Source organism: Streptomyces sp. NBC_00878 (genome assembly GCF_026341515.1).
GTDB lineage: Bacteria > Actinomycetota > Actinomycetes > Streptomycetales > Streptomycetaceae > Streptomyces.
On the sequence record NZ_JAPEOK010000001.1, the window covers coordinates 8,765,174 to 8,822,844 of the forward strand.

The 57,671-nt window shown below is 70.5% G+C and carries 48 protein-coding genes and 1 pseudogene (2 of these 49 running past the window's edge); 30 read left to right on the forward strand and 19 right to left on the reverse strand.

The features are described 5' to 3' along the window. The 3 genes and pseudogenes from OHA11_RS38050 to OHA11_RS38060 form a co-directional block, all read right to left on the reverse strand. Positions 1–284, reverse strand: a pseudogene (locus OHA11_RS38050) (RNA ligase (ATP)); its annotated part reaches 444 nt to the left of the window's first position; the annotation flags it as partial. A gap of 200 nt (positions 285–484) precedes the next feature. Beyond that, positions 485–610, reverse strand: coding sequence for a hypothetical protein (locus tag OHA11_RS38055; protein WP_266507898.1), 126 nt, complete (start codon positions 608–610; stop codon positions 485–487). 269 nt (positions 611–879) lie between these two features. Further along, positions 880–1,608, reverse strand: a complete 729-nt coding sequence (locus OHA11_RS38060) for a 3-keto-5-aminohexanoate cleavage protein (protein WP_266504157.1) — start codon at positions 1,606–1,608, stop codon at positions 880–882. A gap of 74 nt (positions 1,609–1,682) precedes the next feature. On the opposite strand from OHA11_RS38060, the gene OHA11_RS38065 reads away from it, so the two are divergent. Continuing rightward, on the forward strand, positions 1,683–2,204 hold the full coding sequence (locus tag OHA11_RS38065; RefSeq protein ID WP_266504159.1) for a hypothetical protein: 522 nt from the start codon (positions 1,683–1,685) through the stop codon (positions 2,202–2,204). Positions 2,205–2,321: 117 nt separating this feature from the next. Here the strand turns inward: OHA11_RS38065 and OHA11_RS38070 are convergent, their stop codons facing one another. Then, positions 2,322–2,930 carry a hypothetical protein gene (locus tag OHA11_RS38070; protein ID WP_266504161.1) on the reverse strand — a complete coding sequence of 203 codons (609 nt, stop codon included), beginning with the start codon at positions 2,928–2,930 and terminating at the stop codon, positions 2,322–2,324. Positions 2,931–3,257: 327 nt separating this feature from the next. On the opposite strand from OHA11_RS38070, the gene OHA11_RS38075 reads away from it, so the two are divergent. Further along, positions 3,258–6,059, forward strand: coding sequence for a penicillin acylase family protein (locus OHA11_RS38075; protein WP_266504163.1), 2,802 nt, complete (start codon positions 3,258–3,260; stop codon positions 6,057–6,059). A 61-nt stretch (positions 6,060–6,120) separates the two neighbouring features. On the opposite strand, the gene OHA11_RS38080 is transcribed toward OHA11_RS38075, so the two are convergent. Continuing rightward, a complete protein-coding gene (locus OHA11_RS38080) occupies positions 6,121–7,476 on the reverse strand; it encodes a serine-threonine protein kinase (protein ID WP_266504165.1) in 1,356 nt (451 codons plus the stop codon). A gap of 135 nt (positions 7,477–7,611) precedes the next feature. Beyond that, on the reverse strand, positions 7,612–8,874 hold the full coding sequence (locus tag OHA11_RS38085; RefSeq protein WP_266504166.1) for a DUF1343 domain-containing protein: 1,263 nt from the start codon (positions 8,872–8,874) through the stop codon (positions 7,612–7,614). A gap of 233 nt (positions 8,875–9,107) precedes the next feature. Between OHA11_RS38085 and OHA11_RS38090 the strand changes: the two genes are divergently transcribed. The 3 genes from OHA11_RS38090 to OHA11_RS38100 all read left to right on the forward strand — a co-directional run bounded on the left by OHA11_RS38090 (position 9,108) and on the right by OHA11_RS38100 (position 12,201). Further along, positions 9,108–9,872 (forward strand): SDR family oxidoreductase, encoded by a 765-nt coding sequence (locus tag OHA11_RS38090; RefSeq protein ID WP_266504169.1) that lies wholly within the window; start codon positions 9,108–9,110, stop codon positions 9,870–9,872. Then, the gene (locus OHA11_RS38095) at positions 9,869–11,536 is read left to right on the forward strand and encodes a class I adenylate-forming enzyme family protein (RefSeq protein WP_266504171.1); all 1,668 of its coding nucleotides are present in this window, start codon (positions 9,869–9,871) and stop codon (positions 11,534–11,536) included. The genes OHA11_RS38090 and OHA11_RS38095 overlap by 4 nt, the downstream gene beginning before the upstream one ends. A 71-nt stretch (positions 11,537–11,607) precedes the next feature. Continuing rightward, a complete protein-coding gene (locus tag OHA11_RS38100) occupies positions 11,608–12,201 on the forward strand; it encodes a TetR/AcrR family transcriptional regulator (RefSeq protein WP_266504173.1) in 594 nt (197 codons plus the stop codon). A 95-nt stretch (positions 12,202–12,296) separates the two neighbouring features. Here OHA11_RS38100 and OHA11_RS38105 read toward each other — a convergent pair whose 3' ends face one another. From OHA11_RS38105 to OHA11_RS38135, 7 genes are all read right to left on the reverse strand, one after another. Then, positions 12,297–13,520 carry an acyl-CoA dehydrogenase family protein gene (locus tag OHA11_RS38105; RefSeq protein WP_266504174.1) on the reverse strand — a complete coding sequence of 408 codons (1,224 nt, stop codon included), beginning with the start codon at positions 13,518–13,520 and terminating at the stop codon, positions 12,297–12,299. A gap of 6 nt (positions 13,521–13,526) precedes the next feature. Next, positions 13,527–14,549, reverse strand: coding sequence for a phosphotransferase family protein (locus tag OHA11_RS38110; RefSeq protein WP_266504177.1), 1,023 nt, complete (start codon positions 14,547–14,549; stop codon positions 13,527–13,529). A 168-nt stretch (positions 14,550–14,717) separates the two neighbouring features. Further along, positions 14,718–15,014: a hypothetical protein gene (locus OHA11_RS38115; RefSeq protein WP_266504179.1), complete on the reverse strand. Its 297-nt coding sequence runs from the start codon at positions 15,012–15,014 to the stop codon at positions 14,718–14,720. 136 nt (positions 15,015–15,150) lie between these two features. Further along, positions 15,151–15,483: a DUF202 domain-containing protein gene (locus OHA11_RS38120; RefSeq protein ID WP_266504181.1), complete on the reverse strand. Its 333-nt coding sequence runs from the start codon at positions 15,481–15,483 to the stop codon at positions 15,151–15,153. Beyond that, positions 15,480–15,872 carry a YidH family protein gene (locus OHA11_RS38125; RefSeq protein ID WP_266504188.1) on the reverse strand — a complete coding sequence of 131 codons (393 nt, stop codon included), beginning with the start codon at positions 15,870–15,872 and terminating at the stop codon, positions 15,480–15,482. The genes OHA11_RS38120 and OHA11_RS38125 overlap by 4 nt, the downstream gene beginning before the upstream one ends. A 695-nt stretch (positions 15,873–16,567) precedes the next feature. Next, positions 16,568–17,083 carry an NUDIX hydrolase gene (locus OHA11_RS38130; RefSeq protein ID WP_266504190.1) on the reverse strand — a complete coding sequence of 172 codons (516 nt, stop codon included), beginning with the start codon at positions 17,081–17,083 and terminating at the stop codon, positions 16,568–16,570. After that, positions 17,080–17,967 (reverse strand): DMT family transporter, encoded by an 888-nt coding sequence (locus tag OHA11_RS38135; RefSeq protein WP_266504191.1) that lies wholly within the window; start codon positions 17,965–17,967, stop codon positions 17,080–17,082. Before OHA11_RS38135 ends, OHA11_RS38130 begins: the two co-directional genes overlap by 4 nt. A gap of 150 nt (positions 17,968–18,117) precedes the next feature. Here OHA11_RS38135 and OHA11_RS38140 point away from each other — a divergent pair, with 150 nt between their 5' ends. The 5 genes from OHA11_RS38140 (at position 18,118) to OHA11_RS38160 (ending at position 24,038) form a co-directional block, all read left to right on the forward strand. Then, the gene (locus OHA11_RS38140; protein WP_266504193.1) at positions 18,118–19,773 is read left to right on the forward strand and encodes an FAD-binding dehydrogenase; all 1,656 of its coding nucleotides are present in this window, start codon (positions 18,118–18,120) and stop codon (positions 19,771–19,773) included. Between the two features lie 201 nt (positions 19,774–19,974). Next, positions 19,975–20,925 carry a hypothetical protein gene (locus tag OHA11_RS38145; protein ID WP_266504195.1) on the forward strand — a complete coding sequence of 317 codons (951 nt, stop codon included), beginning with the start codon at positions 19,975–19,977 and terminating at the stop codon, positions 20,923–20,925. Between the two features lie 35 nt (positions 20,926–20,960). Further along, entirely contained in the window at positions 20,961–22,532 is a 1,572-nt protein-coding gene (locus tag OHA11_RS38150) for an APC family permease (protein ID WP_266504197.1), read from the forward strand. Between the two features lie 116 nt (positions 22,533–22,648). Next, positions 22,649–23,386 (forward strand): molybdopterin-dependent oxidoreductase, encoded by a 738-nt coding sequence (locus OHA11_RS38155; RefSeq protein WP_323186728.1) that lies wholly within the window; start codon positions 22,649–22,651, stop codon positions 23,384–23,386. Next, the gene (locus tag OHA11_RS38160) at positions 23,373–24,038 is read left to right on the forward strand and encodes a cytochrome b/b6 domain-containing protein (protein ID WP_266504199.1); all 666 of its coding nucleotides are present in this window, start codon (positions 23,373–23,375) and stop codon (positions 24,036–24,038) included. The genes OHA11_RS38155 and OHA11_RS38160 overlap by 14 nt, the downstream gene beginning before the upstream one ends. 173 nt (positions 24,039–24,211) lie before the next feature. Here OHA11_RS38160 and OHA11_RS38165 read toward each other — a convergent pair whose 3' ends face one another. The 4 genes from OHA11_RS38165 to OHA11_RS38180 form a co-directional block, all read right to left on the reverse strand. Then, on the reverse strand, positions 24,212–25,252 hold the full coding sequence (locus OHA11_RS38165; protein ID WP_266504202.1) for an L-idonate 5-dehydrogenase: 1,041 nt from the start codon (positions 25,250–25,252) through the stop codon (positions 24,212–24,214). A 68-nt stretch (positions 25,253–25,320) separates the two neighbouring features. Beyond that, entirely contained in the window at positions 25,321–26,079 is a 759-nt protein-coding gene (locus OHA11_RS38170; protein WP_266504204.1) for an SDR family oxidoreductase, read from the reverse strand. A 25-nt stretch (positions 26,080–26,104) separates the two neighbouring features. Continuing rightward, positions 26,105–27,502 carry a gluconate:H+ symporter gene (locus tag OHA11_RS38175; RefSeq protein ID WP_266504207.1) on the reverse strand — a complete coding sequence of 466 codons (1,398 nt, stop codon included), beginning with the start codon at positions 27,500–27,502 and terminating at the stop codon, positions 26,105–26,107. Positions 27,503–27,633: 131 nt separating this feature from the next. Beyond that, a complete protein-coding gene (locus OHA11_RS38180; RefSeq protein WP_266504210.1) occupies positions 27,634–28,161 on the reverse strand; it encodes a gluconokinase in 528 nt (175 codons plus the stop codon). A 129-nt stretch (positions 28,162–28,290) separates the two neighbouring features. On the opposite strand from OHA11_RS38180, the gene OHA11_RS38185 reads away from it, so the two are divergent. Further along, entirely contained in the window at positions 28,291–28,998 is a 708-nt protein-coding gene (locus OHA11_RS38185; RefSeq protein ID WP_266504213.1) for a FadR/GntR family transcriptional regulator, read from the forward strand. Between the two features lie 182 nt (positions 28,999–29,180). Here OHA11_RS38185 and OHA11_RS38190 read toward each other — a convergent pair whose 3' ends face one another. Beyond that, positions 29,181–29,384: an Arc family DNA-binding protein gene (locus OHA11_RS38190; protein WP_266504215.1), complete on the reverse strand. Its 204-nt coding sequence runs from the start codon at positions 29,382–29,384 to the stop codon at positions 29,181–29,183. Positions 29,385–29,412: 28 nt separating this feature from the next. Between OHA11_RS38190 and OHA11_RS38195 the strand changes: the two genes are divergently transcribed. Then, the gene (locus tag OHA11_RS38195; protein ID WP_266504217.1) at positions 29,413–30,702 is read left to right on the forward strand and encodes a transposase; all 1,290 of its coding nucleotides are present in this window, start codon (positions 29,413–29,415) and stop codon (positions 30,700–30,702) included. Here the strand turns inward: OHA11_RS38195 and OHA11_RS38200 are convergent. Further along, positions 30,699–31,118 carry a YchJ family protein gene (locus tag OHA11_RS38200; protein ID WP_266504218.1) on the reverse strand — a complete coding sequence of 140 codons (420 nt, stop codon included), beginning with the start codon at positions 31,116–31,118 and terminating at the stop codon, positions 30,699–30,701. The two genes, OHA11_RS38195 and OHA11_RS38200, sit on opposite strands and share 4 nt — an antisense overlap. Positions 31,119–31,492: 374 nt before the next feature. On the opposite strand from OHA11_RS38200, the gene OHA11_RS38205 reads away from it, so the two are divergent. The 18 genes from OHA11_RS38205 to OHA11_RS38290 form a co-directional block, all read left to right on the forward strand. Further along, positions 31,493–33,358, forward strand: a complete 1,866-nt coding sequence (locus OHA11_RS38205) for a phage tail sheath C-terminal domain-containing protein (RefSeq protein WP_266504221.1) — start codon at positions 31,493–31,495, stop codon at positions 33,356–33,358. 56 nt (positions 33,359–33,414) lie between these two features. Further along, positions 33,415–33,939: a phage tail protein gene (locus tag OHA11_RS38210; RefSeq protein ID WP_055614510.1), complete on the forward strand. Its 525-nt coding sequence runs from the start codon at positions 33,415–33,417 to the stop codon at positions 33,937–33,939. A gap of 66 nt (positions 33,940–34,005) precedes the next feature. Further along, positions 34,006–34,734, forward strand: coding sequence for a hypothetical protein (locus tag OHA11_RS38215; protein ID WP_266504225.1), 729 nt, complete (start codon positions 34,006–34,008; stop codon positions 34,732–34,734). 19 nt (positions 34,735–34,753) lie between these two features. After that, on the forward strand, positions 34,754–35,503 hold the full coding sequence (locus tag OHA11_RS38220; protein ID WP_266504227.1) for a hypothetical protein: 750 nt from the start codon (positions 34,754–34,756) through the stop codon (positions 35,501–35,503). Positions 35,504–35,599: 96 nt separating this feature from the next. Beyond that, positions 35,600–36,589 (forward strand): DUF4255 domain-containing protein, encoded by a 990-nt coding sequence (locus OHA11_RS38225; protein WP_266504228.1) that lies wholly within the window; start codon positions 35,600–35,602, stop codon positions 36,587–36,589. 120 nt (positions 36,590–36,709) lie between these two features. Beyond that, on the forward strand, positions 36,710–38,746 hold the full coding sequence (locus OHA11_RS38230; protein ID WP_266507743.1) for an ATP-binding protein: 2,037 nt from the start codon (positions 36,710–36,712) through the stop codon (positions 38,744–38,746). Further along, positions 38,737–39,093 (forward strand): hypothetical protein, encoded by a 357-nt coding sequence (locus tag OHA11_RS38235; protein ID WP_266504229.1) that lies wholly within the window; start codon positions 38,737–38,739, stop codon positions 39,091–39,093. Before OHA11_RS38230 ends, OHA11_RS38235 begins: the two co-directional genes overlap by 10 nt. Further along, entirely contained in the window at positions 39,090–45,872 is a 6,783-nt protein-coding gene (locus OHA11_RS38240) for a DUF4157 domain-containing protein (protein WP_266504230.1), read from the forward strand. Before OHA11_RS38235 ends, OHA11_RS38240 begins: the two co-directional genes overlap by 4 nt. A 53-nt stretch (positions 45,873–45,925) precedes the next feature. Next, a complete protein-coding gene (locus OHA11_RS38245) occupies positions 45,926–46,453 on the forward strand; it encodes an SUKH-4 family immunity protein (RefSeq protein ID WP_266504232.1) in 528 nt (175 codons plus the stop codon). A gap of 35 nt (positions 46,454–46,488) precedes the next feature. Beyond that, complete coding sequence (locus OHA11_RS38250) at positions 46,489–47,190, forward strand: hypothetical protein (RefSeq protein ID WP_266504234.1); 702 nt, start codon at positions 46,489–46,491, stop codon at positions 47,188–47,190. A 9-nt stretch (positions 47,191–47,199) separates the two neighbouring features. Further along, on the forward strand, positions 47,200–47,610 hold the full coding sequence (locus tag OHA11_RS38255; RefSeq protein WP_266504235.1) for a hypothetical protein: 411 nt from the start codon (positions 47,200–47,202) through the stop codon (positions 47,608–47,610). Next, positions 47,603–48,742 carry a hypothetical protein gene (locus OHA11_RS38260; RefSeq protein WP_266504237.1) on the forward strand — a complete coding sequence of 380 codons (1,140 nt, stop codon included), beginning with the start codon at positions 47,603–47,605 and terminating at the stop codon, positions 48,740–48,742. Before OHA11_RS38255 ends, OHA11_RS38260 begins: the two co-directional genes overlap by 8 nt. Positions 48,743–48,839: 97 nt before the next feature. Continuing rightward, on the forward strand, positions 48,840–49,376 hold the full coding sequence (locus tag OHA11_RS38265; protein ID WP_266504239.1) for a phage baseplate assembly protein V: 537 nt from the start codon (positions 48,840–48,842) through the stop codon (positions 49,374–49,376). 20 nt (positions 49,377–49,396) lie between these two features. Then, on the forward strand, positions 49,397–49,750 hold the full coding sequence (locus OHA11_RS38270; RefSeq protein ID WP_266504241.1) for a hypothetical protein: 354 nt from the start codon (positions 49,397–49,399) through the stop codon (positions 49,748–49,750). Continuing rightward, positions 49,747–50,133 carry a GPW/gp25 family protein gene (locus OHA11_RS38275; protein WP_266504243.1) on the forward strand — a complete coding sequence of 129 codons (387 nt, stop codon included), beginning with the start codon at positions 49,747–49,749 and terminating at the stop codon, positions 50,131–50,133. The genes OHA11_RS38270 and OHA11_RS38275 overlap by 4 nt, the downstream gene beginning before the upstream one ends. After that, the gene (locus OHA11_RS38280) at positions 50,130–53,321 is read left to right on the forward strand and encodes a putative baseplate assembly protein (protein WP_266504246.1); all 3,192 of its coding nucleotides are present in this window, start codon (positions 50,130–50,132) and stop codon (positions 53,319–53,321) included. Before OHA11_RS38275 ends, OHA11_RS38280 begins: the two co-directional genes overlap by 4 nt. Continuing rightward, complete coding sequence (locus OHA11_RS38285; protein ID WP_266504248.1) at positions 53,318–57,361, forward strand: putative baseplate assembly protein; 4,044 nt, start codon at positions 53,318–53,320, stop codon at positions 57,359–57,361. The genes OHA11_RS38280 and OHA11_RS38285 overlap by 4 nt, the downstream gene beginning before the upstream one ends. Positions 57,362–57,398: 37 nt before the next feature. Then, on the forward strand, positions 57,399–57,671 hold the 5' end (the start) of the coding sequence (locus OHA11_RS38290; RefSeq protein WP_266504250.1) for a hypothetical protein. The gene runs 1,869 nt beyond the window's last position; the window shows 273 of its 2,142 coding nt (coding positions 1–273); the start codon lies at positions 57,399–57,401; its stop codon lies off the right edge, out of view.

Genomic DNA, 57,671 nt, shown 5'->3' on the forward strand with positions numbered 1-57,671 from the left:
ATCGCCCGCCAGTACAGATTGCGCGGGTCCTCCGTCAGGGCCAGGTACTTGGCGCCGAAGCCCTTCGAGGAGACCTGTACGCGGCCGTCCTCGGCGAAGTACGTGAGCAGGCAGGCCGAGCCGTGCAGTTTCTCGGTCAGGACCACATCCTCGCCCGGGGCGAAGATGTCCGGGTAGCGCTGGATGTTCTCGATGTCGACCCAGGGCAGCAGATCGGGAGCAGACTCGACCTCGCCGTCCATCGTGGGTGGTATCGGCGGCACCCATTTGGTGACGCCGAGCCGCCTGCTCAGTCCTGGATTACGGACTGCTCCGGGATCTGGAGTTCTCTCTCCTCCTAGGCGAGGGAGACTCTCCCCTGGATCGCTCCGGGGAGTTTGACAGGTCATGCCTGTCTAGCGACGACCCTCCCGGCCGCCGAAGCAAGTACGGGACCCGCTCGGGTAGTTGGAGGCTTGGTTGTCGCCCCCGACACGCGGAGAGCTTACCAGCTTGTTGCTGGAGCGAAGCGCAAATGGCGACCGCGGCCCACCTGGGCCAGTTCGAGCGCGTCGGCGTTCGGATGCTCGTGGACGGTCAGCACTTCGGCGGTGACGCGCAGCGTCGACATGGCGGGACTCCCCGGGTTCCTCAGGTCGGTTTCATCACCTCCAACTGTCCGTACGGGAAAGGGGTGGAGCGAGGGATTTTGGGGCTGCTATGCGCTCCGCCGGAAGCCGGGTGGTCACCTGCGGGCCCGGTGGGGGCTGGTCGCGCCCACGATGGGGGTTCCCCCGCTCGAGCGAAGCCGAGAGTGGGGGAGGAGCCGCATATGTCACGGCCCCGCGCCCCTCAGGGGGCGTGCGGTGCCGCAGCGGACTTCGCCAAAGCCTCTCCCCGCTACGGCAAGCGCCGCGCCCGCCCGTGCTGGACCAACCCCTCCGCCACCAACTCCGCGTTCGACACCGCCCGTTGACCGTCCGGCAGGTACAGCGTGTCCTCCAGGCCGATCCGCGTCGCGAGCCCGAGGCGTCCGGCGAGCCGGAGGACGGGCCAGGTGCCGTCCTCCTCCCCGTGCAGTAGGACGGGGCGTCCGTGAGCCGTCCCCAGCGCGGCCAGTAGCTCCCGGGCCGTGTCCTCGGCCGAGGCGGGATCCGGGTCCGTCACCTCCGCCAGGACGCGCAGTACCCGCGGCCCGAGCGGGGACGCCGCGAACCGCGCGGCCCCGTCCGTGCCGGACCAGATGCCGGCCTCCACGGCCACACCCCGCTCCAGGAGCGCCGCGGCGACCCGCTCCGCCCCCGGCTCGTGCCAGTTGACCGAGGCGTGGTCGGGCAGGACCGTCCACGCTCGGACACGCGCGACGCGGGCCGCGGGGTCGGGCTCGGCCCAGGCGCCGGTGGTCACGCCGACGGGGACCCCGACCTGTGCGCGTATCGCAAGCAACGTCGATGCAACCGCCTTCGGGGACAGTGTGTCTTCCCCACAGGGGGACTTGGAATGTACGTGAATGTCCGACGCCCCGACCGCGACGGCCTCCGCCGCGGAGTCGGCCATCGCCCCCGGCGACAACGGCACGAGCGCACCGTCGCCGGACCCACGGCCCCCGTTCACACAGACCTGCACCATGCCCCCGATGGTGCCACGTACCACTGACAACACGACCCGGCCCGAGGCGGCCGGGAGCAGAGCGAGGAGTGTGGATGAGCGTCGTCATCAGTTCGCTGAAGTGGGAAGCCGCGCGCTCGGGGGCGCAGAAGATCACGTACGACAAGGACGGCTACCACTTGGTGCGCTTCCCGTACGAGAAGGGCGAGGAGTCCTACGACCCCTGGAAGATGCACGACCCCGCGCACGGCGGCACCGCGGCGTCGAAGTTCCCCGACACCCGCTCAGGGCTGATCTGGCCCAGCCACGACGGCTGGGGGGTGCTGTCCGCGATGGTCTTCTGGGAGGCGGACGCCCGTGCCCTCGAATACCGGGCCCGCTTCGTCCGGGACCCCCTGGACATGACCTCGAAGAAATACGACTCGACGGCCACGACCGACTCGACGATCACGCGGGGCGGGCAGTACCGCACCTTTGTCTGGCAGATGTTCGTCCACCCAGGGACCCCGCTCGGCCTGAAGATATCGGCGCGCGGCCTGAACGACGCGAAGATCACCACACCGATCACCCTCGCCGAGTTCAAGCTCGCCATCCACACCGACATCAAGACGCCGTAGTCCACCGGCATCAAGACGGCGTGGTCTACCGGCATCAAGGCGCCATGGTCGGCTGACATCAAGTCGCCGTGGTCACTCGCCCGGGGGTGCGGTTCCGTCGGCGCACCCCCGGCACGGTCAGCTGGCCACGGATGCCAATAGACGCCCTCTTCTGGCTTCTGCCAGGGCCTCGGGCGTGAGAACCGGCCGCGGCACCACGATTCCGCAGGCCGTGCAGACCGGGCCCGTGGAGGGTTCGTGGGCCAGGTCGTACTTCCAGGTGAGGTGCTCGCCCGAGCAGGCCGGGCAGACGGTGCCCGGCTCGCGCTCCAGGGCGGCGATCAGCCGGCGCAGCACCTCGGCCATCGGCTCATGGGGGTGGACCCGCGGGTCGTCGCACCAGGCGACCCCGAAACCGCCCCAGGTGAGCCGGTGCCAGTCGTCCACGCTGCCGGGGCTGCGCAGACCGTCGTGCTTCTCCTTCTTGCGGCGCTGGGCGAACTCGACCTCGTAGGCGAGCCATACGGAGCGCGCCTCCTCCAGCTCGTCCAGTGCGGCCACGAGCCGCGCTGGATCGGGGGACCGGTCCTCGGGGCCGAACCCGGCCCGCGAACACAGATGGTCCCAGGTCGCCCGGTGACCGTAAGGAGCGAACCTCTCAAGGCACTTGCGCAGTGAATAGCGCCGCAGTGCCAGATCGCTCCTCTGGTCGCGCACCTGTCTCGCCAGACTCCGAAAACCGGCCATCGCCCTGCACCTCCGTCACACCTGCACCTGTACTTCGGTCACTTCGGCGTCGTCGTAAGGACGTCGCCGAATAGACGTATCGACTCCCGATTCGGCTCCATCTGGTTTTCGGTGACCGCCACAAAAGCCGCCAACCGGACGGTCCGAGCTGTCCGCCAGACGGTTCTCGGCCGTCTACCGATCGCTTCTCGCCGTCGGCCTGTCGCGGCCGACGGCGCGTCGGGGATCCTCCGGCCCCTCCGACACCAAAAGGTGACGCATGTTCATCTTCAAAGCCGGGGATACCGGCGGTAACGTCCGGCCCACCCCCGTCGTGAGGAGTCAGCCATGCCCCGGCGTACCCCACGCACCACCCTCGACAGACAGAGAACTCCCCGCAGATTCCCCAAGTTCCTCAGAGGCGCATCCATATGCGCGCTCATTGCCGGTCTTTTGTCTCCTCTTTCCCAGGCAGTCGCCGCCGAGCCGCCGGCCGTTACGGCGGCAGCGGCCGCGAACGACTACTGCGGCGGCCGGTGTTCGGACATCCTCCCGGCGGGCCAGAACGGCAACGCGACCCTCGCCGAGGTCCTCCTGAACCAGGCCTTCGGCGTCCAGCCCGCGCACGCCGACGACCAGCTCGCGCCCTACGGCAACCTGGCATCGGGCTACCCCGCGCTCACCGACGCCAAGATCAACGACTTCTTCAAGGACTCCTCGTTCGGGGTCACCGCCGACCAGGTCGAGTCGACCCTGAACCCCGCCGGACGCACCGACGTCACGATCGTCCGCGACAAGAAGACCGGTGTGCCGCACATCACGGGCACCACCCGCTACGGCACGGAGTTCGGCGCCGGGTACGCCGCCGCCCAGGACCGGCTGTGGCTCATGGACGTCTTCCGGCACGTCGGACGCGGCAAGCTCACCCCCTTCGCGGGCGGCGCCCCCTCCAACCAGGGCCTTGAGCAGGATTTCTGGCGCCACGCCCCGTACACCGAGGCCGATCTCCAAGCCCAGATTGACAACGCTGTCAACAGCAACGGTGCCCGGGGCCAGCAGGCACTCGACGACGTCAAGGCCTACATCGCCGGCATCAACGCCTACATCGACGCCTCCGACAGCGGCCGCTACTTCCCCGGCGAGTACGTCCTGACCGGCCACAAGGACTCGATCACCAACGCCGGGACCATCGAGCACTTCAAGGAGACCGACCTGGTCGCTCTGGCCTCCGTGATCGGCGCGCTCTTCGGCTCCGGGGGCGGCGGCGAGGTCAGCAACGCCATCTCCCTGCTCGCCGCCCAGTCCAAGTACGGAGTCGAGGAGGGCACCAAGGTCTGGGAGTCCTTCCGCGAGCGCAACGACCCCGAGGCCGTACTCACCATCCACAACGGCGAGAGCTTCCCGTACGCCGCCAAGCCGGACAACGCGCAGGGCCAGGCCCTGCCCGACGCGGGCACGGTGACCCAGGAACCCCTGGTCTACGACCGCACGGGCAGCGCGGCCACCGCCACGGCCACCAAGACGTCCGCCTCGGCGGCGGCGAGCGCCCTCAGCTCGGCGAAACGCGGCATGTCCAACGCCCTCGTGGTCAGCGGCAAGCACACCGCGAGCGGCAACCCGATCGCCGTCTTCGGACCCCAGACCGGCTACTTCGCGCCACAACTGCTCATGCTCCAGGAGATCCAGGGCCCCGGCCTCAGTGCCCGCGGCGCCTCCTTCGCGGGCCTGGGCATGTACGTCCAGCTCGGCCGCGGCCAGGACTACGCGTGGAGCGCGACGACCTCCGGCCAGGACATCATCGACTCCTACGCGGTCGAGCTGTGCCAGGACGACACCCACTACCTCTACCGCGGCACCTGCACGGCCATGGAGAAGATCGAGCAGACCAACGCCTGGAAGCCCACCACCGCCGACGGCACCGCGGCCGGCTCGTACCGCATGCAGGTGTGGCGCACCAAGTACGGCCCGGTGACGCACCGCGCCACGGTCAACGGCAAGAAGGTCGCGTACACCACGCTGCGCTCCTCCTTCATGCACGAGGCCGACTCGATCATCGGCTTCCAGATGCTCAACGACCCGGACTACGTGAAGAGCCCGCAGACCTTCCAGAGCGCGGTGCAGCACATCAACTACACCTTCAACTGGTTCTACGCCGACTCGCAGCACACCGCCTACTACAACAGCGGCGACAACCCGGTCCGCGCCACCGGTGTCGACGCCGAGTTCCCGGTCTGGGCGCAGCCCGCGTACGAGTGGAAGAACTGGACGCCGACGACGAATACCGCCGACTACACCCCGGCGTCCGCCCACCCCAACTCCATCGACCAGGACTACTACATCTCCTGGAACAACAAACAGGCCAAGGACTACACCACGGCCTCCTGGGGCGACGGCTCCGTCCACCGCGGCAACCTCCTGGACGACCGGGTGAAGAAACTGGTCGCCGCGGGCGGGGTGACCAGGGCCTCGCTCACCAAGGCGATGGCCGACGCGGCGCTGGCCGATCTGCGGGCCGAGGACGTGCTGCCGAAACTGTTGAAGGTCGTCAACAGCTCGCCGGTCACCGACACGACGGCCGCGGCGGCCGTGACGAAGCTGTCCGACTGGGTGACGGCGGGCGCCAAACGCAAGGAGACCTCGGCCGGTTCCAAGGCCTACGCCAACGCCGAGGCGGTCCGCCTCCTCGACGCCTGGTGGCCCCTGCTGGTGAAGGGCGAGTTCGAACCCGGCCTCGGCAGTGACCTCTACACCGCCATGACGAGCAACCTCCCGGTGGACGAGGCCCCGTCGGCCGGACACGGGCCCACCGGCTCGCACGCCGGAAGCTCCTTCCAGTACGGCTGGTGGAGCTACGTCCACAAGGACATCCGGGCGGTGCTCGGCGAGTCCGTGCAGGGCGGCCTCGCCAAGTCGTACTGCGGCGGCGGCAGCCTGAGCGCCTGCCGGGACATCCTGATCAGTACGCTCAAGGAGGCGGCCGGAAAGACGGCGGCCCAGGTCTTTCCGGGCGACGACCTCTGCTCGGCGGGCGACCAGTGGTGCGCCGACTCGGTCAACCAGCGCACGCTGGGCGGCATCAAGCACAACAAGATCAGCTGGCAGAACCGGCCGACCTACCAGCAGGTCGTGGAGTTCGCCTCGCACCGCTGACAGCACACATCAGTTGACAACAGGCACCAGCAGCAAGCAGTAGGAAGCAGCAGGCGGCGGGTCAGCGAATGCGGCCCGCCGCCAGCACCACCTGGGCCAACTCCCGGTGACAGATGTCGCTGTGGGCCCCCGACGGGGGTCCGCCGCGCTTCACCACCGCCGCCGCGTCGATGTTCACACAGCCCGACACCGGCAGCTCCGCGCGCAGCGCGTCGGCGAGCTTGAACGCCTTCGTACCCGCCACCGCCTGCACACCGTCGTGTCCCAACGCCCCCCACTTGCCGCCGAGAAGGCGGGGAAGCCTCAGATCGGCGGCGGAGTTGCTGTCACCCGCCATCCGGGAGGCCAGCGGGTAGACCGTGCCGAGCGCCGCGTCGAAGCGCGAGAAGCAGCAGACCAACGGGCCGTCGACACGGTCCTGTTGACCGTGCAGAACACCCTTGCCCCGCGCGTCGTGCGGCAGCCGTGCCGCGAACGCGTAGTGGGAGAAGGCGGCTTGAAGCAGCGTCACGGACTTCACGTTCCGTACGCCCTTGGGCAGCCCGCGCAGCGCGAACGACACCAGACGCCCGCCGAAACTGTGCCCCACGAGATGCACCCGCAGCCCCGGTGCCGTCTGCGCGAGCCGCCCGACGACCGGCCCGAGCCCGCGCTCACCGACCGCGCCAGCGCGCCGCTTCATCGCGAAGTACGTTGCCTGGCGCAGCAGTTCATGCGCTCCGTCCCAGACCTGGACGCGGGGAAGCCCGAACGAGGCCTGGACTCCCTCGCCGTCACCGCCGTCACCGCCGTCACCGTCCCGGCCGTCGGCTCCGGCCCGGACCTCCGCCAGTGCCCGCGCGAACGCGCGGCTCATCTCCACGGTGTCCCCGAGGAGCATCTCCGGGTCGCCCTGCGCCCCCGACTCCGTCAGCGTGTCCGCGGCGAACGTGGCCCCCGGCGCCTCCGGCCGCAGCTCGACGAGCAGCCGTACGAGCCGCCCGTACTCCACCAACGCGGCCTCGCCGTCCGGCTGTTGGTCGAGCATCCGGGCGATCTGGTCGACCAGCGTGGCCCGGCCGGGGAATACGTCCAGCAGTCCGCCGCGCGTGCCCTCGTCCAGTACCGGACCCGCGGCAACCGCCCTCCCGAAGTCGGGGATCGGCTCGTCCGAGAACCGCATCGACGGCCACACCACGCCCACGTATCCGAGCCGGGCGTTCGGTACGAGCCGGGGGAACGGTTCGAAGAACCGGCTGTAGAGCTGTGCCGCCCCCGACCGGTCGTTGTTCCAGCCGTGCGAGAACACGATCAGATCCTTGACGCCCCGCTCGGACGCCTCCTTCAGCAGCCGGTCGCGCTGCTTGCCGTTCACATCCCCGTCCGCGTCGAACGTCAGCTCCCAGTAGGGAGTCACACTCATTGCCGGCTCCGCCATGACGAGCCTCCTTCGGTCCCCGCAACTCGCGCATGTTGCGCGCATCGTCCCGCCGACAGGGGCAGTTGGCCATACGTCACGGCCGGTACGACCAGCCCGAATTCACGTCCCAGGGTCATGTCCCGACGTCATGTCTCAGCGATAGAGGAGGTACTTCCCGCGCAGCTGCCGGAAGGCCACCAGCTCACCCTGCCAGCCTGCCACGACCTCGTCGGCACTCGCGCCCGCGTCGATCATCGTGCGCACCCGCGTGGAGCCCGTGAGCTTGTCGATCCAGTTGTCGGGGCGCCAAGTGAAGCCGCTCCAGACCTTCTTGGCGGTCACCAACAGCGCGATTCCGGTGCGTACGGGATCGTACGCGGCCCGGTCGTGGACATGGATCTGCACGCCGCCGACGGTCTTGCCCTGGAACTTCGAGAAGGTGGGCGCGAAGTAGGCCTCCCTGAAGTGCACGCCGGGCAGCCCGAGTTGCGCCACCTCGGCGGCCCACCGCCGGTCGATGCCCTCCGCGCCGAGCAGCTCGAACGGGCGGGTCGTACCGCGCCCCTCCGACAGGTTCGTCCCCTCGAAGAGACACGTCCCCGAGTACACGAGCGCGGTGTCGGGCGTCGGCATGTTCGGACTCGGCGGCACCCAGGGAAGACCGGAGGCGTCGTAGAAGTCCGACCGCTTCCACCCCGACATCAGCACGGTGTCCAGCGGCACCGGCGCCGCGAGGAACTCCTTGTTGAACAGCCGCGCCAGCTCCGCCACCGTCATCCCGTGCGCCTGCGCGATCGGCTCCCGGCCCACGAAGGTCGCGAACTCCTTGTGCAGCACGGGTCCCTGGGCACTCCGGCCGGTCACCGGGTTCGGCCGGTCGAGCACCACGAACCGCTTGCCCGCGAGCCGGGCCGCCTCCATGCAGTCGTACAGCGTCCAGATGTACGTGTAGAAGCGGGCGCCCACGTCCTGGATGTCGAAGACGACGGTGTCCACGCCGGAGGCGGTGAAGATGTCGGCCAGTGGCTGCCCGCTCTTCAGGTACGTGTCGTAGACCGGGAGGCCGGTCGCCGGGTCGTCGTGGCGGCCCTCGGATCCGCCGGCCTGGGCGGTGCCCCGGAAGCCGTGCTCGGGGCCGAAGACGGCCACGAGGTTCACGCGGTCGTCCGCGTGCATGACGTCGACGATGTGGCGGGCGTCTCGGGTGATGCCGGTGGGGTTGGTGACGATGCCGACGCGTTCCGCTCGGAGCAGGGTGTAGCCGTCTGCCGCCAGGCGGTCGAAACCGGTCCGCAGGCGGCGGGCGCCCTTCGGTTCCTGGGCGGCCGTGGCCGTGGCTGTGGAGGGTGGGCCCGCCGAGAACGCCGCCGCGGCGGTTGTGGCGGCGAGGAGACTCCGTCTGGACAGGCGGCGCATGGGACGACCTCCGTGGTTTGCGGAAGGCTGGCAGGAGCACGCTAAGCGCTGCCGCCTGTTGTTCGTAAGCTGCGGGTCGAGTGTGGCTTGTCGCGCCCACGCGGCGGAGCCGCATATCGATGCAGCCCCGCGCCCCTATAGGGGCGCGCCTGACCTTCCCTCTCTACATACCGACTGGTTAGTCTGGCGTGTCGAGCGGAGCCGAGATCTCGTCGTGTCGAAGGAGACCGAACGTGGAAGCCGTGCAGGGTGCCGGAGTGGTTGTCACCGGAGCCGGAGGGGGCATCGGAGCCGCGCTCGCGCGGCGGTTCGCCGCCGAGGGGGCCCGGGTCGTGGTCAATGACCTGGATGGCGCGAAGGCGAAGGCTGTCGCCGACGAGATCGGCGGGATCGCGGTGCCGGGAGACGCCTCCGCGATGGTGGGTGAGGCCCGGGACGCGCTCGGCGGGAGCGTCGATGTCTACTGCGCCAACGCGGGGCTCGCCTCCGGCGGGTCGGAAGCGGCGCCCGAAGAGGTCTGGGGACTGGCCTGGGACGTGAACGTGATGGCGCACGTCCGCGCGGCCCACGCGCTGCTCCCCGCCTGGCTGGAGCGCGGCAGCGGCCGTTTCGTCTCCACGGTCTCGGCGGCCGGACTGCTCACGATGGTCGGCGCGGCCCCGTACAGCGTCACCAAGCACGGCGCGTACGCCTTCGCCGAGTGGCTCTCCCTCACGTACCGTCATCGCGGTCTGAAGGTCCACGCGATCTGTCCGCAGGGCGTCCGCACCGACATGCTCGCGAGCACCGGCAGCGCGGGCGACCTCGTGCTCCAGCCCACCGCCATCGAGCCCGAGGACGTCGCGGACGCCCTCTTCGCCGGGATCGAGGCGGACCGCTTCCTGATCCTGCCGCACCCCGAGGTCGCCGACTACTACCAGGCGCGCGCCACCGACCCCGACCGCTGGCTGACGAGCATGAACCACATCCAGCAGAAGTGGGAGGCGAACGGCCGGTGACCCCTTCCCGGTATGCGGCCCGGCCGTGGCTCGCGCTCCTGAACGACGCCCAGCGCGGGCCCGTCAGCCCCGACGACTCGGTCGTGCACGCCCTGCGCCGGGCCGTCGCCGAGGCCCCCGACCGCACCTTCCTCGCCTATTTCGATGGGCGTCTCAGCTACCGCGAGGCCGACGAACTGAGCGACTCCGTCGCCGGGCACCTCGCGGCCCGAGGCCTGGAGCGCGGCGACCGGGTCGCCGTCCTGCTGCAGAACTCCCCGCTCTTCGTCCTCGCCGTCCTCGGCGCCTGGAAGGCCGGCGCGACCGTCCTCCCCGTCAACCCCATGTACAAGTCGGGGGAGGTCACCCACGTCCTGCGGGACGGCGAGGTCACCGCGCTGATCTGCTCCGACCGGGCCTGGGAGTCGTACCTGCGCGAGACGGCCGCCGACTCGCCCGTACGCGTCGTGCTCACCGGCTGCGAACTGGATCTCCAGACGCGGGGCGACGCACGCGTACTGAACTTCGAGCGGCTGCCGCAGGCGCCGGACGCGGACGATCTGGTGACCGTCGCGAAGGCCGGTCACCGGGCCCCCGAGGGCCGTGACCCCCGCCCCTCGGACGTGGCGCTGATCAGCTACACCTCGGGCACCAGCGGCGCCCCCAAGGGAGCCACCAACACCCACGCCAACATCATGTACAACGCCGAGCGCCAGCGGACGGGCCTCGCGCTGCCCGAGGCGCCCGTGTACTTCGCGATGGCACCGCTGTTCCACATCACCGGGATGGTCTGCCAGTTCGCCGCATGCCTCAACAGCCTGGGCACGCTCGTCCTCGCGTACCGCTTCGAGGCGGGGGTCGTCCTCGACGCGTTCGCCGAACACCGGCCCCACTACACGGTCGGCCCGTCGACCGCCTTCATGGCCCTGGCCGCGCACCCGTCCGTGACGCCGGACCACTTCTCCTCCTTCGCGAACATCTCCTCCGGCGGCGCGCCGGTGCCGCCCGCGCTCGTGGAGAAGTTCCGGGCGGGCTTCGGGCCCTACATCCGCAACGGCTACGGACTCACCGAGTGCACCGCGCCCTGCGCCTCGGTGCCGCCAGGCCGGGAGGCACCCGTCGACCCCGTCTCCGGGACACTCGCCGTCGGACTGCCGGGGCCCGACACGGTCGTCCGGATCGTCGACGACCAGGGCGCGGAGGTCCCCTTCGGCGAGCAGGGCGAGATCCTCGTACGCGGCCCGCAGGTCGTGCCCGGCTACTGGCGCCGGCCCGAGGCCACCGCGGAGACCTTCCCGGACGGCGAGCTGCGCACCGGCGACATCGGCTTCATGGACGCGGACGGCTGGCTCTACGTGGTCGACCGCAAGAAGGACATGATCAACGCGTCCGGCTTCAAGGTGTGGCCGCGCGAGGTCGAGGACGTCCTCTACACCCACCCGTCGGTGCGCGAAGCCGCGGTCGTCGGGGTGCCCGACGGATACCGCGGCGAGACCGTGAAGGCGTACATCAGCCTGCGTCCGGGCGCCGATGAGGACCCCGCTGTACTCGCCGAATACTGCAAGGAGAGACTGGCCGCGTACAAATACCCGCGACAGGTCGAAATCCTGCCCGACTTGCCGAAGACGGCCAGTGGGAAGATCCTCCGTCGGGAACTGCGTTCCCGGTCGCGCGGCGGCCAGTAGACGGCCTACGTACAACGCCAACGCAACGCACACAGAACTCAACAAAGAACACTGGAAGGCAGGTGGCGGCAGTGCCCAGAACGACGGACGGGGACGGCACGCCCGTCCCGCGGCGGCTGCTGGCAGCCGCTACCCGGCTCTTCGCCGAGCGCGGCTACGACCGGACCTCGGTCCAGGAGATCGTCGAGGCGGCCGGTGTCACCAAGGGGGCGCTGTACCACTACTTCGGCTCCAAGGACGACCTGCTGCACGAGGTGTACGCGCGCGTGCTGCGTGTACAGCAGGAGCGGCTCGATGCCTTCGCCGAGGCCGACGCGCCGGTGGAGGAGCGGCTGCGTGGTGCCGCGGCGGATGTCGTCGTCACGACGATCGACAATCTCGACGACGGGGCGATCTTCTTCCGCTCCATGCACCACCTGAGCCCGGAGAAGAACAAACAGGTACGGGCCGAGCGGCGCCGCTATCACGAGCGGTTCCGGGCGCTCATCGAGGAGGGGCAGGAGTCGGGGGTCTTCTCGACGGCGACCCCGGCGGACCTCGTCGTGGACTACCACTTCGGTTCCGTCCACCACCTGTCGACGTGGTACCGCCCTGACGGTCCGCTCCCCCCGCAGGAGGTCGCCGACCACTTGGCGGACCTGCTGCTCCGGGCGCTCAGGCCGTAGCCCCCGTATCGCGCTGAACTCGCGCGTCCTCGAGTGCCGGAGGGGCTGACAGCCAGCCCCTCCGGCACTCGAGGACGCGCGAGTTCGCCGACGGGTCAGACGTACCGCTTCAGTTCCCGGCGTGCCAGTGAGCGCTGGTGGACCTCGTCCGGGCCGTCGGCGAGTTTCAGGGTGCGGGCGGCGGCCCACAGTTCGGCGAGGGGGAAGTCCTGGCTGACTCCGCCCGCGCCGTGCAACTGGACCGCCTTGTCGATGATGTCGACCACCGTACGAGGCGTCGCGATCTTGATGGCCTGGATCTCGGCGTGGGCACCCTTGTTGCCGACGGTGTCCATCAGCCAGGCCGTCTTGAGCACCAGCAGACGAAGCTGCTCGACGGCCACCCGCGCGTCGGCGATCCAGTTGTGTACGACGCCCTGCTCGGCCAGTTGCTTGCCGAAGGCCGTACGGGAGACCGCCCGCCGGCACATCAGCTCGATCGCCCGCTCGGCCATGCCGATCAGCCGCATGCAGTGGTGGATCCGGCCGGGACCCAGTCGCGCCTGGGCGATGGCGAAGCCGCCGCCCTCCTCGCCGATGAGGTTCGAGGCCGGGACCCGGGCCCCGTCGAAGACCACCTCGGCGTGACCGCCGTGCGAGTGGTCCTCGTACCCGTAGACCTGCATCGCACGACGCACCTCCACACCGGGTGTGTCACGCGGTACCAGCACCATCGACTGCTGGCGGCGGATGTCGGACCCGTCCGGATCCGTCTTGCCCATCACGATGAAGATCTTGCAGTCGGGGTTCATCGCCCCGGAGATGTACCACTTGCGCCCGCTGATGACGTACTCGTCTGTGCCGTCGGTGGATCGCTCGATCAGCGTGGTGATGTTCGTGGCGTCGGACGAGGCCACCTCGGGCTCGGTCATCGCGAACGCCGAGCGGATCTCGCCGGCGAGGAGCGGCTCCAGCCACTGCTTCCGCTGCCGCTCGTCGCCGAACTGGGCGAGCACCTCCATGTTGCCGGTGTCCGGCGCCGCGCAGTTCAGCGCGGTCGGCGCCAACTGCGGGGAACGGCCGGTGATTTCGGCGAGGGGCGCGTACTGGAGGTTGGTCAGCCCGGCACCGTACTCGGAGTCGGGCAGGAAGAGATTCCACAGGCCCTGACGGCGGGCCTCGGCCTTCAACTCCTCGACCACGGCCGGGGTGTCCCACGGCGAGGCGAGCAGCTCGCGCTGCTCGTGGGCGACGGCCTCCGCCGGATAGACGTACTCGTCCATGAAGGCGAGCAGCTTGGCGCGCAGCTCTTCGGTGCGTGCGTCGAATGCGAAGTCCATGGCCGGTCAGCCTTCCTGAAGAGTGGTCAGGCCGTGCTCGATGAAGACGGGGACCAGGTCGCCTATGCGGTCGAAGCCCGCGCCGACGGTCTGGCCGAGCGTGTAGCGGTAGTGGATGCCCTCCAGGATCACGGCGAGTTTGAACCACGCGAACGCCGTGTACCAGGCGACGGCGGACACGTCGCGCCCCGAGCGCGCGGCGTACCGCTCGATCAGCTCGGCCGGGTCCGGATGCCCGGCGGCCCTGGCCGTCGTGGAGACCGGCGAGTCGGGCATGCCGATCGGGATGCTGTACATCACCAGCAGTCCCAGGTCGGTGAGCGGATCGCCCAGCGTGGACATCTCCCAGTCGAGGATCGCCTTGATCTCGTCGTCCTCGCCGATCAGCACGTTGTCCAGGCGGTAGTCGCCGTGCACGACCGTGGCCGTGGGGGAGTGCGGCAGCTCGCGCCCCAGCGCGGCGTGCAACTCGTCGACCCCGGCCAGGTCGCGGTTGCGGGAGGCGTCCAACTGCTTGCCCCAGCGCCGCAGTTGCCGGTCGAGAAAGCCCTCGGGCCGACCGAAGTCGGCGAGGCCCGCCTCGGCGGGTTCCACGGCGTGCAGCTCGACCAGCGTGTCCACCAGCGCGAGCACGGCTCCGCGCGTGCGCTCCGGGCCGAGCGGCGCGAGCTGCTCGGCGGTCCGGAAGGGGGTGCCCTCCACGAAGTCCATGACGTAGAACGGCGCGCCCAGCACGTCGACGTCCTCGCACAGCAGGCGCGTACGCGGTACGGGTACGGCGGTCGGGTGCAGCGCGGTGATCACCCGGTGCTCGCGCTTCATGTCGTGCGCGGTGGCCAGCACGTGCCCCAGCGGAGGGCGGCGTACGACCCACTTCGAGGTGCCGTCCGTCACCGCGTACGTGAGGTTGGACCGTCCGCCCTCGATCAACCGGCCGGTCAACGGGCCGTCGACCAGTCCGGGCCGCTCGCTGTCGAGCAGGCCGCGCAGCCGGTCGAGATCGAGACCTGGGGGGTGGTCTGAGCTCATCGTGTTTCCTCCGTACCCCGTGCTTCAGGACTCCCCACATGATGCCGACCGGTCGGTATGCAGTCCAGTGTGGGGGCAAAACGTGACTGGCGTCTCGATCACGCAGGAACCCCCCGGGCCGTCGTCGACAGCTCGGGGGGTTCCGGTTCTTCCGTGCCCGACGGTTGCCTAGTGGTCGTCCCAGTGGCCGTCGTGCCGTGCGTGGCGATGACCGTCATGAACGTAGTCCACGTGGTCGCCGTGCGTCACGGCGGCGTGGCCGCAGTCCTTGCCGTGCTCGTGGCCGTGCTCCTCGTGGGCGATGTGCCCGTCCGGCTCGCACTCGTCCCAGTGTTCCGAGTGCTGCCGGTGCAGATGTCCGTCGTGCGCGTAGTCGACGTGGTCGCCGTGCGGTACCTCGGTGTGCCCGCAGTCCGGGCCGTGGGCGTGCGCGTGGGCGGTGTGTTCCTGGTGGAGGGTGGTCATGGTGCTCACCTTCGGAGGAGGTGGGGAGTGTGACGCCGGTCAGGCTAGCCACATGAAAGCCAACATATCCGCCCAAACTGGCACCTTCTGTGTGTGGGTACCCCAGAGGGTCGAGCCGGCACCCGGCCAGGACACCTCAGAGGACGAGGGCCACCGCGCACCCCGCCAGCGCGACCGTGCACAGGACGGCGACGCTCGCGTGCCTCGTCGTGAGCAGCGCGGGCTCTCCGTCCTCGGCCAGCGCGCGAATCCGCTGATGCGCCACGGTGAGGAGCCCCAGCCACAGCGCGCAGCACAGCGCGGCCACCGTGATGCCCGCGGCGCTCGTTCCGCCGTGCAGTGCCGACTTCACGGCCAGCACGGCGGCCACGGTCCCGGCCAGGGTCGTACGCCGCCACGCCAGCCGCGTACGTTCCGGCTGCAGGCCGGGGTCCCGGTCGGCTCCTGTGCCCTGGGGGCCCGAGGTCATCCCTCCCACCCAAACAGCACGACCACCATCATCGCGACGGCCACGAAGGCGACGCCGATGCTCAGCAGTGCCGGAAACCGCGACACGGGCAGGTCCTCGCCGCGCCGCATCGCCCGCTCGCATCGCACCCAGTGGTTCACGGCCCGCAGCGCGCACAGCACGCCCGCGCCGAGCAGTCCGAGCGCCAGCCCGACTCGCCAGGCCCATCGCAGATCCGGCAGAAACTGATCCACGGCGAAGCCGCCGCCGATCAGTGCGAGCGAGGTCCGGAGCCACGCGAGGAACGTCCGCTCGTTCGCCAACGAGAAGCGGTAGTCCGGCGTGCTGCCGTCCTCCTTGATCCGCTCAGGAGCGAACCACAACCGGATGTTCCGCACGAATTCGCTCACGCGAGGACCTTACTCATTGCTGGTGCGTCGCCTGTGGCCGGTGGGTGGGGGCGGGGCCGCGCCGGTATGTCACGTTCGCGACCACTGGGCGTACTGCCCTGAGTGCCATGGTGAACGTCTCCAGCGGGAGCCCTACGTCGCGAACGTTGACATACCGGCACGGCCCCGCCCCCGGGTACGTTGGCGACTGCGGCCCGGTGGGCGACCGTCGGCACGGCCCCACCACCGGGTGCGTTGGCGGCTGCGGCACGGTGGAGGACCGCCGCCGGGTGCGTTGGCGGCTGCGGCCCGGTGGGCGGCCGCCCCGGGTGGTGTGATTCCGCGGCCCCGGTGGGGGACGGCCGCCGGGTGGTGTGCCGTCTGCAGCCTGGTGGGGGACTGCCGTCGGTCGCCGTACGGGCGGAGGGGACGTGGCGGGGTGTCCGCCCGCAGCGGATGGCGCGTCCGCACCGGGTGCCCTTGGAAACTGACGCGGTCGCGCCAGACCGAGGACGGATACCCCGCCGCGGCCCCGCCCCCACGATGACGGCCAGGCGCACGACCGCGGCTCGCAGACGACAGCCGGTCCCCACCCCCTCAGGGGCGCGAGGAACTGCGCGACCAGCCACGACGAACCCGCAGACGAAACTCAACCCCCACCCCCCAAGGGGCGCGGGGAACTGCGCGACCAGCCGCAACAAACCCGCAGACGAAACTCAACCCCGTTCCCGCAAAGCCCGCAGCCGCGAATACGCCGCCAAGCCGTCCGGTACCCACTCCCACTCCGCCAACCGCCGCCCCACCTCCGCCTCCGGCAGGAACCCGTGCCAGGCGACCTCCTCCACCTGAGGGTCCACCGGCAGCTCGCAGAGCACCTCGTACACGGCCGACCACCAGCTCTTCCCGGCCCCGTCTTCGTACAGGAACTTGAAGAGAAAGGTCGGGCGGGGAAGCCCGGAAACCCCCAGCTCCTCCTCGGCCTCCCGCAGTGCCCCGTGGTCGTACGACTCGCCCGCCCCGACGACCCCGCCCACGAACATGTCGTACATCGAGGGAAACACCAGCTTGGTCGACGTGCGCCGGTGGACGAACAGGTGCCCCCGCGCATCCCTGACCTGGATGAACGTGCACCGATGCCGCAGCCCCCGCGCGTACACGTCCCCGCGCCTGGCCTGGCCTACCACCACGTCCCGCTCGTCGACGACATCGAGGATCTCGTCGGCAGCGCTCATACCCGGACCCGCATCCGCTCCTTGGGCGTTGCCCCACTCGGCATCGCGGGATGCATGCCGAGCAGCACCACCCCCACCACGATCCCGGCAAGGCCCAGAGCCTCCCAGGTCAGAGCCCCCGCGTCGGTGCGCAACCGGTCTCCGAGGAACCCCACCCCGCAAGCTATCCCGGCCAGCGGCTGCGCCGCGGTCAGCGCGGGCAGCGACATCCGCAGCGGCGCCGTCTCGAACGCGCTCTGGACCAGTACGAGCCCCGTGATCCCGAGCGCCACGACCCCGTAAACCTGCCAACCCGTGGCCAGCGCGATCCAGCCGCCGTCGGAGAACCGCTGGCCGCTCACGCGGGTGAGCGCGTCCTGCACGCCGTAGAGGAGACCCGCCGCCACGCCCAGCAGTACGGGGCCGGCGCTCAGCCGGGACCGCTTCGCGTACGTGGTGAGGAGGAGGGCGAGGCCGAGGGCGACGCCGATGATCAGCCACTGGCGGAACGGGTCGGTGCGGGCGTCGCCGCCCTGCGGCTGGCCGGCCACGATGAACGCCGTCACGCCGCCCGCGAGCAGCAGAAGCCCGGCCCAGCCCTGCCGTCCGAGCGGCTGCCGGGTCTGGCGGCGGGAGAGTACGAGTGCAAACACCAGGTTCGTCGCGAGCAGCGGTTCGACGAGGGAGACCTCGCCGTTCGCGAGAGCGATCGCGCCGAGCACCATGCCGGCCACCATCAGCCCGATGCCGCCCAGCCAGCGCGGCACCCGCACCAGGTCGAGGAGCAGGCGCGGGGAGAGGAAGTCGCCCAGCGGAGCGTGCGACGCGGCGTTCTGCTGGAGCACGAAGCCGAAGCCGAGGCAACAGGCCGCGCCTACGGCGAGAAGGAGAACCAGGACCGACACGCTGCGTACCTCGGGGGTCTCGGACGGTGACGGGGCGGGGTGCGGGTATCGAACGACTGTAGCCCAGTACCCAAAACCCGGCAGTTGACTGGGTCACTCCGGTGCCCAAGGATCTGACTGACCAGTAACAAGGCCGAGGAGGACCTGCTCATGGCGTACGACGCAGATGTGATCGTGATCGGGGCGGGCCTCGCAGGGCTCGCGGCGACCGCGGAGCTCGTCGACGCAGGGCGCAAGGTGATCCTTCTCGACCAGGAGCCGGAGCAGTCGATCGGCGGCCAGGCGCACTGGTCGTTCGGCGGGCTCTTCTTCGTGGACTCGCCCGAGCAGCGCCGGATGCGAATCAAGGACAGTCACGCGCTGGCCCTCCAGGACTGGATGGGCACCGCGGGCTTCGACCGTCCGGAGGACCACTGGCCCCGGAAGTGGGCCGAGGCGTACGTCGACTTCGCGGCCGGGGAGAAGCGGTCCTGGCTGCACAAGCAGGGGGTGCGTTGGTTCCCCGTGGTGGGCTGGGCCGAGCGTGGCGGTTATGACGCCAGTGGGCATGGGAACTCCGTGCCCCGGTTCCACATCACGTGGGGTACGGGGCCTGGGCTTGTCGCACCTTTTGAGCGGCGGGTGCGGGCGGGGGTTGCCCGTGGCCTCGTCCAGCTCAAGTTCCGGCATCGGGTCACCGGGCTGTCGCGGAGCGCGGGTGACATCGACACCGTGAGCGGTGAGGTACTGGAGCCCTCGGACATCCAGCGGGGCCAGGCCAGCGGCCGTGCCGTCACCGGGGCCTTCGAGTTCCGGGCTCAGGCCGTGATCGTCACGTCGGGTGGCATCGGCGGCAATCACGATCTCGTGCGTGCCAACTGGCCCGAGCGGCTCGGCAGCCCGCCCGAGCGGATGATCTCCGGGGTGCCTGCCCATGTCGATGGCGAGATGCTCGCGATCACCGAGGGCGCGGGCGCGCGTCTCATCAATCGCGACCGCATGTGGCACTACACCGAGGGCATCCAGAACTGGAACCCCATCTGGGAGAAGCACGGTATCCGCATCCTGCCCGGGCCGTCGTCGCTGTGGCTGGACGCCCGGGGTAACCGGCTGCCCGTCCCGCTTTTCCCCGGCTTCGACACCCTCGGCACGCTCGAGCACATCATGAAGACCGGGTACGACTACACGTGGTTCGTGCTCGACCAGAAGATCATCGGTAAGGAGTTCGCGCTCTCGGGTTCGGAGCAGAACCCCGATCTGACGGGCAAGTCCGTCAAGGGTGTGTTCCAGCGGGCGCGGGCCGATGTGCCGGGGCCGGTGCAGGCGTTCATGGACAAGGGCGTCGATTTTGTAGTGGAGAAGGATCTTGGTGCGCTGGTGCGGGGCATGAACGCGCTCACCAAGGAGCCGCTCATCGACGAGGCGGCGCTGCGGCAGCAGATCACCGCGCGGGATCGGGAGATCGCCAACCCGTTCACCAAGGACCTCCAGGTCACCGCGATCCGCGGGGCCCGCGCCTATCTCGGCGACAAGCTGATCCGTACGGCCACCCCGCACCGCATCCTCGACCCCAAGGCCGGGCCCCTCATCGCCGTACGGCTCAACATCCTGACCCGCAAGACGCTCGGCGGTCTGGAGACCGACCTCGCGTCCCGGGTGCTCACCGAGGGCGGCGACCCGCTGTCCGGGGTGTACGCGGCGGGGGAGGCGGCCGGGTTCGGCGGCGGCGGAGTACATGGATACCGGTCCCTGGAAGGGACGTTCCTCGGTGGCTGCCTGTTCTCGGGGCGTGCGGCGGGGCGGGCGGCGGCGAAGGCCGTCAGCTGACGGTCCGGGTGGTGGCGGGCCCACCCGAGAGCCCTCGACGGGTCGTTGATGCGTGTAAAGCAACGGCCGGGCTTGACGTGAACCATTGGCTGGGGGTTTTCTGTCCGTAATCAGGCCCTGACGGACTTCAATCACCGGTGAATGTCAACCGGTTGCACAAAATGCCCACTGAAAAACCGCGTCGTGTGAGGAAGTTCCGCGGTGTCCCCACCCCCGCCACCCCTGGGTCGCGGCCGCAAGCGCGCGGCCCAGGCATTCGACGCCGCGCTCGACGACGCCGAACTCGTCGCTGCCCGTGCCGCGTTGGCCCAGGGGCGGTGGACGGCCGTACGCGGCCTGCTCGTCGCGACCGGCGACGACTGGGACCGCCGCGGGCATCGCGTCACCGCTCTCGCGCAGGAGACGAGTACGTTCGCCTGGGCCAGTGACTGGCTGGTCGCCGAGCCCGAGTCCGGCGATGCCTCCGTGCTGCTCGCCCTTGCCTCCGTGCAGCGTGCCCTGAACGGCAAGGACAAGCCCGACCGGGCGCGCGAGGCCTGCCGTACCGCCGCCGCGCTGCTGCCCGCCGACCCCACGCCCTGGCTCGGGCTGCTGATGCTGGAGCGCGTGCTCGGCGTCGAGCAGGACGTGGTCCAGCTCTTCGACGAGGTGCGTCACCGGTACCCCGACCATCACCACGCCCACCATCTGATGGTCGCGCGGCTCGCCGAGCGGCGGCCGGAGGCCGGGCAGGACCCGCTGCACGAGGTCTACGACTTCGCGACCTGGTCGGCCGAACAGGCCCCCGCCGACTCGCCGTTGGCCATCCTCCCCGTCGTCGCCCATGCCGAGCGCTATCGCGTCCTGGCCGCCGCGGGCGCTGAGCCCGCCGACCCCGTGGCCTCCGGACACTGGGTGGGCCGACGGGCCCGCCAGGTGATGAAGGCGGCCTTCGACTGGTGGCTGGAGTGGGAGCGCGACGACCATCCGCGCAGCCAGATCGACCTCAACTTCCTTGCCCACGCCAAGTTCTGCGAGGGCCGGGGCGCCGAAGCGGCCGCGCTCTTCCACCGCATCGGACCGCACGCCACCCCGGTGCCGTGGTCGTACCCCGACCGTGACCCGCACAAAGCCTTCCGTGCCGCGCGCGACAGTGTGCTCGGCGCGGTCTGAACGACACCCCGGCAATCCGAAAGGACATCCCCGCCATGACGACGGGCCGTTCGAATACCTCGAGTGCGACGAGCACGAGCAGACAGACCGCCGCCGACAGCGGCATCAGCACCTTCAAGGGCCAGGACCGGGCCCTGCGCTCCGACCGCCTCGGTACGGGGGGCCTGCTGCTCTCCGTCCTTGCGGCCACCGCCCCGCTCATGGTGGTCGCCGGTGTCATGCCCACCACATTCGCGGTGATGGGCATCGTCGGCCAGCCGTTGCTCTTCGTCCTCCTCGGCATCGTGCTCGTCCTCTTCAGCGTCGGGTACGCCGAGATGAGCCGCCACGTCCACAACGCGGGCGCCTTCTACGCGTACATCTCCCGAGGCCTCGGCGGCACCGCGGGCTCGGGCGCCGCGGCGGTCGCGCTCGTCGCGTACAGCGCGCTGCAGATCGGCATCTACGGCATCTTCGGCTTCGAGGTGTCCGGCCTGTGCGCCACCTACCTCGACACCGAAGTCGCCTGGTGGATACCGGCGTTGGCGGCGGCGCTGGCCGTCGGCGGGCTCGGCTGGCTGAAGATCGACGTGAACGCGCGCGTGCTCGGTGTGCTGCTGGTCATCGAGGTCGCGCTCGTCGTCATCTTCGACATCGCGGCCGTCGCCGACCCCGCCAAGGAGGGCCTGTCGCTGCACGCCTTCAACCCCGACACCCTCACCGGCGCGGGCGTCAGCACCGCGCTGTGCTTCTGCATCGCCGCCTTCACCGGCTTCGAACAGGCCCCGGTGTACGCGGAGGAGACCAGCCGCCCGCACGTCCTGGTCCCGCGCGTGATGTTCCTCGCGATCGGCTTCGTCGCCGTCTTCTTCGCGATCAGCTCCTGGGCGCTGACCGTCGCCGCCGGGCCCGCGGGAATCGTGGGCGCCGCACAGAAGCAGAGCGCGGGGCTGCTGTTCTTCCTCACCGAGGAGCGGCTCGGCGGGACGTTCACGGACGTGCTCCATGTGCTGTTCGTGACCGGCATGTTCGCGGCGCTGCTCAGCTTCCACAACGTCGTGGCGCGGTACGCCTTCGCCATGGGCCGGGAGGGCCTGCTGCCCTCCGTCTTCGGCCGGACCACGGGCGCCAGCGGCGCGCCGGGCACGGGATCCCTGCTGCAGACGGTCATCGCCGTGGTGGTCGTCGCCGCGTTCGCCGTCGCCGACGACAAGCCGACCGGCGACCCGACCGCGCCCGTGCTGCAGCTGTTCACCTGGATGGGCAACATCGGCGCCCTCGGCGTCACCCTGCTGATGGCCGTGGCCTCGCTCTCCGTCGTCGTGTTCTTCACCCGCCGGGGCGCCGCGGGGGCCCAGGCCTGGCGCCTCGCGGCCTCGGTGGCCGCCGGTGTCTCGCTGCTCGTCATCGCCGGCTACACCGTCAAGGACTTCGACGTCCTCGTGGGCGCGGGCCCCGACTCCTCGCTGAGCTGGGTGCTGCCCGGCATCATCGTGCTGGCCGCCGTGACGGGCGTCCTCCAGGGCCTCTTCCTGCGCGCCCGCAAGCCCGAGGCGCACGCCAGGATCGGGCTCGGCAACGAGGCGTTCCAGCTGGAGAAGGCGGCCGAGGCCGACGCCGACGCGTGAGCGGCCCCTGTCCGCGGGAGCTCCGATTCTGAGTAAGCCGTAAGAAGTGGTTACGGAAGTCTGACGGGCACCCTTGACCTCTGGCCTAAGGGGGCCGGGGGTGTTCGAATCAATAAGTGAACACGGAACAACCGACCGCGTCGGATCCGGAGGGGAGCGGCACCCCTGTGGGGCGGCGGCTCATGCTTGGGATGCTCGGACTGGGAGCACTGGGCGTGGCCGCCGCCCCCACCCTCCAGCGCGGCCTGGAGTCCTTCCTCGGCGGCGCCGCGGACAAGGACCCGACCGGCCTGACCGGCCTCCTCCCCAACGGCGGCGGCTTCCGCTACTACTCGGTCGCCTCGTCCGTCCCGCGCAAGAACGACGACACCTACCGCCTCAAGATCGACGGTCTGGTCGACCACCCTGCCACGTACACGCTGGCCGACCTGCGCGCGCTGCCGCAGACCCGGATGGTCCGCGACGTCCAGTGCGTCACGGGGTGGAGAGTGCCCGACACGCCCTTCGAAGGGGTACGGCTGTCCCAGCTGCTGGATGCGGCGGGGGTGCGGTCCTCTGCCGGGGCCGTGCGGTTCACATGCTTCGACGGTGCGTACTCGGAGAGCCTGACCCTGGCCCAGGCCCGCCGCGCCGATGTCCTCGTGGCTCTGCGTATGCAGGACAAGGATCTGAACCACTCCCACGGTGGTCCGGTCCGTCTCTATGTCGCTCCCATGTACTTCTACAAGTCCGCGAAGTGGCTCTCCGGCATCACCCTCACCTCGGACGTCCGCCCCGGCTACTGGGAGGACCGGGGGTACGACGTGGACGCGTGGGTCGGCCGATCGAACGGACGGGACGATGACGCGACCTGAGACCGAGGCCCCGGGCGCGCCCGACCGGGCGGCGAACACCGGGGACCGCTTCGCGAGTGCGGTGCGGGTGCGGCGGTTCTCGCCCGCCGAGCGGTGGGTGCACCGGGCGACGGCGGTGCTGATGGGGCTGTGCGTGGCGACCGCGGCCTGTCTCTACCTGCCCGAGTTCGCCGAACTCGTCGGCCGGCGCGAGCTGGTGGTGCGGGTGCACGAGTGGTCGGGGCTGTTGCTGCCGGTGCCCGTCCTGGCCGGGCTCGTCTCGCGGGCCTTCCGGAAGGACCTGCGGCTGCTCAATCGCTTCGGGGCGCACGATCGGGTGTGGCTGCGGTCGGCGCTGCGGCGTGACGCCCGGCCCGAGTCCCGGCCGTCCGGGAAGTTCAACGCCGGGCAGAAGGTGTACGCGGCGTGGATCGCCGGGGCGGTTCTGGTCATGCTGGGCACGGGGTTGCTGATGTGGTTCACGCATCTTGCCCCGCTCGTGTGGCGTACGAGCGCGACCTTTGTGCATGACTGGCTCGCCCTGACGATTGGCATCGTCCTTGCGGGGCACATCGGGATGGCCCTGGCCCGTCCGGAGGCTCGGCGGGGGCTCCGGACGGGGGCGGTCAGTCGGGAGTGGGCCGAGCGGGAGCATCCGCTGTGGCGGCCGTAGCCTCCGGCGGTTAGGGAGGGTGACTGTTGCTTGTCGGCTGCGGGTTGCCTGTGGCTGGTCGCGCCCCCGATGGGGGCCCCCGCTCGAGCGAAGCCGAGAGTGGGGAGGAGCCGCAGAATGTCACAGCCACGCGCCCCTGAAGGGGGCGCCCCCTCCGGGTGAGTTGGCAGCCGTCAGGCGTACTTTTCGGTCTCCCCGAAGTCCAGCAGCACCTTGCAGGACTCCGCGCGGTTTGCCGCCAGGGTGAAGGCCGATTCCGCGTCGGTGAGGGGGATCACCGCGCTGACCAGGTTGTCGAAACGTGGCTCCCGGGCCAGGAGGGCGAGTGCGTCGTCGAACTCCTCGTCGAAGCGGAAGGCTCCTCGGAGTTCGATCTCGCGGCTGACGACGAGGTTGCCGGCGAAGGGGGACTGGCCCGGAGGCAGCATGCCGAGTTGGACCACGACGCCGCCACGGCGTACGAGGCGGAGGCAGGTGTCGAGGCCCGCGGCGACGCCCGAGGCCTCGATGGCCGTGTCCACCTCGGAGGGCCAGGCGGGAGAGGACGGGTCGTCCGCCCGTACGGTGTCGTCCGCGCCCGCCGCCACCGCGTACTCCAGTGCGCGCGGGAGCAGGTCCGTGACCGTGACCCGTGTGGCACCCGCCGCCTTCGCCGCCGCGACGATCAGGCAGCCGATGGGTCCGGCACCGGTGACGAGGACGTGTTCGCCGGTCACGTCGCCGGCTCGTCGTACCGCGTGCAGTGCGACCGACAGGGGCTCGGCCAACGCCGCCCGGCGGAGGGGAAGTCCGGCGGGGATTGTTCGCAACTGTTCGGCGGGGACTACCACTTGAGCCGCGAAGCCGCCCTGGACGTGCGGCGAGCGGGCCGCGCTGCCGAGGTAGCGGGTGTCACGGCACACGTTCCGGCGGCCGTCGGAACACTCCGGGCACACCCCGCAGGGGGTCGCGGGGTGCACGGCGACGGCCGTACCGGGGACGGGACCTGACGTGGCGTCACCGTACTGAAGTACCGTCCCGACCACCTCGTGGCCGAGGACCATCGGCTCGCGGAGGCGGAAGTCGCCCACGCCGCCGTGCCGCCAGTAGTGCAGGTCGGACCCGCACACTCCGCCGTACCGGACGGCGACGAGGGCCTCGCCGGGGCCGGGGGAGGGGACCGGGAGTTCGTCCACGCGCAGGTCGTCCTGGCCGTGGATCACGCAACCGAGCATCAGTACACACCCTTTCGGAGAACTCAGAGAGCTCAGAGGACTCAGAGGACTTAGAGAACTTAGAGAACTTAGAGAACGCTGGTCATGCCGCCGTCGACGTACAGCATCTGTCCGCTGACGAAGTCCGCGGCGGGAGAGGCGAGGAACAGCACCCCGCCGATCAGGTCGTCCGTACGGCCCCAGCGGCCGGCCGGGGTCCGTCGGCGGACCCAGGCGCTGAACTCCGCGTCGTCGACGAGGGGTTGGGTCAGCTCGGTCTCGATGTAGCCGGGGCCGAGGCCGTTGACCTGTACCCCGTGCGGTCCCCAGTCGGCGCACATGCCCTTGGTGAGCATCTTCAGCGCGCCCTTGGTGGCGGCGTACGGCGCGATCCCGGGCCGTACCACCTCGCTCTGCAGGGAGCAGATGTTGACGATCTTGCCGTGGCCGCGCGCGGTCATGCCCCGGGCGGCCTCCCGGCCGACGAGGAAGGCGCTGGTGAGGTTGGTGTCGAGGATGCGGTGCCAGTCGGCGTCCGTGAACTCCAGGAGCGGAGCCCGCAGTTGCATCCCGGCGTTGTTGACGAGGATGTCCAGCGGGCCCACCCGCGCCTCGACGTCGGCTATTCCGGCGGCCACCGACGGGCCGTCCGTGACGTCGAAGGCGGCCGTGTGGACCTCGCCGGGCAGTTCCGCGGCGGCCTTGGTGAGCCGGTCGGTGTCGCGGCCGTTCAGGACCACGGTGCAGCCGGCCTCCGCGAGGCCCCGGGCCAGTGCGAGGCCGATGCCGCGGCTGGAACCGGTGACCAGCGCCGTCCGGCCGCTGATGTCGAAGAGAGGGTGAGTCATCGTCGTACTACTCCCGGGGAACGAGCTAGATCACTAGGGACAGGAGGAGGACCAGAGCGCCGGCGACCACCGAAATGATGGTCTCCATGACCGACCAGGTCTTGATCGTCTGGCCGACGCTGAGGCCGAAGTACTCCTTGACCAGCCAGAACCCGGCGTCGTTCACGTGAGAGAAGAACAGTGAACCGGCGCCGATGGCCAGCACGAGCAGCGAGGCGTGCGTGGTCGACATGTCGGCCGCGAGCGGGGCCACGAGACCGGCTGCCGAGATGGTGGCGACGGTCGCGGAACCGGTCGCGAGCCGGATCGCCACCGCTATCAGCCAGGCGAGCAGCAGCGCGGGTATCGACCAGTCCTCGGATATGTCCAGGATCATCTGGCCCACACCGGAGTCGATCAGCGTCTGCTTGAAGCCGCCGCCCGCGCCGACGATCAGCAGGATGCCCGCGATCGGGGCGAGGGACTTCTCGACGGTCGAGGAGATCCGGTCCTTGGTGAAACCGGCCGCCCGGCCGAGGGTGAAGATGGCGACCAGCACGGCCGCGAGCAGGGCGATCAGCGGCGAGCCGATCACGTCGAAGACGCGCTGCACCATGTGCGCGGGGTCGTCGATGACGATGTCCACCAGCGCCTTGGCCAGCATCAGCACGACCGGCAGCAGCACGGTGGCGAGGGTGACGCCGAAGCCGGGGCGCTTCTCCAGGTCCTCGGAGGCGCGTTGGGGAATCATTTTCTCCGGCGCCGGGACGTCCACCCAGCGGGCCGCGTACTTGGAGAAGAGCGGGCCCGCGATGATCACCGTCGGGATGGCGACCAGGATGCCGAGGGCGAGGGTGACACCGAGGTTCGCCTTGACCGCGTCGATCGCGACCAGCGGGCCGGGGTGCGGCGGGATCAGCCCGTGCATCACGGACAGACCGGCGAGCGCCGGGATGCCGATGCGCATCAGCGAGTAGTTGCCCCGCTTGGCCACCATCAGGACGACCGGGATCAGCAGCACGATCCCGACCTCGAAGAACAGCGGCAGCCCGATCACCGAGGCGATCAGCACCATCGCCCACGGCATCGCCCGGCCGCCCGCCTTGGCGAGGATCGTGTCGACGATCTGGTCGGCCCCGCCCGAGTCCGCGAGCAGCTTGCCGAGTATCGCGCCGAGCGCGATCAGCACGCCCACGCCCGCCACGGTCGAACCGAGACCGGCCGAGAAGCTGGTGATCGCCTTGTCGAGCGGCGCCCCGGCGAAGGCGCCGAGCGCCAGCGACCCGATGGTCAGCGCGAGGAAGGCATGGAGCTTGAACTTGGTGATGAGCAGGACGATGACGGCGATGCCTGCCAGTACGGCGATGCCCAGCTGAGCATGGCCCGCCGAGGTGATCGGCTCGACGGGGTCCGCTGCCAGCATCTCGACGCTGAGTCTGGTCACGGTGGCTTTCCTTGGGTGGGAGCGGGGAGGTCTGTGGGGGTTGAGCGGGGGACTGGGGTTGCGAAGGGGGCTGTGGGTGGTGCCTGTCGGACTGCGGGGTTACCGGTCGGCGGGACTACCGGTCGGCGGGACTACCGTTCCGCGGTGGCTTCCCGGTCGAGGTCGCTCAGCGCGGTCATCGCCCGGTCGGTGATCTCCTCGGGGCTGCCGATGACGTCCACGGCGACACCCGTCTCGTCCGCCTGGAGCGGTTGGAGGGTGGCGAACTGGGAGTCGAGGAGTGCCGTCGGCATGAAGTGGCCCTGGCGGTGTGCCATCCGGTCCTCGATGAGTTCGCGGTCACCGGTGAGGTGGACGAAGACGACCCCGGGAGCGGCCGCCCTGAGCCGGTCCCGGTAAGCGCGCTTCAGCGCGGAGCTGCTGACCACCCCGCCGAGTCCGGCCCGCCCGTGCGCCCAGGCGCCGATGGCGTCGAGCCAGGGCCCGCGGTCCTCGTCGGTCAGCGGTGTCCCGGCCGTCATCTTGGCGATGTTGGCCTCGGGGTGGAAGTCGTCGCCCTCGGCGTACGGAACGCCGAGCCGCTGGGCGAGCAGGGGACCGATGGTGGTCTTGCCGGTGCCCGCCACTCCCATGACCACGACGACGTGGGGGGTGCTCATCACTGCCTCGCTGTCTTCTTCGGCCGCATCCGTCACGACACTGAAACCCATAGGTCTGATGAATTCAAGAGTCTGTGACGCATAAGTCTGACTTTTTGTTCCGGCTGTCCGCCTCGTAGGCTGAGCCTCATGAGCACATCGGGCCGGGGGCTGCACGGCCGTGTACTGGAGAGCCTCGGTCCCGCCATCACCGCGGGTGAGTACCCCCCGGGGAGCGTGCTGCGGACCGACGAACTGGCACAGCGTTTTGAAGTGTCACGCTCCGTGATGCGCGAGGCCGTCCGGGTCCTGGAGTCGATGCACCTGGTCGAGTCCCGCCGCCGGGTGGGTGTGACCGTACGTCCCGCGTACGAGTGGAATGTCTACGATCCCCAGGTCATCCGGTGGCGTCTGGCGGGCGTCGACCGGCCGCGCCAGCTGCGCTCCCTGACCGTGCTGCGCTGTGCTGTCGAACCGGTCGCCGCCGGCCTGGCCGCCAAGCACGCGACGGCCGAGCAGTGCGCCGAGCTCACCGAGTGCGCCCTCGGCATGGTGGCCAACTCGCGCGGCCACAAGCTGGAGGGGTATCTCGTCCACGACGTGGCCTTCCACCGGATCGTGCTGAACGCGTCCGGCAACGAGATGTTCGCCCGCCTCGGCGACGTGGTCGCCGAGGTCCTCGCGGGCCGCACTCATCACCAGGTCATGTTCGAGGACCCCGACCCGGCCGCCGTCACCCTGCACGTCCAGGTCGCGGAGGCCATCCGCGCGGGCGACGCGGTCCGCGCGGAAGAGCTGACCCGGGAGATCGTGGTGGGCGCGCTCCAGGAGCTGGACGTTCTGAGCCCGGAGCCCTGAGCCATCAGCTGTGAACACCCCCTGAACTCCTGGGCGATGTAACGGAGTTGTTCGCCCGCTGGTCTGTTGTTGCTGGTCGCGCCCGCGCGGCGGAGCCGCGTACGTGCACAGCCCCGCCCCCCTCAGGGGGGCTACTCGCCGATGTCGCCGTCCACCTTGTTTCGGGCAGGGTGCCCGGTCCTTCAGGGCTGGGGTGAATGCCCGCTCCCGCGTAGCGGGGCAGGGGTAGCCGAATCGCCTTCAGGGCGATTCGGCGTCTTGCCCAGGGTGACGGCGCGTCGCACGACAGCGACCAGCCAGGAGTTGAGGGAGCGGTCGTCGGCGTCGGCGGCGGCTCGTGCCTGTTCGTGCAGATCGTCGGGGAGTCTGAGGTTCACATGCTTCATGGGACCATTCTTGATCTAGAATGGTCCCATGGCAAGGTTCCGCATGTACCCGACGCCGCAGCAGGCGGAGCAGATGCTCCAGCACTGCGCGCATGCCCGGTACGTGTGGAACCTGGCGGTTGAGCAGCACGCGCACTGGCAGCCCGGCCGGAAGTCCGCGCCGGGGTTCGCTGAGCAGTGCCGCCAGCTCACCGAGGCCCGGCGGGAGAACGAGTGGCTGCGCGGGGGAAACGCTGATGTGCAGCAGCAGGCGCTGAAGGACTTCGCCAAGGCCAAGAACGCCCGGTTCAACTGCGGCTTCGGCGAGCCGACCTGGCGGAGGAAGTTCCGGCACGAGGGCTTCCGCGTCATCGGCACCGACCGGGTTGCCGAGTCCAACGACGACGGCACCGCGAAGGTCAACCCGAAGACCGGCAAGCAGGTCATGGGCCGGTTGGTGGTGGTGCAGAGACTCAACCGCCGGTGGGCGCAGGTCAAGGTGCCCGGCTGCGGCTGGGTCCGCTTCCGCCTCACCCGCCCCGGCCTGCCTGGGGCGAAGACCTTCCGGGTCACCTTCCGCAACGGTCAGTGGCATGCCGCATTCGCCGTCATCCCCGAGCCGATCGGTGCACCGGGCACCGGCGAGGTCATCGGTATCGACCGTGGCGTGACGATCACCGCCGCTCTGTCGGACGGGCGGAAGCTGAACTGCCCGCAGCTCACGGTCAAGGAGCGGGCACAGATCCGCAAGCACCAGCGGCGGGCGGACCGCGCCCCGAAGGGCAGCGAGCGGAAGACGGCCGAGTACGCCAAGGTAGCCAAACTGAAAGCCCGCGAGGCCAGCCGGCGCAAGGACTGGTGCGAGAAGACTTCGACGATGCTCGCCCGCACCTGTGACCTGGTGCGGTTCGAGAAGCTGAACATCAAGAACATGACCCGCTCGGCGAAGGGCACCAGGGAGGAGCCGGGCAAGCGGGTGCGGCAGAAGGCCGGGCTGAACCGGGCGATCCTCGCCCAGGGCTGGGGCCTGCTCCGGCAGCGCACCGAGCACAAGGCTCCCGGGCGGGTCGAGGACGTGCCCGCCCCTTGCACCAGCTTGCGGTGCAGTGCCTGCGGATGGATCGACAAGAACTCGCGCAAGAGCCAAGCCGAGTTCGTCTGTTCCTTCTGTGGTTTCACCTGCAACGCGGACAGCAACGCAGCAGTCAACGTCGCGGCAGGACAGGGCGGGATTCTCCGCCCCCGGCGCTCAGCCGGTGCCGGAGGGGTGACAACGGCCACCAGCCGTTCGAGTGCCCGTGAACCTCAACCCAACTGGGTTGGAATCCCCCTCTTTTAAGAGGGGGAGGATGTCAAGTACACCCACGCCCCGCCGACCCGCTCGAACCGACTCCGTTCGTGCAGCGAGCCCCCGGCGTACGACGCCCGGAACGTCACGGTCCCGGTGCTGTGGAAGGCTGTCCCCTCGCCCGTACCGAGGATCTCCAGACCGGTCCACCGCATGCCCGGGTCGAACTCGACGCGGGCCGGCCGCGTGCGCGGATGCCAGGTCCGCAGCAGGTATGCCTCGTCGCGCTTCACGAATGCGCAGTAGCGCGAGCGCATCAGTGCCTCGGCGGTGGGGGCCGTGCCCTCACCCCCATGGAATCGGCCACAGCACCTTTCGTACGTCTCCGCAAGACCGCAAGGGCACGAGGGGTTGTGCGCGGGAGTGGAATGGCGCTGGTTGCGGGATTGCGGCGTGCGTCGGGGCATGTGTTCCATTCTGCTGCACCACGGCCTGTGGGGGATCCGTGAATCAGCTGCCCCGACACGAGTACATCGTGTGCAAGCTGTGCGCCGTGCTCTTCATCGAACCTCCTCCACGGGTGGCGTGAACATGCCTTGCATGCGCAACTGCCGACACAGCACGGTGGATTGAGCACTTGAGCATCAGGAGTCACAAGCGTGAGCTGCTTGACCCCGGACGGCCGTCCGACCGGGGCACTGACGGGGGAAGCTGATGCGGTGCCGCGGTCCGGTGCGCTCGTGCGCGTCCGGAGGCCTCCGCGCGCCGTGAGTTGAGACGTCTCCCTCTGCCGCCTCTTGGTGCCCTTCACCCGGTGCCCGAGAACGGATTAGGAGGGGGAATGCCGATGAGCGCGGTGAACACTGCCAGGCCGACGTATCCCGGCGTCTACGTCGAAGAGCTTCCCAGCAGCGCCCGGACCATCTCGACCGTCACCACCTCGGTGACCGCCTTCGTGGGGCACACCCGGCGCGGCCCGCTGAACGAGCCGGTGCGCGTCACGAGCTTCACCGAGTTCGAGCGCCGCTTCGGCGGCCTCAGCTCGCAGAGCGCCGTCGGCTACGCCGTGCACCAGTTCTTCGGCAACGGCGGCACGGTCGCCGTGATCGTCCGCGTCGCCAAGGCGGGCAGCGGCAAGGCCGCCTGCGTCACCCTGGAGTCCACCGAGGGCCACAGCGAGTCCGCCGTCCTCGAAGTACACGCCAAGGAACCGGGCGTGTGGGGCAACGGCCTGCGCGTCGCCGTCGACTACGACACACCCTGCCCGGACGAGACGTTCAACCTGCGGGTGTACGACGCCAAGGGCGAGGCCCGCGAGAGCTTCACCGGTCTGTCCATGGACGCCTCGCACGGCCGGTACGCGCCGACCGTGATCAACGCGGGCTCGCGGCTCATCCGCGTCGAGGCCGTGGGCGAGGGCCGCCCCGACCCGTCCGGCACCGTCTCCAAGCCGTTCGGGCACGAACTGCCCGATCTCGCCGTCGACCTGACCGTCAAGATCGGCGAGGTCGAGCGCGAGTTCACGCTGTACGACCCCGACTGCGACGGCGAAGCCCCGTCCAACGTGGCCGAGTTGGCCCTGCTGCTCGAACGCAAGCTCCGGGCCCTGCCCGACGCGCCGGGCAAGCACGCCTTCGCTGGCGCCGAGGTCACCGTCTTCGGCAAGCGCCTCCAGGTCGTCGCGGGCTCCACCGACCCCGAGGACGTCGTCCGCTTCGTCGGCGAATGCGCCAACAACCTGGGGCTGGAAGCCTCCGTCAACCCGCCCGTCTTCCCGCTGGAGGGCGGCGAGGACGGCGAAGCGCCCGGACCGCGCGACCTCATCGGCAGCGAGGCCGACAAGACCGGCATCCAGGCGCTGCGCGGCGTCGCGGACGTCAACCTGCTCGTCCTGCCCGAACTCGCGGCGTACGAGTCCACCGAGGACGCCATCACGGTCGTATCGGCGGCCCAGCGGCTCTGCCAGGAGCGGCGGATCTTCCTTCTCGTGGACGCGCCGGGCACCTGGGTCAGCGTGGACACCGCCCGCGCCGGACTCGCGGCCTTCGACGCCGTACGCGGCAACCACGCGGGCCTGTACTTCCCGCACCTCCAGCTCACCGACCCGCTCACCGGGCGGCTGCGCTCCTTCCCGCCCTCCGGCGCGGTCGCCGGGGTCTACGCGCGCACAGACTCCGAGCGCGGGGTGTGGAAGGCGCCGGCCGGCACCGAGGCACGGCTCGCGGGCGTGCACTCGCTCACGGTCAACCTCACCGACCGCGAGACCGGACTGCTCAACCCGCTCGGCGTCAACTGCCTGCGCACCATGCCGATGGTGGGCCCGCTCGTCTGGGGCGCGCGCACCCTGGAGGGCTCCGACGCGCTCGACAGCGAGTGGAAGTACGTACCCGTGCGGCGGCTCGCGCTGCACGTGGAGGAGAGCCTCCAACGCGGCCTGCAGTGGGTCGTGTTCGAGCCCAACGACGAGAACCTGTGGCAGCAGATCCGCCTCGGCGCCTCCTCGTACCTGCACACGCTGTTCCGTCAGGGCGCCTTCAAGGGCGGCACGCCGCGCGAGGCGTACTTCGTCAAGTGCGACCACGACACCACGACGGACGAGGACATCGCGAACGGCGTCGTGAACGTCCTGGTCGGCATCGCGCCGGTCAGGCCCGCCGAGTTCGTGATCGTCAGGATCCAGCAGACGTCCGGGCAGTTCGAGCTCTGAGTTCGAGTTCTGAGTTCGAGTTCTGAGATCGACGACGGAGAACGTGAAGGAAACCGATGGCTGAGTTCACTGTCAACGCCCAGCGCTTCGACCCGTACAAGAACTTCAAGTTCCTCGTGCTGTGGGACGGTCGTACGGTCGCGGGCATCAGCAAGATCAGTCCGCTGAAGCGGACCACCGAGGTCGTCAAGCACCGGCACGGCGGCGACCCCAGCTCTCCGCGCAAGTCGCCGGGGCGCTCGGAGTTCGAGGGCATCACCCTGGAGCGCGGGGTCACGCACGACCCCGAGTTCGACCGCTGGGCCAACAAGGTCTGGCAGGTCGGGGCCGGTCTCGGCTCCGAGGTGTCCCTCGCCGACTTCCGCAAGGACATCGTCATCCAGGTCCTCAACGAGGCCGGTCAGGTCGCCGTCTCGCACAAGCTCTACCGGACCTGGCCGAGCGAGTACCAGGTCCTCGGCGAACTGGACGCCAACGCCAACGCGGTGGCCATCCAGTCGCTGAAGCTGGAGTGCGAGGGCTGGGAGCGGGACTACGAGGTGCCCGAGCCGGAGGAGCCCTCGTTCCTCAACCCCGCCTGAACGGTGAAGAGTTGAACGGCAGACGGGCCGCGGGGGCAGCGGGGCGGGTACGGAACGGGGGCGGGCATGACGAACACTCGGGCGGCTGAACTTCTCACCACCTGGGAGGCGGGGCTTGCCCAGACTCCGTCCGGACGCGCCCTGTTGCTGCACCGCGCCGCCCGCCCCGGCACCGGCGGCGAGACGCTGACCGCGCTGCCGGTGGGCGAGCGGGAGTCGGACCTCTTCGCGCTGCGCCGGGCCCTGTTCGGCGAGCAGATGCAGGTGCGCCTCGCCTGCACGGCCTGCGGCGAGGACATGGAATTCGACCTCGACGCGGGGGAGTTGGCCCGGTCGACGGGCGCTCCCGCCGAGCCATCGGTACGCGTTGCCGAGGACGGCTGGGAGATCGAACTCCGGGTGCCGAGCGTCGCCGACCTGACGGCGGCAGCCCGGCACCCGGATCCCCGGCGGGCGCTGCTCGCCCGCTGTGTCGTCTCGGCGGTGCGCGACGGGGCGGACGTCCCCGCCGACGCGTTGCCCGAGACGGTGCGGCGCCGGCTCGCCGAGGCGGCCCAGCAGGCCGACCCGGGCGCCGACGTCACGCTCAACGTCAACTGCCCCGAGTGCGGAGCGGCCACCCGCGCCGAACTCGACATCGCCTCCTACCTGTGGACCGAACTGGACGCCTGGGCACGGGACGTGCTCCTCGACGTCCACCTGCTCGCCACCGCCTACGGCTGGAGCGAGCCGGAGATCCTGGCGCTCAGCCCGCTGCGGCGCCGCTACTACCTGGAGCTGTGTGCGGATGTCTGACTCCGTCGGAGGACACCCCGTGAAAGAGGGGGACGTGGGGGAGTCCCGGGCGCCCGACTTCTTCGACCGGCTCATCGCCCGGCACGCCCCGGCCGCCGCGCCCCGCTCCGGCGTGGCACGGGTACGGCCGCGGCTCGCCGGGCCCTTCGAGCGGGTCGAGGCGGTACGGGCCGGAACCCAGGAGCCGGACGCGGTGGAGCCGCTGTGGCCCACCTCCGCCCAATCACCCACGTCCGACGGCGACTTGGCACGCCCGGCCGTCCGCGAGGTCCAGCTCCGCACGGAGCGCGAGCGGACCGTCGTACGGGCCGAGCGGGCGCCGTCGGACGAGCCCGCGCCCCGGCCCGCGCGAGACCTGACCGAGGCGCCGCTGCTCAGGCCCGCGGTGCCGGTGGCGCCGGGGCCGCGGCCCGTTCCCGACACCACGCGACGCACCTCGGGACGCGGCGAGCCGGAGCGGCCCTCCTCCCCGAGCGCGGTGTCCACGCCCTTCCCCTCGGGTGCGGCCACTGCTTCCCCCGCCGCCATGTCCGCCGCGCTGCGACCCAGTTCAGCGGACACGGCGGCGGCCCGGGACGCCGTACGGCAGGCAGCGGGCCGACGGTCGGGGCGCGGGGGCGAGCAGGTGGTGCAGGTGCAGATCGGGCGGCTCGAAGTGACGGCGGCGGGACCGGCGACGGCGGGTGGCGGGAGCCGGGGCCGCGCTGCCCCTGCGCGGCAGGGGGCGACGGTGACCCTGGCGGAGTACCTGGCGAGGGGGCGCGAGTGAGCAGCGTACGACGCGAGACGAACACCGCCGCCGGAGTATCAGGGGCGGCCATGGCGGGACTGAGGACGGACCTAGTGGGACTGAGGAACTGACGTCATGAGCAACGCACTTGCCATCGCCCACGTCACCCAGGCCCTCGCCCTGCTGATCGAGGCCAACCTTCAACCCGAGATCGACATGGCCGTCAAGGTCGAGCCGCGCAAGCCGTCGGCGGACCCGCCGGCCGAGCCCACGATCACCGTGTTCCTGTACCAGGTCACGCCCAACACCTCGCAGCGGAACAACGACCTGCCGACGCGCGCGTCCGACGGCACCCTGCTCAAGCGGGCCGCCGCGGCACTGGACCTGCACTTCCTGATCAGCGCCTACGGCGAGGAGACGGAACTGGTCGGGCAGCGGCTGATCGGTTCCGTGGTCCGGACGCTGCACGAGATACCCGTCCTGCCGAAGGACATCATCGAACTGGCCGGGGAGAAGCCCTACTTGGCGGACAGTGACCTGGCCGAGGCGGCGCAGCGGGTGCGGTTCACACCGACGGTGATGGACATCGACGAGACCTCGAAGCTGTGGGGGATGCTCCACCAGACCCCGTACACGCTGTCGGTGGTGTATCAGGCGGCTCTCGTCCTCATCGAGGGGCGTGAGGTGCCGGTACCGGCGAAGCCGGTGGAGCGGAGTTCAGTGCGGGTGCTGCCGTTCGGGGCACCTGGGGCACCCGGGGCACCGGGGGCGCCTGGGGCGCCGGTTCCGGCGGGTGCGTCCGCGGAAGGTGGGGCTTCCGGCGAGGCGGATACGGGGGCTGCCGCCAAAACGCCCGCCAAGCCGGAGGCCAAAGCGGGAGCCAAAGCGGGAGCCAAGCCTGCGGCGAAGGTCGCGGCCACGGTGCCGACGAAGACTCCCGCGAAGGCGCCGGTGAAGGCCGCTGCCAAGGCGCCGGCCCGTACCCGCAAGGAGGCGCAGCCCAACAAGGCTGCCCAGTCGGGCAAGTCGGCCCAGCCCGGCAAGTCGGCGCGCGGCGCGGCCAAGAGCACGGGAGCCGCGCCCTCCTCGACGGCCGGCGACGGCCCCGAGCGTACGGAGAACTGAGGCGGCGTGGGAACGACGGGGGCAGGTGAGGACATGGGGACGTACGACACGGGCGCGGCGAACGCGACGGCCGCGGGCGAAGCGACGGGCGATGCGACGGGCGATGCGACGGGCGATGCGATGGGCGACGCGATGGGCGGCAGCCCGACGCTGACCGCGGAGATCCAGCGCGTCCTGGCCCGCGTCGACGCCCACGCGGCGCGCGTGGCCAAGCCGGGCATGGGCTCCGGCTCGGGTACGGGTACGGTCATGGGCACGGGCATGGGCATGGCATCCGAGTCCGAGGGCGGTGGCGACGGGAGTGGTGGAAGCGACGGCTCCGCCGGTCACCCCGTACAGAATCCGGCGGGCCCGGCGACGGGCCCCCTCGACGCGCTCGTCGCCTGCTTCGGTCTCACCGCCTTCGAGCGGGACCTCGTACTCCTCACCGCCGCCTACGAGTTGGACGCCACGACCGCCGCCCGGTGTGCCGCCGCGAGCGGTGACCCGGAGCGTGCGTACCCCACCTTCTCGCTCGCGCTGGCCGCCCTCGCCGAACCGCACTGGAGTGCGCTGACCCCGGTCGCGCCCCTGCGGCGCTGGCGGGTCGTCGAGCTGGACGACGACTCGCGGCTGACGCTGTCCCGGCTGCGGCTCGACGAGCGCATCCTGCACTTCCTGCTCGGCTCGCCCTACCTGGACGCGCGCCTGCACGGCCAGTTGCGCCGCACGCCGGTTCCGGACGAGCTGCCCCCCTCGTACGACCTGGCCGCGAGCCGGGTCGCCGCGGGCTGGACGACCGGTGCCCGGCCGGACGCGCCGCTTCTCGTCGAGGTGGTCGGCGGCGATCTGCGCAGCCGGGCCGACATCGCCGCCGCGGCTGCCGCACGCTCCGGGCTCGGGCTGTACGCGATGAGCGCCGAGGACATCCCCACCGACCCCGCCGACCGCGACCGGCTGGCCCGGCTGTGGCAGCGCGAGGCGATCCTGCTGCCCGCCGCCCTGCTCGTGGAGACCGGCGAGCTCGACCGTGACCAGCGCGCGGCCACCGACGCGTTCCTCGCCGGGGCAGCCGTCCCTGTCGTCGTGTCGAGTCCCGACCCGAGGCAGACGGACCGGCCGCACGGCGAGCGGGTGGCCGTGCCGCACCTGGACGACGAGGAGCAACTCGACCTCTGGGCAGGCGCGTTCGAGGACGTCGCCGACATCGGCGAGAGCGAACTGCGGTCGCTGGTCGCGCAGTTCCAGCTGCCGCCCCATGTCGTACGTTCCGCTGCCGCCGCCGTACGCCGCGATCTGCCCGGCGAGGACGAGCTGGACGCGGGCCGACTCGCCTGGCGGGCCGGGCTGAACGAGGCCCGGATCGGCATGGACGAGCTGGGCCGTCGCATCGAGCCCGAGGCGGGCTGGGGCGACCTCGTGCTGCACGAACGGCAGACGAGTGTGCTGCGCGAGATCGTCGCGCACGTGCGGCAGCGGGCAACCGTCCACCAGGAGTGGGGATTTGCCGCCACCCTGCGCCGCGGCCTTGGCGTCACCGCGCTGTTCGCGGGCGGCTCGGGCACGGGCAAGACCCTCGCCGCCGAGGTCATGGCCAAGGAACTCGGCCTCGATCTGTTCATCATCGACCTGTCCCAGGTGGTCAGCAAGTACATCGGCGAGACGGAGAAGAACCTGCGGAAGGTCTTCGACGCCGCCGAGGCCGGTGGCGCCCTCCTCCTCTTCGACGAGGCCGACGCCCTGTTCGGCAAGCGCAGCGAGGTCAAGGACAGCCACGACCGGTACGCCAACCTCGAAGTCAGCTATCTGCTGATGCGCATGGAGGCCTACCGGGGTCTCGCGATCCTCACCACCAACATGAAGAAGGCCCTGGACACGGCGTTCATGCGGCGGATCCGGTTCGTCGTGGACTTCCCGTTCCCGGCCGAGCACGAGCGTGCCGAGATCTGGCGCCGGGTGCTGCCCTCGCGGACCCCGACGAAGGGCATCGAGCCGGAGCTGCTCGCCCAACTGACCGTCGCCGGCGGCTCGATCCGCAACATCGCCCTGTCCGGAGCCTTCCTCGCCGCCGAGGAGGGCGACCGGCTCCAGATGCGGCACATGCTCGCGGCGGCCCGCACCGAGTACCTCAAGCTGGAGCGCTCCCTGACGCCGGGGGAGGTCCGCGGATGGGTGTGAACAGCGACGCGGGCAGGGGCGTGAGCGGGGGCGTGAACAGGGATCCGGGTTGGGGCGCGGGCGGGGACGCCGGCAGGGGACCGACTGCGATCCGGGTGAACGTCGGCGAGCTCGTGCTCGACGGATTCCAGGTGGATCCAGACCGGGTGTCCGAGGCGTTCGAGCGCGAGCTGAGCCGCCTGGTCCGCGAGCATGGTGTGCCGCTGGCCGCGGACGGCGCGGTGAGTGTGGACGCGCTGTCCGGGCTGCCGCCGCTGCCCGTCGGGCTGTCCGCGCGACGGCTCGGCCAGGAGTTGGCGCGCGCGGTGCACGCGGGGCTCTCCGGCCGTGGGGAGGTGACGCCGTGAGCGGCAACTCCCAGACCCAGGACGGTCGTTCGGAACAGGCTGCCGAACAGCGTCGCCGCAAGCGCAAGGAGCGCGCCGCCAAGGCCCGTACACCCGAGCCGAAGGACGTCGTCAGCGGCGCCGGACAGCCTCTCGACGTCGGCGTACGCAGGGAGTTGGAGGAGCAGCTCGGTCACGACCTCAGCCGCGTACGGCTGCACACCGGGCGGGACGCCGGACAGTTGACCGAGTTGCTGGGCGCGGACGCGGTCGCGGTCGGCCAGGACATCTTCTTCCGTGAGGGCGCCTACCGTCCCGGTACGGCGGATGGCCAACGCCTGCTTGCCCACGAGCTGTTGCACACCGTGCAGAACCCGGACGGCCTCGGCGCGTTGCGCGCCGGGCGCGACCTGGGTGCGGTGAGCCTGCCGCAGCAGGCCATCGAGCGCGAGGCGGAGTCGGCCGCCCAGGACCTCGCCCAAGACCTCGTACGTCCTGCCGCCGCGCAGGAAGCCGTTCCGCGGGAAGCCGCTTCCCGGGTGGAGGAGGGCCAGGCCACGCCCGGCTGGCTGCGGTACGCCACTGTCGACGCCGACCGGAACCGGCTGGAGCAGATCGACCCCGCCACTCTCGTCGACCGGCTGACGAACTCGGTCGTGCGCTCGCTGCGCGGCGACCCGGAGGACCGCTCGAAGCGCACGCGCAGGCAACTCGCGCGGCTGCCGGAGGAGTTGCTGGACGGTGTCCTCGACCGTCTGGAGGACCGGTTGCTCGGCTCCGAGCACGACCGGGTGCTCGACCTGGTCGAGGAGATCGAGGCCGACGGGGATCTTCCGGAGGAGACGGACTCGTACGACGCCCCGGCCGTCGAGCCGGACGCGGTCGAGGAACTGCGGGTCGAGCGGGAGAGCGAGCAGCGCTCCGCGGACGAGGAGCAGGTCCGCGAACAGCGGCCCGCCCCGGCGCCCGTTCCGGAGAAGGACCAGGCCGAGCAGGAGACCGTTCCCGGCAGCACCCCGCAGAACGGCGGCACCGCGCACGACGGCACGACGCCGCAGGGTGCGGGTGCGCCGCGCGACCGGCAGGGGGAGCAGCCGCCCGTCGGGGACGCGGAGCAGCGGCCGGGCACCGAAGCCGGGGGCGGTAGTGAGGCTTCGCCTTCCGGGGTGCGGCAGCCGGAGAACTCGGCGGCGCAGCAGTCGTCCCCGCCCCAGGGCGAGAAGGCCACGGGTGCGGCGGCGGCCGCTCAGCAGGCGGACGGCGGCAAGCAGGCGCAGGGCGGTGCGAAGGCGCAGGGCAGTGAGAAGGCTGGCGGGGAGCAGGACAAGAAAGCCGCCGCGAAGGAGGAGAGCGGTAAGGAAGGCACCGACCAGCAGGGGACGCCGACCGCCTCCAAGGAGGAGTCCGCCGCCAAGAACCGTCCGGGCGCGGCCGAGCAGTTCGTCGCGGGCCAGCAGCTGAAGAAGGAGGACAAGGGCGGTTCGGAGAAGCCCTCGGGTTCGCCCGGGGCGGCGGGCCAGGACACCCAGCTGCCGGGAAGGGCGAGCAGGCTCGACGGCGTACGCAACCAGGATCTCGAAGGCCCCGAGGACAAGACCGACGAGGACCCGTTCGGCGCCGGCGGCGAGTCGGAGGTCGAGGTCGGGGGCGAGGAGAAGAGCGCCTGGGACGTCAAGCTTCAGCCGGACGACTTCCTGCCGGAGCAGGACCTCGATGTGTCCGGGATCCCCACCGCGGACAACTTCGCCCCGTCCTCCGCCAACTCCGCCCAAGCGCCGTCGTTCCCCGCGCCCCCGGTGACCAAGGCCGACAAGGTGCAGGCGGAGCGGGAGGTGGAGGACGCGGAGGACGAGGCGGCCGAGACCGAACCTGACGAGGACAGCACCGACGCGTCCGCCGAGTCCGAGCCGTCGGTGGAGACGGAGGGCGGACCGGGCGATGACCGGTTCGGCGGACCCGATGCCGAACGGGCCTCGGAGTCCCGGCCGGGCCGGACGTCGAAGGACCCCAAGAGCGGCGACGACCCGAAGGCCGGGCCGGTCGTGGCGCAGACGACGGTGCAGGAGGCGCTCGGCAAGACCGAGGGTGGCAAGGCCGAGACCGGCGGCGCGGCCAAGGAGCCTGCCGCAAAGGAGGAGAAGGGCACTCCCGCCGCGGGCGACAAGGCGGGGGCGGCGCAGGAGAAGGGCTCTCAGCAGGCGGTCGCCGGCAAGGCCGCGGCGCCGGAGACCGCCGGCAAGGGGGAGCAGCCCAAGGGCGCGGGTGCGTCGGGCGGGGCGGGCCAGAGCGCGCCTGCGGACAGGACCGAGCCGACGGACCACGCGAAGACACCGTCGCCGTCGCGCGACTCGCACGTCACCGGCGGGTCCAATGCCGACAGGCCGGGCAGCTCGACCAGTGGCGTGCAGAGCGGTGCCTCGTCCGACACTGACCGCCCGTCCCAGGAAGAGGCCCCGCGCTCGCAGGCTCCGGAGTCCAACGAGTCCGCACCCGCGCCGAAGGCGGCCGAGGCTCCGGCGCCGGAGCGCACGTCCGCTGCGAAGGAGGAGCGGGCGCCCGAGGCCGCAGCCTCCAAGGCGGCTCCCGCACCGAAGGCACCGCGCGGCGGGGGCGGCGGAGGCAGGGTCGGCAAGCCCTCGGCCAAGGGCAAGGGCAAGAAGGACTCGGGCCCTGCCCCGAACCTCTCCCAGGTCTCCCCGGAAGCGGGCCTGAGCACGGCCGCAAAGCTCAAGCCGCACAAGGCACTTCAGGCCATGGGCGGGGTCGGCGGCGCCGTGGACCGCACGGTCGGCGACGAGCACAAGCAACTCGCCTCCGCGCCCCCTTCGATGGAGCGGCCGGCCGGGGCACCCCAGACTCTGGAGGGCAAGCCGAAGGCCGACGCCCCGGCGCAGTACTCGCAGGACCCGGCGAAGAAATCCGATGCGCCGGAGCAGGAGAAGGCCGAGGCCAAGGGCGAGAAGAAGCCCGAGGGCCAGATCGAGGCGGAGAAGGCGGAAGAGCCCGGCGGCTGGGACACCTTCATGATGGGCCTGGGCTTCGTCGGCGGCAAACTCGTGAACGGGGTCGCGAGCCTTTTCGGCGCCGACGAACCCGTGGTGGACCCGCAGGAACTGGCCGCGAAGTTCGCCGGGCTGCCGACCAAGGACGACGCCCTCAAGGAGGCCCAGGCGGGCAACGCGCCGGGCGTGGAGATGAAGGGCGCCGCCGAGAGCAAGGCGGGCGAGCAGGGGCAGGCGGTCGACGCCTTGGGCCAGGAGACCGTCGCGACGGGGCGCGACGACGCCGGGCGCCCGATGGGCGAGAACCAGGTCTACCCCGACGCGCCCAAGGAGCAGTTGCAGGGGAAGGTTCCCGGCCAAGAGGGCGGTAAGGGCGGCGGTGGGCCCGGCGGTGGCGCGTCGACCGGTGCCGTGCCCGCGGAGGCGGCCTCGGAGGTGGCGGAACACGACCGCGGCCCGCAGGTCCAGGCGGCGTTCAGCCAGGGCCAGAAGGGCGTGTCCGAGAGCCGCCAGACCAAGGACAGGGACTTCCGCGACTCCCAGCAGAAGCACAAGCGGCAGGTCGACGGCGAGGTCGGGAAGAACACCGCGACGCAGACGGGCGAGCGAGCGAAGGCCGAGGCCGAGGTCGGCGGGCAGCGCACCGACTGGCGCAAGGAGCAGGACGAGGAACTCAAGAAGCTCGGCACCAAGAAGACGGACCGGCACGACAAGGTCCGCAAGGACGTCAAGGAGCGGGAAGACAAGACCGACGACGACGTCACGAAGGAGAAGACCGACAGCGACAAGAAGATCCAGGACAAGGCCACCCAGGCGGAGTCGGACGCCAAGAACAAGACCGACACCGCCGCCGAGGACTCGGGCAACTGGATCTCCAAGGCCTTCGACTGGATCAAGCAGAAGGTCATCGAGATCAAGAACGCGATCGTCCGGATCATCCGGGCGGCTCGTGATGCGGTCGTCAACTTCATCAAGAACTTCAAGGAGAACGTCGAACGCTGGATCAACGAGGCCCGCAAGTTCATTGTCGACGCGGTCAAGAATCTGATCAACGACCTGATCGAGTTCGCCAAGGCGATGGTGAAGGCCATCGTCGAACTGGCCAACCGCATCCGGAAGTTCATCACTGACCTGATCGCCGCGGCGATCGCGTTCGTCACGAAACTCGCGGCACGCCTGAAGCAGATCATCACCGATCTGCTCAACGCCATCGCGAAGGTGCTCAGCGACATCCTGAACATCCTCAAGAAGATGCTCATGGACGTCATCAAGGCCGTCGTGGACGCGGTCAAAACGGTCCTGGAGTACGCCTCCAAACTCCTGGGCGCGCTCGGCGAGTTCATGATGATCGCCGTCGACTTCCTCTCCGACCCGGGCGGCTGGCTGGGCGGCGCGAAGAACTCGGCGGTGGACGGCGCGAAGAACCACTTGTTCCGTGAGGTCCAAGCAGCCGTCAAACAGTGGTTCCAGTCGAAGATCGAGGAGATCATCGGCGTCCCGAAGGCGATCCTCGACAAGCTGATCAAGGGCGGCTTCACCCTTGAGAAGATCCTGAAGGAGACCTGGGACGCGGTCGTTCCTATGCTCCCCTTCATCATCGGCGAGATCGTCATCACGAAGGTCATCGCGAAGCTGATCCCCGGCCCGGGCTGGGTGATGGCGGTCATCGACGCGGTCCGCACGGCGATCGGAGCCCTCAGCGAGATCCTGCGTGCGATGGGCGCGGTCATCACCTGGCTGAAGGCGGTCCGCCAGGGCGGCGCGGGCATCCTGTTCGCGAAGGCGGTGGCGGCCGGCATCGTCGCGCTCCTCGAACTTGCCTACGAGGCGCTGTTGAGCGGCATCGGCAAGTACGTGGCCAAGGTCGGCCGCCGCCTCAAGGGCGTGGCCATGAACCTGGGCAAGGAGAAGCCGGGCACGGGCGGCGGCAAGTCACCGGCGGGCCAGGGCTCCGACGACAGGGGTGGCGACAGGAAGGGCCAGGCGCCGCAGCCGGGCGCTGGGGCCAAGCCGTCTTCCGGCACACCGGCCACGCGCCCGACGGCCACGAGTCCGAGGCCCGGCGGCACGCCAGACCCGAAGAGGCCCACGCCCTCGGCCCCGAAGAGGCCCACGACGTCCGGTCCGGCGAAGGACGGCACCAAGGACGGCACCAAGGACGGCTCCGGCACGCCGAAGGCCCCGGCCGACGGCAGGAAGCCAACGGGCAACGACACGAACGGCCGCCCGAAGGACAAGGAAGACGACAAGCCGGACACCCGCCCGACCTCGTCCCAGAAGCCCAAGCCACAACCGACCCCCCAACCGAAGCCGAAGCCCGAACCGGATACGCGCCCTCGCGCGAAGGGCGACGCCCCGGGCAAGCCCAAGGAGGGCGCGGACTCCAAGCCCAAGGCCGAGGACAAAACGCCGGACAAGCCCAAGGACCAGGACCCCAACAGGCCAAAGGGTGACGGAAAGGACCCGGCCGGCAAGCCGAAGAAGGACGGCAAGCCGAAGACGGACGGCAAGGACGTTCCTGGCAAGCCGAAGAGCGGCAAGGACACGCCCGGCAAACCCCGTCCCAGGCCGGGAATCAAGGGCCCCGGTGGGCGCGGTCCGGACAAGAGCGGCCCGGGCAGGCCCAAGTCCAGGCAGGACAAGGACAAGCAGAAGAAGGACGAGGACTCGAAGGAGTCGAAGGACGCGCGTCTCGCGAAGATCGTCGCCCGCTTGCGCCCGCGCATCGACCGCATGACGGCCAAGGGCGTGAAGCAGTTCCCCTTCAAGGCGGCACTGACCGCTTGGAAATCCTGGTATCGGTTGACCGATCTCCGGGCCGATCCGTCGAGTCACTTCTCGGTGATCGCGACTCTCAACCCCACGGCATCCGTAACCCAGGCAACACGTGCAAAACTGCAGGCGCTGCTCGACCAGGACCCGGAAAGGCAGAAGCGCCTGGAGCATGCCCTGGGTATTCGGGATTTCGAGGACTGGATCCTCTTCAAGGGGGATGAGACAGAGCAGCAGTTCATCAGCAAAATGCGGATCATGCTCCAGCGGTTGGACGAATCGGAGCAGCGGAACCTCAACGACAAGGTGCTCCAGCGAATACGAGCCGCAGAGCGGGACGTGCAGAACGGTCTGCACGAAGAAGACGGCAGCGAAATCACCGAAGGTGCACGCCCGAGGCGGAACGAGACCGACGAGAATCAGCAGTACGAAGAGGAGACGCCGAAACCGCCTACGAAGGAGTACAGCAACGCCTACAGCAAAGTCCGCGACAACGCATCGTTCCAGGAGCAGAAGGCTCGTCGGCGTGCCGGGCAACCGGGAGCCGATCCGGATCCCACCCTCACGCGGAGGGATGCCACGATCAGGCGGTTGTCGACCTACGACAGGATAGGGTTCACCCGTAAAGCCTTGGCCATCAAGCGAGCCAGTCGTGATAACCGTGCTTATATGCAGCCCGCGTCTCCGCGATATGACAGCATTCGATTTACTGGAACGCCTCAAGAGCATGAGGAAGCACGCGACGACGCCCGCCGGATCGGCGATCTGACAAGGGACTTCAAGACGCTCGTCAGAACCCGGGCGACTCGTGACCTCGCCGACAAGGATTTCAAGAAGAATGTTGAGGCGCGGCTCAAGGAAATGGATGTCGACCATGTGATCGACCTGCAGTTGGGAGGAATCGACACCTACAAGAACTTCTATCTTCTCGATTCGCACACCAATCAGGATATGGGGTCGAAACTTTACCTAGAGGTGAAGGACTCCCCGAATGGAAGCCTCATCAACATATCCGTGGAGTGGTAGATGAAGCACTCCGCGTCGAAATGAACGGAAAAGAATTGGCTACACATGAAGACTTGGTCCGGCTCTACGGAAGGGAGAACGTCTACACCGCGACTCCCGAGGACGCCGACAGGTTTGGGCTTTCCCCTGCCGATTCTGATTTCCTTGTGCACGTCGGGCTGCCGCGTCATGCTCCTCCGTTCTTCACCACTCAAGTCGAAGGTGGGCCGGATTTCCTGGAGGTAATCGACTTCACAACGTCCGAAGGAGAGCAGAGGGAACTCGTTGTCGGTGGGCCTCCCGGAGACCCTGAGATGCGATTCTCGCTCGATGTGAACGAGGGTTTTATCACGCTGGCCGTTCTGCGTGGCGACGACTCGCACGGTGAGATCGTGAACAATTCCCTTGGTGACTTCATTGAATTCATCTATCGCATCGATGAGCACGCGAGGCGTGTGGCCGGCGATCCATCGGTGAGGGAGGAATCGCTCCAGGAGTTGTCGGCTCACCTCAGGAGTATCGATCAGTTCTCCTTCGAGAGGGCTGACGACTGGTGGGCTGTGGCCCTCCACCTCTTGGCGGGTGGTGGCATCGACATCTGAAGGTCAGTACCAGAGCCCCGAGCAAGGAGAGGTGAATGACCCGCTACGCCGACATCCCCAAGCCCATCCGCTCCGGCATAGTCGTCGTCGATCCCGACCGTGGCACGCCGCAGCGCATCATCGTGCTCCAGTTCAACCCGGACACCCTCGAACGCAGCCTCAGTCCCCAATCCGCGGGAGGCAGTGGCGACTCCGGCGGAGGCGGCAGTGGGACCGGAGACCGTAACGAGGCGCTCCGGCTCAAGGGCCCCGCCCAGGAGACCTGGAAGTTCACCGCCGAAATCGACGCGACCGACCAGTTCGAGGTTGCCGCGCCCGACGGCATTCACCCGCAACTCGCCACGCTGGAAATGCTCGTGCAGCCCACGACCCAGCAGATACGGGACGCCTCGCGGCTCTCGCAGAAGGGGACCATCGAGATCAGCCCGATCGAGATGCCGTTGACGCTGTTCACGTGGGGCAGCAAGCGCGTCATGCCCGTACGGCTGACCGAGCTGTCCATCAACGAGTCCGCCTTCGACGTCAACCTCAACCCGATCCGGGCCTCCCTCGGCATCGGCCTGAAGGTGCTCACCGTGAGCGACCTCCCCGCCGGACACCGAGGCGCCGACCTCTACATGGCCCACCTCGCGCAGAAGGAACGTCTCGCGGCAGCCGCCCGCCGCGGCAGCCTCGGCGGACTCGGCCTCACCGGCGGGGACATCGGCGGCACGGCAACACTGAGCGGAAGGGGCTGAGCAGCGGTCATGGCCGACATCGAGCCTTACGAGAACGCCCTGGACGCGATCCCGGGCGCCCACCCCTACCCCCGCACCAGCCGCTACCACGACGCCGAGATCGGGATCCACCGACAGCCCGACGGCACCGAAGTCCGGTACACCAAGCGCCGGTTGCTCCCACCCCTCCCCGAGAGCGGGATCGGAAGCGGGACCGGGACCGGGATCGGGGACGAAACCCAGAGCCATACCGTCAGCAGCGGCGAGCGGCCCGACCTCCTTGGGCAGCGCTACTTCGGTGACCCCGCCCAGTGGTGGCAGATCGCCGACGCCAACCCCGTACTCGACCCACGGGAGTTGACCGACGAGGCGGGCAACGTCATCGAGGTGCCCCTCGCCGGCGGCTTCCCGCGGGCGGACCGGGGAGACCGGCGTGTCTGAACTCCCCGTGGGCCGGGGCCCCGTACACATCACCCTCCAGATGGGACCGAAGCTCACCCGGCCCGTCCCCGCGGAGGTCACGGAAGCCCTGCTCTCCGCCCAGATCACCGCCACCGCCGGCGACCGCAGCGGCTTCCAGCTCGCCTTCGACCTCACCAAGAACGGGCTGATCAACCGCACCCTGCTCCCGGAGGGGTTCTTCGACCCGAAGACCCGCGTCATCGTCTCCGTGAGTGTGAAGGGCACGCCCGAGGTGCTCCTCGACGGGCTGATCGTGCGGCAGGAGGTCGGCGCCAGCAACCAGCCGGGCCACTCCACGCTCACCGTCACCGGCGAGGACCTCTCCCTGCTCATGGACCTGGAGGAGCGGACCGACCGCTACCCCAACCTGCCGCCGTCCGAGCGTGTCCTGGCCATCCTGCGCCGGTACTCCGACTACGGCATCCGGCCGGACGTCTACACGGAGAAGGTCTCCCAGCCCCCGCACCAGGACCTCCGCGTCCACTACCAGACGGGCACCGACCTCCAGTACGTCAACGAGCTGGCCCGCGCCAACGGCTACACCTTCTATCTGGAGCCGGGCCCCAACCCGGGCCAGTCGTCCGCCCGTTGGGGCCCCGAGGTCAGGCTCGGCATCCGCCAGCACGCCCTCAACGTCAACATGGACAACAACTCCACCGTCGACCAGCTGACGTTCGCGTACGACGGCACGGCGCGGGAGGAACCGCAGGCCCGCTGGCAGGACCCCGGCACCCGGCAGTCCACCCTCCTCCCGCAGCCGCCGATCAGCCCGCTGCGACCGCCCCTCGGCAAGCGGCCCACGCCCGCGCTCAAGCGCAGGACGCTGTCCGGCACCGCCAAGCAGCAGCGCGAGCAGGCCGAGGCCGAACTCCTCGCCAGGGCCGCCGTGTCCGCCGACGTCATCTCGGGCTCCGGCTCGCTCGACGTCAACCGGCACGGCTACCTCCTCGCACCCCGCCAACTGGTCGGCGTGCGCGGCGCCGGACGGGCCTACGACGGCGACTACTACGTCAAATCCGTCACGCACACCCTGCGTCCGGGCTCGTACCAACAGAACTTCACCCTCTCCCGGGAGGGCCTCGAAGCCCGCAGCGCCTACGTCAGGCCCTGACCCACCACCGCACGCACGGCCTCGCACCGCCCGGCACACCCACCAGCACTCCACCCGCATCACCCAGCAACACCCCACAGAGCAGGAGCAGTTCAGCATGGCGGCAACCGGCAATCGCTACCTCGGCAAGTTCCGCGGCCGGGTGATCGACAACAACGACCCGCTGCACATCGGGCGCATCACCGTCGAGGTCCCGGACGTCCTGGGCGACGAGCCGTCGACCTGGGCGCTGCCCTGTCTGCCGTTCACCGGGCCGGAGGCGGGGCAGTTCGTGGTGCCGCCGCCGAGGACGGGCGTGTGGGTCGAGTTCGAGCAGGGCGATCCCAGTTTCCCCGTGTGGACGGGGTGTTGGTACGGCGAGCAGAGCGAACTGCCGCCGGACGCGCGCCGTCTCATCCAGCCGGACTCGCAGGTCAAGCCGGTCGTGGTGCAGACGCCCGGGGCGCACAAGATCGTGATGAGCGATCCGCCGGGCGCGGACCAGGGAATCCTGCTCCAGGCCCAGGGCGGCGCCTACATCCGCATCACCAAGGAAGCCGTGGTCATCGCGACCGGCGCGGGCGCCGAGGTCCTGCTGCGCGGCAACCAAGTGACGATCAACGAGGGCCAGTTGACCGTGCTCTCCAAGCGATAGGAAGACGGGGGACGAATCACGTGTCCAGCGCAACAGGGGCATCCGGCGGTCTGCTCGGCACCGGTGCCGTGATCAGCTGCCCGCACGGCGGCCGCGCCACCACCGCCACCACATCCACCTCCGCCGTGCTCATGGACGGCATGCCCGTCGCCACGGCCGCGCACGGGTACGTCGTCACCGGCTGCCCGCACACCGTCGACGGGGTGCCCGTGCCGTGCGTCGCCGTCCGCTGGGCGGCCGACGGCTCCGGCGTCACGGTCGACGGCGCGTCCGTGCTGCTCGACACCTCCGCGGCCGAGTGCTTCACCGCGGCCTTCGTGCCGCAGGGACCGCCGGTCGTCCAGACCGAGCGCCGAAAGGTGGCCGTCCGATGAGCCCACGCACCCGCCCGCGCAGCGACATCGCGTTCCCCTTCCGGGCCGACCGCCGTGGCCGTACCGCGCACGCCCGCCACGACGAGCACGTCCGCGACCTGATCGAACAGGTGCTGTTCACCAGCCCCGGCGAGCGCGTGATGCGCCCCGACTTCGGTTGTGGACTGCTCGACCTGGTGTTCGCGCCCAACAGCCCCGAACTCACCAGCACCCTCGAACTGTCCGTGCAGGCCTCCTTGCAGCGCTGGCTCGGCGACCTCATCGACGTGGAGGATCTCGACGTGGTCAGCGAGGACAACGCCGTCCGTGTGCATCTCTCGTACGCCGTGCGCTCCACCGGAACGCGCCGCGACGACGTCTTCGAAGGGAGGCCCGCGGCATGACGAGCACGGGTACGACCACCACCTCTCGCCGGTCGAAGGTAAGGGCCGCCCAGCTCAACGGAGTTGACGCCGTCGAGGTCGGCGATGACGGGCTCACGCTCACCGTCACCTTCCTTGGCAAGGCCCCGCACGGCCTGTGCGCCGAGAACGTACGCATCGACGGCGGCCGCCGCATCATCGGACTCACCGACATCACAGTCGTCGACGTGAGCGTCGAGCGCGAGGACGACCCCGAACTCGATGACCGGCTGTACGTCACCCTCGACCGCGCGGGCGACACCTCCCGCTACCGGCTCTCCCTCGTGGAGACCGACCCGTACGGACGCCCGGGGACCGAGCCGTACCGAGGCTTCGATCAGCGCTACCACAGCGCGGCCTTCGCCTTCCGGCCCGACTGCCCGACGCCCTTCGACTGCGAGGACGGGCATGAGCACGAACAGGCCTTCCCGGAGGCGCCCGTCGTCGACTACACCGCGCGCGACTACGAGACCATCCGCAAGCTGCTCCTCGACCGGCTCGCGCTCACCACGCCCGACTGGATCGAGCGCAGCCCCGCCGACCTCGGCACGACGCTCGTCGAGCTGCTCGCGTACACCGGCGACCAGATCAGCTACCAGCAGGACGCGGTCGCCACGGAGGCGTACCTCGACACCGCGCGCCGCCGCGTCTCCGTACGCCGCCACGTCCGGCTCATCGACTACGCGATGCACGACGGCTCCAACTCCCGTGCGTACGTGACCGTGGAGACCGCCGGCGAGCACACGCTGCTGCCGGGCACGTACCGCTTCGCCTCCGTCGACGTACGCACCCTCGACCCGCACGACCGGCCGGAGCCCGGTACGGTCATCGACGACGGGGACCTCGCCGAACTCGACGAGCGTGGATCGGTGGAGGTCTTCGAACCGGTCGCGTCCGCCGACCCGTTGGAGCTGCGGGCCGCCCACAACGCGATCCGTCTGTGGACCTGGGGCGGCGAGGTGCCCACCCTGCCCAAGGGCGCGAACGCCGCGACCCTGCGCGACGAGTGGCGCGACGCGGAGACCTGCGAGGAGCGCCGACTCGACCTGAAGCCGGGCGACTTGCTCGTCCTGGAGGAAGTGAAGGGCCCGCGCACCGGTACTCCCGGCGACGCAAACCCCGCCCACCGGCAGGCCGTTCGCCTGACCTCCGTCACCCCCGGCGTCGACCGGATCGAGGACCAGCCCGTCCTGGAGGTCACCTGGGCCGCCGGAGACGCCCTCCGCTTCCCGTTCTGCCTCGCCACCCGCGGCGGACGCGACTGCGAGCCCGTCGAGGACGTGACGCTCGCACGCGGCAATGTCGTTCTCGTCGACCACGGCCGCTCCCTGAACTGGTGCGGCGACGGCCTGCCGGAGAGGGTGACCGTGCCGCCCGTGCCCGCCGTCGTCGGCTCCTGCGACCCCCCGGCCTTCGGCTGCCGGGACCGCGACGAGGGCAACGCGCCCGCCCGGCTCATCAACTCCCTTACGGACAAAGCCGAATGCGGCGACCCTCTCACCCCGGACGACGTCCGAGAGCTGTTCGACGCCGTCGGCGAGGACGCGACCGTACGCGCGGGCCTGGGCCTTGAGCTCGCCGGGCAGCGGCAGGAAAGGGTGGTGCCGGGCACGGCGTACGCGCAGGTCGCGGCCCTCAGGACCCTGCTCGCCCAGTCCGTCTACCCCGGCATCGCGCCCCGCTTCCGGCCGGTCCTCGGCCGCTCGCCCGTGACGCAGGCCGTCCCGTTCCCGGACCCGCGGACCGTCGCGGCCGGCCAGGCCGAGCGGATCGCCGCCATCCCCGGACGGGTCAGGCAGCGCCTCGTCGAGCTGTGGCGCAGCGCCCGCGACCGCGACGGGCTCGGCGAGCAGGAGATCGCCGAACTCACCGTGATCTACGGCCTGAAGACACTGGAGCACCTCGAACTCCACCTCCACCCGGTCCGTGCCCTGCGTGAACTCCTCTTCCGCAGCGACCAGTTGCTCGACGAGAAGCTGCGCCGCGTCGAGGTGCTCACGGCACGGGCCCGCGCGGGCACGGTCCTCGACGGGCACATCGCCTGGGAGATCGCGCACAGTTGGGGCCCTGCGTACGCCGCCGGACTGCACCCGGACGAGTTGGTGCTGTGCGGCCCCGCCTCGGCGGCGCTCCGCCACGACCCGCGCCAGGCGCTGCCCGCCGTACGGCTCCACGACGGCGACGGCGACGGCGACTGTGACGGTGACGGTGACGTGACGTGGGAGCCGCGCCGCGACCTCCTCGACAGCACCTCCCGCGACCGGCACTTCGTCGGTGAACTGGAGGACGACGGCCGCCTCGCCCTGCGCTTCGGCGACGGCCGGCACGGCGCTCGTCCGACCCCCGGCGCCCGGCTCGAACTCCGCTACCGGCTCGGCGGAGGCACCGCCGGAAACGTCGGCGCGGAGGCTATCAACCACCTCGTCCTGTGCAATGACAGTGACAGTGACAGCGGCGACCGCGAGGAGCCGCCGGTGGCCGGCGTACGCAACCCGCTGCCCGCCGTGGGCGGCACGGAGCCCGAACCGGTCGAGCAGGTGCGCCAGTTGGCCCCGCTCGACCTGCGCCGCACCCGTCTGCGCGCGGTCACCGCCGAGGACTACGCGGCCCTCGCCTCCGCCCTGCCCGGGGTGCAGCGCGCCGCCGCCGCGATCCGCTGGACCGGCAGCGTCCAGGAGGCCCACATCGCCGTCGACCCGTACGGCACCGGCGCCCCCTCGGACGGGCTGCTCGCCGAGGTGGCCCAGGCCCTTGAGGCGTACCGGCGCATCGGCCACGACCTCGTGGTCGGCCCCGCCCGGCTGGTGCCGCTGGACATCGCGCTGACGGTGTGCGCCAAGCCCGGCCACCAGCACGGGCAGATCCTGGCCGAGCTGTACCGCGTACTCGGCAGCGGACGCCTGTCGGGCGGGCGGCTCGGCTTCTTCCACCCGGACGCGCTGACGTTCGGCGAACCGGTCCGGCTCAGCCGCCTGGTCGCCGTCGCGGCCGCGGTGCCGGGCGTCGAGAGCGTCGAGGTCACGCGGCTTCGAAGGCTGTTCCACGAGGACCGAGGAGAGAGGGAGGACGGCGTGCTGCGGCTCGGCCCGCTGGAGATCGCCACCTGCGACAACGACCCCGACCGGCCGGAGAACGGCCGCCTTGCGATATCCCTCGGAGGTGCCCGATGAACGACGACGACTGCACCTGCGGCGGCGCGTGCGGCCATGGCGCGTCCGGTGGCGGCCTGTCCGGCGGCGGTACGTGCGATTGCGGCGGCGCGTGCGGCGGCCACGACGAGCGCCTCGCCCCCGCCCCGCTCCACAACCCTCCCGGCCGCACGGCCCTCGACTACCGCGTCGGCGCGTACGGCTCCTTCCTGGCGGCCCAGCTCGACCGGCTCGCCTCGCCCGCGTACCCGGCCCTGAAGGGGCTCACGGTCCGCACCCCCGACGACCCGGCCATCGGTCTCCTCGACGCCACCGCCGTCCTCGGTGACCTGCTCACCTTCCACTCCGAGCGGATCGCCGACGAGGCCTATCTGCGCACGGCCAATGAGCACCGCTCGCTGGCGCTGCTCGGCCGACTGGTCGGGCACCGGCCGCGGCCCGGCGTCGCCGCCTCGACCCACCTCGCGTACAGCCTCGAACGCGATCCGCGCGCCGAGACCCTGCCCGTGGTGATCCCGCGCGGCGCGCAGAGCCACAGCGTGCCCGCGTCCGCCGACGAGGAGTCGCAGACCTTCGAGACGAGCCGCGACCTCACGGCCCGCTGGGACTGGAACGAGCTGAAGGTCCGGCGCCGCCGCCCCTCCCTCGTCACCCCGGCCGACCTGGCGCGCCGCTCCGAGCTCTTCGTCGAGGGCACCGCCAACTCCCTCCAGACCGGCAACCAGTTGCTCTTCGTCTTCGGTGAACGGGCGGGCGCGCAACGCACGTTGCTGCCCGTGGCGAGCGTACGGATCGACCGCGACGACGAGATCACCGCGATCGCCCTGGCCCAGTCGGCCCCGCCCACCTTCAGGGAACTCGTCGACGAGGTACGACGGTGGACCGCCGAACCCGAGGCCCCCGGCGAGCCGGGCGACGAACCGCCCACCCCGGAGGTCCCCAACCCGCGCCCGGTCAGCCGCCTCATCGAGGACTTCGACGACCAGGTCCTCGCCCCACTGCGCGCAGACCTGGACACGATCACAACCTCGGAGAGCCTCGCGGCCCGACTCGCCGAGCCCGTCGCCCGCCTCGGCGAGGCACAGGTCCTCGCGACGCCGTACGAGGATGTCGCGGCGTGGTTCGAGCAGTTGGAGGCCGTCCTGGCCGAACTGGCCGAGCGGGCCCTGGAGTTGGCCCCCTCGCAGCCGGTGCCGCCGACGGACGAGCAGGGCTCGGCAGCGACGAACGACCCGGGCCCATCGATGTCGGACGCCCAGGGCTCAGCGGCAGCGGCCGGTCAGGGCCCGGCGGTAGGGGCTGGTCAGGGCCGGATCGCGAACGCCGCAACGAGCGCGACGTACGCAACAAGCGAGACCGCGACACCGAGCCGAACCGCGGCACCGAGCCGAACGGCGGCACCGAGCCGAACCGCCGCACCCAGCCCAACGGCTCCCCCTGCCCCCACCCCCCTCGCCCGGCGTGAAGCCGCGCTCCAAGCGCTCGGCTCCGTCCTGCCCGCCCTACGCGGCAAGGCACCGGCACCCACGGTGGGTACCGGGCCCCGCCGCCCCGGCGCCGACACGGCCCGGCTGCTCTCCGCCCTGAACCCCGGCCTGACCGGCCTCTACCCGGCCTGGCGGACGGCCGCCGCCCCCGGCACCCCGCAACTCCTGCGGGAACTCCTCGCGATGCGCGTGACCACCGCCCCCTTCGGGGCCATGGCCCCGCTCAAGCCGGTCCAGGACGACCGCGGCCGGGTCATCCGCACCGCGGACTGGCCCCTCACCGGCGCCGCCCTGGTCACCATGCGCGTCGTGTTCGACACGGCGGGCAGGATCCCGGTGCGGGCCGAGTTCCAGTACGTCGAGGGCGCCAGCTCCGACCAGCGCGCGGAGAACCTGCCGGTCGCGGCGCCGGTCACCTTCCACCTCGGCGCGGGCGAGGTGGACCTGTCCACCCGGGCGGGCCAGGACCGCGAGCTGAGCTGGCTCAACCGGCGCCCCACCGACTCCCAGGAACCCGGCGTCACCGCGGTCCTCCGCGAGGGCCTGCCCAACCGCACCCTCTTCGTGTCGCGCCCGGACGCGGACGGTCTGGTCCACGTGGGCGTGCACAACGGCACGTCCGAGCAGGTCGCCCTCCGGCCCGGCGTCCCGGCGCGGTTCACGCACGGCGAGTACGAGGTGAGCCTCACGTACACCGTGGGCAGTGCCGCGCCGAACGTGGAGGTGGTCATCGCCTCGAAGCCGGAGCCCACCAACCGCCGGGTCCTGCAACTGGACAGTGTGCACGACGGCATCACGGTCGGCAGCTGGGTCGCGATCCAGCGGCCCGGCAAGGGAGTTGAGGGCGGCATCCCGGGCGACAAGAAGCTCGCGTTCGTCACCACGAAGGTCGTGGCCGCGCGCACCGCCGCCTACACCAACTACGGCATCACCGGACGCGGCACCGAACTCGTCCTGGCCGACCCGTGGCTGGACGAGTTCGACGTCCTGCTCTCGCACATCCGCGACACCACCGTCCACGCGGACGGCGAACCGCTGCGCCTGGCCGACGAGCCGCTGGGCGAGGACGTGCACGGCAACGAGATCGAACTCGCCGAGCTGTACGACGGGTTGCGGCCGGGCCGCACACTGATCGTCGGCGGTGAGCGCAGCGACATCCCCGGCGCGGCAGCAGTGCAGGCCACGGAGGTCGTCACCATCGCGGCCGCCGACCCCGCGGTCGATCCCCAACTGCCCGGCGACCACGTCCACACGAGGCTGACGCTCACCGCGGACCTCGCGTACCGCTACCGCCGCGAGAGCGTGCGGATCCTCGGCAACGTGGTCGAGGCGACCCATGGCGAGGGCCGGGACGAGCCGATCGGCAGCGGCGACTCGGACCGTACGAACCAGACGTTCGCGCTCTGGCAGTCCCCGCTCACCTGGCTCGCCGACGACAACCCCCTCGGCGCCACCCCGGTCCTGGAGGTCAGGGTCGACGGGGTGCTCTGGCACGAGGTCGACAGCCTCGCCGGGCGCGGCCCGCGCGAGCGCGTCTACATAACAGGGACCACCGCCGACGGCCGCACCACCGTGACCTTTGGCGACGGCGTCCACGGCGCCCGCCTGCCCAGCGGCCACGAGAACATCCGCGCCCGCTACCGCTTCGGCACCGGCAGGGCCGCCAACGTCGCCGCGGGCCGCATCACCCAGGCCCTCACCCGCCCCCTCGGCGTCACCGCGGTCACCAACCCACGCCCCGCCACCGGCGGCGCCGACGCCGACGGACCCGCACTGACGAGGCGTACGGTCCCGCTGGCCGTCTCGGCCCTGGACCGCCTGGTGTCGGAGGCCGACTACGAGGACTTCTCACGCTCCCGGGCCGGCATCGGCCGCGCCGCCGCGCGCGAACTCTTCGACGGACGGCGGCGCGTGCTCCATGTGACGGTCGCGGGCACGGACGACGTGCCGATCGCCGACGACTCGGATCTCCTGCGCGCCCTGCGCGGCGCGCTCACCGAGTACGGCGACCCGAACCTCCCGGTCCGCGTGGACGTCCGTGAACTCGTCGCGCTCCTCGTCGCCGCGAAGGTGAAACTGGCGCCCGACCACACCTGGGAGATCGTCGAACCCCGCCTGCGCCAGGCCCTGCTGCGCCGACTCGGCTTCGAGGGACGGGAGTTGGGGCAGCCCGCCCGCCTCTCCGAGATCCTGGCCACGGCCCACCAGGTGCCGGGCGTCGACTACGTGGACGTCGACGTCTTCACCGGCGTCCCCGCCTCCGCGACCCCCGAGGAACTCACGAAGCTCCTCGCGAATCCAGGCCTGCCGAAGGCATCGGTCCCGGCGCGCGGGGCGACGTACGACGAGAAGATCCACACGGTCCGCAAGAAGGAGGGCGAGACGCTCTCGGAGGTCTGCGCCCGGCACGGCGTCCCGCTCGCCGAACTCCTGCGCCTGAACCCCGACATCACCGACACCCGCCGCCTGGCGAAGGGCCGTTCGGTGTTCGTCTTCCGCGGCATCCGCCCGGCGCGGCTCGCCCTGCTGTCGCCGAAGGCCGCGGACACCCTGATTCTGACGGAGGTCAAGTGATGTCCCGGCACACCAAGTTCGAGACGGAGGCCGTGTGATGTCCAGGGAACCGGACGGACTCGCCGAGCTGTTGCCCCAGTGGCACCGGCTGCGCGACGCCCAGGAGGGCGAACCGCTGCGCGCCCTGCTCGCCGTCATGGCCGAGCAACTCGACCTCGTACGCGACGGAGTCGAGCAGGGCTACGAGGACCTGTTCGTCGAGACGGCGGCCCCCTGGGTGCTGCCGTACCTAGGCGACCTCGTCGGCTACCGCACACTGCCCGGCTACGAGCGTGTCCTCACCACCGGTCTGCGGGGCGGGAGTTCGGCC

What these genes read in the sequence shown, in the direction of transcription:
- OHA11_RS38055 (WP_266507898.1), bottom strand. Translation starts at nt 610, where the DNA reads ATGTCGACGCTGCGCGTCACCGCCGAAGTGCTGACCGTCCACGAGCAT.
- OHA11_RS38060 (WP_266504157.1), bottom strand. Translation starts at nt 1,608, where the DNA reads ATGGTGCAGGTCTGTGTGAACGGGGGCCGTGGGTCCGGCGACGGTGCG.
- OHA11_RS38065 (WP_266504159.1), top strand. Translation starts at nt 1,683, where the DNA reads ATGAGCGTCGTCATCAGTTCGCTGAAGTGGGAAGCCGCGCGCTCGGGG.
- OHA11_RS38070 (WP_266504161.1), bottom strand. Translation starts at nt 2,930, where the DNA reads ATGGCCGGTTTTCGGAGTCTGGCGAGACAGGTGCGCGACCAGAGGAGC.
- OHA11_RS38075 (WP_266504163.1), top strand. Translation starts at nt 3,258, where the DNA reads ATGCCCCGGCGTACCCCACGCACCACCCTCGACAGACAGAGAACTCCC.
- OHA11_RS38080 (WP_266504165.1), bottom strand. Translation starts at nt 7,476, where the DNA reads ATGGCGGAGCCGGCAATGAGTGTGACTCCCTACTGGGAGCTGACGTTC.
- OHA11_RS38085 (WP_266504166.1), bottom strand. Translation starts at nt 8,874, where the DNA reads ATGCGCCGCCTGTCCAGACGGAGTCTCCTCGCCGCCACAACCGCCGCG.
- OHA11_RS38105 (WP_266504174.1), bottom strand. Translation starts at nt 13,520, where the DNA reads ATGGACTTCGCATTCGACGCACGCACCGAAGAGCTGCGCGCCAAGCTG.
- OHA11_RS38110 (WP_266504177.1), bottom strand. Translation starts at nt 14,549, where the DNA reads ATGAGCTCAGACCACCCCCCAGGTCTCGATCTCGACCGGCTGCGCGGC.
- OHA11_RS38115 (WP_266504179.1), bottom strand. Translation starts at nt 15,014, where the DNA reads ATGACCACCCTCCACCAGGAACACACCGCCCACGCGCACGCCCACGGC.
- OHA11_RS38120 (WP_266504181.1), bottom strand. Translation starts at nt 15,483, where the DNA reads ATGACCTCGGGCCCCCAGGGCACAGGAGCCGACCGGGACCCCGGCCTG.
- OHA11_RS38130 (WP_266504190.1), bottom strand. Translation starts at nt 17,083, where the DNA reads ATGAGCGCTGCCGACGAGATCCTCGATGTCGTCGACGAGCGGGACGTG.
- OHA11_RS38140 (WP_266504193.1), top strand. Translation starts at nt 18,118, where the DNA reads ATGGCGTACGACGCAGATGTGATCGTGATCGGGGCGGGCCTCGCAGGG.
- OHA11_RS38150 (WP_266504197.1), top strand. Translation starts at nt 20,961, where the DNA reads ATGACGACGGGCCGTTCGAATACCTCGAGTGCGACGAGCACGAGCAGA.
- OHA11_RS38160 (WP_266504199.1), top strand. Translation starts at nt 23,373, where the DNA reads ATGACGCGACCTGAGACCGAGGCCCCGGGCGCGCCCGACCGGGCGGCG.
- OHA11_RS38165 (WP_266504202.1), bottom strand. Translation starts at nt 25,252, where the DNA reads ATGCTCGGTTGCGTGATCCACGGCCAGGACGACCTGCGCGTGGACGAA.
- OHA11_RS38170 (WP_266504204.1), bottom strand. Translation starts at nt 26,079, where the DNA reads ATGACTCACCCTCTCTTCGACATCAGCGGCCGGACGGCGCTGGTCACC.
- OHA11_RS38180 (WP_266504210.1), bottom strand. Translation starts at nt 28,161, where the DNA reads ATGAGCACCCCCCACGTCGTCGTGGTCATGGGAGTGGCGGGCACCGGC.
- OHA11_RS38185 (WP_266504213.1), top strand. Translation starts at nt 28,291, where the DNA reads ATGAGCACATCGGGCCGGGGGCTGCACGGCCGTGTACTGGAGAGCCTC.
- OHA11_RS38190 (WP_266504215.1), bottom strand. Translation starts at nt 29,384, where the DNA reads ATGAAGCATGTGAACCTCAGACTCCCCGACGATCTGCACGAACAGGCA.
- OHA11_RS38195 (WP_266504217.1), top strand. Translation starts at nt 29,413, where the DNA reads ATGGCAAGGTTCCGCATGTACCCGACGCCGCAGCAGGCGGAGCAGATG.
- OHA11_RS38200 (WP_266504218.1), bottom strand. Translation starts at nt 31,118, where the DNA reads ATGCCCCGACGCACGCCGCAATCCCGCAACCAGCGCCATTCCACTCCC.
- OHA11_RS38205 (WP_266504221.1), top strand. Translation starts at nt 31,493, where the DNA reads ATGCCGATGAGCGCGGTGAACACTGCCAGGCCGACGTATCCCGGCGTC.
- OHA11_RS38210 (WP_055614510.1), top strand. Translation starts at nt 33,415, where the DNA reads ATGGCTGAGTTCACTGTCAACGCCCAGCGCTTCGACCCGTACAAGAAC.
- OHA11_RS38215 (WP_266504225.1), top strand. Translation starts at nt 34,006, where the DNA reads ATGACGAACACTCGGGCGGCTGAACTTCTCACCACCTGGGAGGCGGGG.
- OHA11_RS38225 (WP_266504228.1), top strand. Translation starts at nt 35,600, where the DNA reads ATGAGCAACGCACTTGCCATCGCCCACGTCACCCAGGCCCTCGCCCTG.
- OHA11_RS38230 (WP_266507743.1), top strand. Translation starts at nt 36,710, where the DNA reads ATGGGCGACGCGATGGGCGGCAGCCCGACGCTGACCGCGGAGATCCAG.
- OHA11_RS38235 (WP_266504229.1), top strand. Translation starts at nt 38,737, where the DNA reads ATGGGTGTGAACAGCGACGCGGGCAGGGGCGTGAGCGGGGGCGTGAAC.
- OHA11_RS38250 (WP_266504234.1), top strand. Translation starts at nt 46,489, where the DNA reads ATGACCCGCTACGCCGACATCCCCAAGCCCATCCGCTCCGGCATAGTC.
- OHA11_RS38255 (WP_266504235.1), top strand. Translation starts at nt 47,200, where the DNA reads ATGGCCGACATCGAGCCTTACGAGAACGCCCTGGACGCGATCCCGGGC.
- OHA11_RS38265 (WP_266504239.1), top strand. Translation starts at nt 48,840, where the DNA reads ATGGCGGCAACCGGCAATCGCTACCTCGGCAAGTTCCGCGGCCGGGTG.
- OHA11_RS38275 (WP_266504243.1), top strand. Translation starts at nt 49,747, where the DNA reads ATGAGCCCACGCACCCGCCCGCGCAGCGACATCGCGTTCCCCTTCCGG.
- OHA11_RS38280 (WP_266504246.1), top strand. Translation starts at nt 50,130, where the DNA reads ATGACGAGCACGGGTACGACCACCACCTCTCGCCGGTCGAAGGTAAGG.
- OHA11_RS38285 (WP_266504248.1), top strand. Translation starts at nt 53,318, where the DNA reads ATGAACGACGACGACTGCACCTGCGGCGGCGCGTGCGGCCATGGCGCG.